The following is a 57671-nucleotide window of genomic DNA, read 5'->3' on the forward strand; positions in this document are numbered from 1 at the left end:
CCCTGCTGATTTGACATACTTGGTTTTGTATGCTTAGTAACCATGTTGATTCCTTCAACAAGAAGTGTATTGTTCTTTGCGTTTACGGCAATTACCTTGCCCTCATTGTTGATATCTTTTCCAGCGATAACCTTAACAAGGTCGCCTTTTTTGATTTTCATAGTTGCCATTGACGTTCCTCCTATAATACTTCCGGAGCCAGAGAAACAATCTTCATGAACTGTTTCTCACGAAGCTCACGAGCTACTGGTCCAAATATACGTGTTCCTTTTGGAGTTTTGTCATCTTTGATGATTACTGCTGCGTTCTCATCAAACTTTATATAAGATCCGTCTTTACGACGAGCACCTTTTACTGAACGAACTACTACGGCTTTAACTACATCGCCTTTTTTAACAACACCGCCTGGTGTTGCATCTTTAACAGTAGCAACGATTACATCACCGATGTTCGCATATCTTCTGGTAGATCCACCCATAACGCGGATAACAAGTAACTCTTTAGCGCCAGTGTTATCAGCCACCTTGAGTCTGCTTTCCTGCTGTACCATGCTTGTAGCCTCCTTTTATTATTTTGCTCTTTCCATGATTTCTACAAGTCTCCATCTCTTATCTTTAGATAAAGGTCTTGTTTCCATAACTCTGACTGTATCACCGATCTTTGCATCGTTTTTCTCGTCATGAGCTTTTAATTTATAAGTCTTCTTAACGATCTTGTTGTAAAGAGGATGTCTTACGTTATCTCTTACAGCTACAACGATTGTCTTGTCCATCTTATCGCTTACAACAACACCAACACGTGTTTTTCTAAGATTTCTTTCTTCCACGGTCTAAAATCTCCTTTCTGATAGGATAAACTATTCTGCAGCCTTTGCAGTGATAACAGTCTGAATTCTAGCGATGTTCTTACGAACCTCTTTGATTCTTGCTGTGTTATCTAACTGGTTAGTTGCATTCTGGAATCTTAAATTGAAAAGTTCTTTTTTAGCATCAACGAGCTGTGCCTGTAACTGCTCTACGCTCTGTGCCTGTAACTCTTTAACGTATGCACTAGTTTTCATTTGACTCACCGCCTTCTAAATCTGCACGAGAAACTACTTTACACTTGCAAGGTAATTTGTGTGTAGCAAGACGTAAAGCTTCTTTAGCCACGTCTTCCGGTACTCCGGAGATTTCAAATAATACTCTACCTGGTTTTACTACAGCTACCCAATACTCAAGGGCACCCTTTCCTTTACCCATTCGAACACCCATAGGCTTATGTGTTACAGGTTTCTCCGGGAAAATCTTTATCCAAACTTTACCACCACGCTTGATGTAACGAGTCATAGCTACACGGGCAGCCTCAATCTGATTTGCTTTGATCCAGCATGGCTCAAGTGCTACAATACCATACTCACCATTTGTGATCTTGTTTCCTCTTGTAGCTTTTCCTGCCATGGAACCACGGAACTGTTTACGATGTTTTACTCTCTTAGGCATTAACATAATTACTTAGCTCCTCCTTCCTTGTTTGCTTTTGTAGGAAGTACCTCGCCTTTGTAGATCCAAACCTTAACGCCAACCTTGCCGTAAGTTGTATCTGCCTCAGCGAATCCATAATCGATATCTGCTCTGATTGTCTGGAGTGGAGTAGTTCCATCATTGTATGTCTCTGTACGAGCCATATCTGCTCCGCCAAGACGACCTGAACATGTTGTCTTAATTCCTTTAACGCCGGCCTTCATAGCTCTTCCCATGCAAGACTTCATTGCTCTACGGAATGAAACACGGTTCTCAAGCTGTAAAGCGATGTTCTCAGCAACAAGCTGTGCATCCTTGTCCGGTCTCTTTACTTCTTTGATATCAACAACTAATTTCTTGTCTGTAAGCTTCTGAACCTCAGCCTTGATCTTCTCGATCTCAGCTCCGCCCTTACCGATTACAACACCCGGCTTAGCTGTATAAATGATAACCTTAACGCGATCTGAAGCTCTCTCGATCTCAATCTTTGAAACACCAGCTGCGTATAATTTTTTCTTTAAAAATGTTCTGATATTATAATCTTCTACTAAGTAATCAGCGAAATCACCCTCTGCATACCATTTGGAATCCCAGTCCTTGATAACGCCAACTCTTAAGCCATGAGGATTAACCTTCTGTCCCATGATTGCCTCCTATCTTTCATCAAGCACGATTGTAATGTGGCTCATTCTCTTCTCGATTCTGTAAGCTCTACCCTGTGCTCTAGGATGAATTCTCTTCATTGTTGGTCCCTTATTTGCAAAACACTCTGCAACGTAAAGGTTCTCTGCCTTATAGTTCTTTTCCGGATAATTATTTTCTGCGTTAGCGATTGCTGACTCTAATAATTTCTTTACTAAGCTTGAAGCATATCTAGGATTGTATGTTACGATTGCAAGTGCTTCGTTAACACTCTTTCCACGAATAGCATCTAAAACGAAACAAGCTTTCTGTACAGACACTCTAGCATAAGATAACTTTGCTGAAGGTCTTGTATCTCTAACTTCATTTCTCTCTCTCTTGATTTTGGATCTATGTCCCTTTGCCATGGATGAAACCTCCTTTCAATAAATCTTATCTTACGCCTGATTTCTTCTCGTCTTTTCCATGTCCTCTGTAAGTTCTTGTTGCAACGAACTCACCAAGTTTATGTCCAACCATATCCTCTGTAACATATACAGGAACATGCTTTCTTCCATCATGAACAGCAATTGTGTGTCCAACGAATGAAGGGAAGATTGTTGAACGACGTGACCATGTCTTGATTACAGACTTGTCACCAGAAGCGTTCATAGCATCTACTTTTTTAAGTAAGCTTTCATCAGCAAATGGTCCTTTTTTTAATGAACGTGCCATTTATTCAACCTCCTAATTATTTGATTGCACGACCGTCTCTTCTACGAACGATCATCTTGTTAGACTGTTTGTTCTTCTTTCTGGTCTTTAAGCCAAGTGCAGGTTTGCCCCATGGAGTACATGGTCCTGGACGTCCTACAGGTGCCTTACCTTCTCCACCACCGTGTGGATGGTCGTTAGGGTTCATAACAGATCCACGAACTGTTGGACGAACACCCATGTGACGCTTACGTCCGGCTTTACCAATATTTACGAGGTTGTGATCTCCGTTTCCAATTACACCGATTGTAGCACGGCACTGAATTGGAACCATTCTCATTTCTCCTGAAGGAAGACGAAGTGTTGCATATTTTCCTTCTTTAGCCATAAGCTGTGCGCTAAGTCCTGCTGAACGAACAAGCTGTCCGCCCTTTCCAGGAAGAAGCTCGATGTTGTGAATCTGTGTACCAACTGGGATATTCTCAAGTGGTAAGCAGTTTCCAACTCTGACCTCAGCCTGAGCACCGCTCATAACCTTCATTCCGTCTGTAAGTCCTGCTGGAGCAAGAATATATGATTTCTCACCATCTGCATAGCAGATAAGTGCGATGTTTGCTGTTCTGTTTGGATCGTACTCGATACCAACTACAGTTGCTGGAATACCGTCTTTCTTATTTCTCTTGAAATCGATAAGTCTGTATTTTCTTCTATTTCCACCACCATGGTGTCTAACTGTGATTTTACCCTGATTGTTACGACCAGCGTTCTTCTTTAAAGAAGTAACAAGTGACTTCTCAGGAGTTGTCTTTGTAATCTCTGAGAAATCTGAACCAGTCATATTTCTTCTGGAAGGTGTATATGGGTTATATGTCTTAATTCCCATTTTGTTTCTCCTTTCGATATGTTTTCATTATCGCGTCTTTTCTGACGCATATCATTCTGTGGTTCTGCTCGCTAAGCTTAAACTTCGCTTATCAGCTCGTTTTCGCCAATCTCACAGAACGGCCTCGCACTAAATTCAAGCTGCGCTAACGCTTACTTTCATTAAGTTGCTTTCGACCTCGGTCTACAGTCCTGCGAAGATCTCGATATCTTTGCTGTCTGCTGTAAGCTGTACGATAGCCTTCTTTGTCTTAGCAGTCTTTCCTGTTACCATTCCGCGACGCTTGTTCTTGCCTTCGCAGTTCATTGTGTTAACTTTGGCAACCTTTGTTCCTTCGAACATTCTCTCTACTGCTTCTTTGATCATAGTCTTGTTTGCATCCGGGTGAACAAGGAATGTGTATTTCTTCTCAGCCATTGCATTCATACTCTTCTCAGTTACTACTGGTTTGAGGATTACATCATAGTACTGTACGTTTGCCATTATGCATATACCTCCTCGATTGTTGCTACAGCAGCCTTTGTAACTACTACTGTGTCATATTTTAATACATCGAATACGTTAAGCTCATTTGTCTGAGTTGTCTTAACTGTCGGGATGTTTGCTGCAGAAGCGATAACCTTCTCGTCCATATCATTTAATATAACGAGTGCCTTCTCAACATTGAGGTTCTTTAATACTTCTACGAATTTCTTTGTCTTAATCTCATCAAGCTTAAGCTCATCTACTACAACGAACTTGTTCTCAACAACTCTTGATGTAAGTGCAGACTTAAGTGCTGCTCTCTTCTCTTTCTTGTTGAGCTTGAATGAGTAATCTCTAGGAGTAGGAGCGAATACAACTCCACCACCTGTCCACTGTGGAGATCTTGTAGAACCCTGACGTGCATGTCCTGTTCCCTTCTGTCTCCATGGTTTTCTTCCGCCACCGCGAACTTCAGAACGTGTCTTAGCTTTCTGAGTTCCCTGACGTTTATTTGCAAGCTGCTGAAGAACAGCCATATGAACTAAATGCTCATTAATTTCTACGCCGAAAATGGAATCATTTAACTCGATCTTGTCGACTTCTTTGCCTTCCATGTTATATACAGCTACGTTAGCCATCGTAAAGTTCCTCCTTTCTTACTTTGCACTATTTACCAGATTTTGTAGTCTCTTTTACTGTAATGAGAGCTTTCTTAGCTCCTGGAACTGCGCCCTTGATTAACAGTAAGTTCTTGTCTGCGTCAACTCTTACAACCTCGAGATTCTGAGTTGTAACCTTTACGCTACCCATATGTCCAGGCATTCCTTTTCCCTTGAATACCTTACTTGGTGAAGAACAAGCACCGTTAGAACCCTGATGACGATGGAATTTAGAACCATGAGCCATTGGTCCTCTGTGCTGACCTAATCTCTTGATAGCACCCTGGAAACCTTTACCTTTTGAAATAGCAGTTACATCAACCTTGTCACCCTCTGCGAAGATGTCAGCCTTGATCTCATCTGCTAAATTGTACTCATCTGCGTTTTCGAATTTGAACTCGCGAACGAATCTCTTTCCTAAAACACCTGCTTTTTTGAAGTGTCCCATCTGAGCCTTGTTAACACCATGTCTGTGTGCTACGCTCTTTTTACCGTTGGCATCCTTCTCAACGACTTTCTCTTTCTTGTCGCCGAAACCAACCTGAACTGCGCTGTAACCATCATTCTCAACAGTTTTGATCTGTGTTACAACACATGGACCAGCCTCTAATACAGTTACAGGTACTAATACACCATCTGCATTGAAGATCTGTGTCATACCGATTTTTGTTGCTAAAATCGCTTTCTTCATTTCTTTACCTCCTGTTTTCTACAGCGGAACGCCTCTTGCCTGTCAACCCAGCCCGCGAAGAATTAGCCGGAACAAGTAGCGGAACCGTTCATCCTAGAGCAGCCTACTAGATCGTTATGCTTTCGCACTGTATCTTCTATATAAACCATTCGGGGATATACTAATTAATTGTTGAAGCTTATTTCTGCTTCATTTTGATATCAATGTAAACACCAGCTGGCATTTCAATCCTTGATAAAGACTCTGTTGTCTTCTGTGTTGGATTGATGATATCGATAAGTCTCTTATGAGTTCTCTGCTCGAACTGTTCACGAGAATCCTTGTACTTGTGAGTAGCTCTAAGAATTGTAACTACTTCCTTCTTTGTTGGAAGAGGTACCGGTCCGCTCACCTGTGATCCATTCTTCTTTACAGTCTCGATGATTTTCTTTGCGCTTGAATCTACTAACTCGTGATCATACGCCTTGAGAGTAATTCTCATTACTTGACTTGCCATAAAAAAAGTCGCCTCCTTTTCGCACTTTTAACTTCAGTACGACAAGCGGTGACTGTACACATCTCCGTGTGTGTCCTGTAGACTTTCACACGTTGTTTCTACACATTGTAGACCATATCTGTTCTGTACAGTGACTTGCCGTCAGTTTCCTAACTTGACATTCGCTCCGCCGAATTCTCTGTCTCATGGACAGTAACTTCAAACTTCATAGCTATCATGCCACAGCAAGTGATATTATACATGACGTTTACAATAATTGCAATACTTTTTTCAAAAAAAATTTATTTTTTTATTTCGGATAATATTCCATTGAAAAATTACACTTTTGCACGTATATTATATAGAAGAAACCCGATTAAATGCAAGCAACGTGTAGTTTATTTTTTACACGCAGATAAGAAAGGAATATAAACATATGTGGTTAGCAGATAGATGGAAAGATTACGAGGTTATCGACTGCTCATGCGGTGAAAAGCTTGAGCGTTGGTCTAAATATATTTTGCTGCGTCCCGATCCCCAGGTAATTTGGGACACTCCAAAGACTAATAAGAACTGGAAAAAGCTTAACGGTCACTATCACAGAAGCAAGAAAGGCGGTGGTGAATGGGAGTTTTTTGATCTGCCACAGGAGTGGACCATAAACTACTCTCTTCCTATTAATAAAGAGCTCACATTTCACTTAAAACCATTCAGCTTCAAGCACACCGGTCTGTTTCCTGAGCAGGCTGCCAATTGGGACTGGTTTTCAAAGAAGATTTATGATGCAAAAAAAATCGGTCGTGATATAAAGGTATTAAATCTCTTTGCATACACCGGAGGTGCCACTCTCGCTGCTGCTGCCGCAGGCGCCGCTGTCACACATGTGGACGCTTCAAAGGGCATGGTCACATGGGCTAAGGAAAACGCTGTAAGCAGCGGTCTTGGTGACGCACCTATCAGATGGCTTGTGGATGATTGTGTGAAGTTTGTTGAGCGTGAAATCCGCCGTGGCAATCATTACGATGCCATCATAATGGATCCGCCGTCATACGGCAGAGGTCCTAAGGGTGAAATTTGGAAAATCGAGGAAAGCGTATATCCGCTTGTGCAGCTTTGTGCAAAGCTCCTTACCAACAAGCCGCTTTTCTTCCTGATCAATTCATACACTACAGGCCTCCAGCCCGCAGTACTTACTTATATGATAAGCACAGCGTTAAAGAAATTCGACGGAAAAGTTACCGCCAGTGAGATTGGTATCCCGGTTTCTTCTAACGGTCTTGTACTTCCATGTGGCGCCAGTGGACGCTTTGAGGGACGATAATCGATAAAAAGAGAGCAGAAACACATTTTCGTATGTTTCCGCTCTCTTTTTCTTACTTATAATATACCATTTTTAGATTCTGAAGAATTTAAGATCTGCATCAAGCTTCTGTGACATATCCTTAAGCTCATTTGCTTTGCCGGCAAGGTTTGCAATAACCTCGCCAAGCTCAAGCATAGACGCTGTTGTCTGCTCTGTAGATGCCGCATTTTCTTCTGATATTGATGCAAGGCTCACAATAATCTGTTCGACATTTCTTCTTGCATCATCACAAGTCTTTGTACAATCTTTAATAGCTGCTGTCTTTTCATTTGAAAGAGCAATTCCATTCTCAAGTACATTGAACTTGTCCTGAGTTTCAACAAGTTTATCCTGCTGCGCATTTACTATCTGTGTAACTTCGTCAACGATCGCCACGGTTCTCTCTGCTTCGTCAGTAAGCTCTGCTATGATATTCTTTATGATATCCGCAGATGAGCTTGACTGCTCTGCAAGCTGCTGGATCTCCGTTGCAACCACCGCGAATCCTCTTCCTGCCTCGCCGGCTCTTGCTGCCTCTATGCTGGCATTGAGAGAAAGCAGGTTTGTCTGGCTGGCAATCGATGTTATAAGCTCAGCAGCCTCTTTGATCTTCTGGACAGATTCATTTGTCGTATGTGTCTGATGTACAACCTGTTCAAATGCTTCTGCTGTTTTCTCATTTGCTTCGCTGAGTTCCTTCATATTTACAGAAGACTCTGTGCTGACCTGTTTCATCTCCAATGCTGTCTTTCCAAGGTCATCAACATTCTCCACGATATTGTCAAAAGCACTGCCCATGCCTTCCATCTCATTTGATGAAGAATCCACCTCTCGTGCCTGTGAAGTAGCGCCCTGTGCGATATCCTCTACAGACTTTCCGATCTCTTCTGATGTCTCACTGCTTCGTGAGGCCATATTATCAAGCTCTTCTCCGGCCTGGTTTACATCTGTTGCAATAAGCTGTACAGATTTCATGATATCAGAAATCTTATCCAGGAATTTATTTACGTATGCGCCAAATATCGAGAACTCATCTTTTCCGGTATCCTGTGCCCTTACTGTCAGATCACCATCAGTCATCTTTGACAAAGTATCTTTGAATCTTGCAATACTGTGATTCATTGAACGGTTTACCGCAACCGCTATCACAACGATCACTGCCAGACCTATGACGAGTATAACAACCATGATCAAAAGAGTGCTCGTCTTTGCCGCATCATTGCTTGACTGTACGCTGTCCTTGAGTTCTGATGTAAGCTTTGTCAGGTTGCTAAACTGTGTGGCATTGTCCTGCTTAAGCTTGAGGATCTGCTGATCCACATCCGCTATATCGGTATATGCCTTCTGTTTCTCAGCCATATCGGTAGTGACAGTATCCTTTGTATCGCCATCACGCACATACACGCCGATATTGTCTGTTATGAGCTGAAGGTCATCTGTTACAGTCTGTGCCGCATCCGTCACATCCTTGCCCTCTACAACCAGCCGGCTGTATGCTGCAAAGTCTGAATTAAGCTGTGATAATCCTGATGCAAAATCATATTTTTCTGAAAATGCACATGCTGCCTGCATATCTTCCGGTGTGGATGAAACATACATATCATATGAGAAGCTGTCATAGTTTTGCATATCGAGCTTGTCTGCCGGTATCTTTATTGCTATTTCTTCCCACTGTGCATTTGCAGCTGTAAAAAGTCCGTCAACGCAGATAGTCTTCTGTCCATCAACATCCTCTATCGAAAGTCCCTGCAGTGCATCTCCGTATGAGCCGTTAAGATCAGTGTCAGAAAATGCGCTCAGATCTATAGGTGTAGTCTGGTCACCCTTGTGGAAAGCAAGATTGTTTACGTATACCTTGCCATTGTAATCTATAGAATTGCCTCCGAGACGTACATAGAGATATATTCTCTTTCCTTCCTGAGGAATTGCATTCGAATACGAAAGTTTTACAAGATCCTGTCCTGCAAGCTGTGCCGGCTGACCTGCTCCCGCAAGCTTGACCCATGATCCGTCAACCCAGTCTTTATCATCCTTTATCACTGCGAATGCATCATTCAATGCCTCATCATCAGCAAGAAACGTCTGATACATTCCTGAATCATCGGTAAATCCACGCTTGTTACTCAGATCAAGTATCTGTGAATAATTGTCCTTTGTCTGATTGAGTACTGTTTCCATCTCGGAAATATCTTTTTTCCAGGAAAGACTCGCATGCTTTCCGGCCGATTCAGCATCACCGCTCATATCCTCCAGATTAGAGACGATATTCTCCAGATATTTGCTGTCAAGATAATAGCAATAAGATGTATCTAATGCCTGATTCTCATTCTGTGCCAGATTGATCTTGTTGATATCCTGCAATATTGTATTATTGCTCGCCGTCTTATTAAGTGCCACGATACCTGAAGTTCCAAGCACGAACGAAGTAACAACAGATACTGCACTTATCAGAACTATTTTTCCCCGGATACTTCCGAAGCTTCCAATGTTAAGTTTTTTTGATTTCATACATTTGTCCCCTGTCAAAGTATTTTTATAGTTCATTTAGTCTGTAATTCTAGTCTTAGGGCTATTTTACTATAATTTTACACATTTAACAATGCTTATTGATAAATAATTTAAAAATATGATAAAAAAGGACTGTGAAATTTCACAGCCCTGATAATAAAAATCAAAGTATTCGTTTTTTCTTGAGAAGTATCAGTATAAGCACACATATGATGATCATGATACCGCATATGATAAGAAATCCGTGTGCCGTGTTCGCCAGCGGAACCCACTTTGAACTGACATTCATGCCGTATATACCGGAAATAACTGTCGGGATAGCCATGATAAGCGTAATGACTGTCAGTATCTTCATGACATTATTAAGCCTGTTGTCGATCACTGTACTCATCAGCTCTCTGGTACCGTTTATGATATCTCGGTAAATACCAGTCATCTCGATAGCCTGCTTGTTCTCAACAATAACATCTCCAAGCAGCTCTTTGTCCTCGGGATACTGCTCAAGGCGCTTGTATCTGGTCAGTCGTTCAAGCACAACGCCATTTGCACGAAGAGATGTGGCAAAGTATACGAGTGTGGACTCAAGCTCATGAAGCGCGATCAAATCGTCCTCTTCTGTATCCTCGCCTACTCGTTCCTCGATCTCAGTACGCATCTTGTCAATTATGCGCAGATCATTCTGATACAAAACCGAAATCCTGTAAAGTATCTGATACACAAATCTGAGTTTTTTCTTTGTGCTGAATTCCTTTACCCGGTTATTGAGGAATACCTGAAGTACAGGTGTATCCTCCGTACATACTGTGACGATTTCATCATCTGTCAGGATAATGCCGAGCGGGATTGTCGTATAGGATTCCTTATCGTGTCTTGTCTCTATGGATGGGATATCCACCAATATCAGTGTGTATCCGTCCTGCAGCTCGATACGTGAGCTCTCCTCCTCATCGAGTGCGGAAAGCACATCTTCTATATCAACATTCAGCTCCTCGGCAACCATCTGGCCCTCCGCGACAGACGGGTTGACCATCTGAATCCAGGCTCCGCCCTGAATCCTGTCTACCTCATGTATTAACTTGTCATCTGTCCTGTAAAACTTGACCATGATGCCTCCTTGGATTGTCTCTGACTTCTATATTAATTCTCAGAATATTTCTCGCTCTGGCTCTTTATAAGCTCCGCGTCCTCAAAATAGTTGATCTTCATTGCACGCTTAACCTCAGCCATAGTCTGTGCAGCACGCTCTCTTGCTGTCTCACTGCCCTTCTTAAGGATCTCGTATACAGCAGGAATATCCTTCTCAAACTCCGCTCTTCTTGCGCGGATAGGTGCAAGTTCCTCCTGCATGATATTGTTGAGGAATTTCTTTATCTTCACATCACCAAGACCGCCTCTTGTATAGTGGTCTTTAAGCTCCTGAAGGTTAGCATACTCAGGCAGATATTCCTCAAAATGCTCAGGCTTTGAAAATGCATCGAGATATGTAAATACAGTATTGCCCTCAAGGTGTCCAGGATCAGAGATCTGGATATGAGTAGGATCTGTATACATGCTCATGACTTTTTTCTTTACATCTGCCTCTGTATCAGCGAGGTAAATGCAGTTTCCGAGAGATTTGCTCATCTTCTGTCCGCCATCTGTACCCGGAAGACGGCAGCATGCCTCATTCTCAGGTAAAAGCACATCCGGCTCAACGAGCACCTCATCATAGATAGAATTAAACTTTCTGACAATCTCCCTGGTCTGCTCTATCATTGGGAGCTGGTCCTCTCCAACCGGAACAGTTGTAGCCTTGAAGGCAGTGATATCTGCTGCCTGGCTGATTGGATAATTGAAAAAGCCAACCGGTATACTTGCCTCGAAATTTCTTAGCTTAATCTCATTCTTTACTGTAGGGTTTCTCTGAAGTCTCGATACTGTAACGAGATTTGAGTAGAAAAATGTAAGCTCAGTAAGCTCCGGTATCTGCGACTGTACAAACAGTGTAGACTTGGCCGGGTCGAGTCCCGCTGAGAGGTAATCAAGTGCTACCTCTATGATATTCTGTCTGATTTTCTCAGGGTTGTCAAAATTGTCTGTGAGTGCCTGTGCATCGGCAATCATGATAAATATTTTGTCATACTCTCCTGAATTCTGAAGCTCAACTCTTCTGCGAAGTGAGCCCACGTAATGTCCTATATGGAGTCTTCCTGTTGGTCTGTCTCCTGTTAAAATAATTTTTTCCATCTCTATTATTCCTCTGCTTTAGTTCTATTATTACGATTGCATTGTAGGTTTATTCGCCAAACCGTCGGTCTTAGCAATCGCCAGCTTCTTTTATTATAACACACTGACGTGTAAAAGCCTAGGAAAAAGAACTCTCATTTTAATTATTTTATGATATCTGCATACTCTGCCTTTGCCGCCCTGCACAAATCATCCGGTGACAGCGTAATCTGAAGCCCAAGCCTGCCTCCGCTGACCGTGATTTTATCCTGCTCCTTAGCTGCCTCATGGATAAATGTAGGATACTGCTTTTTCATGCCGATTGATGTACAGCCGCCCCTTATATATCCTGTAACCTTTGTCAAATCCTTGAGATGCAGCATCTCTATTGATTTCTCACCTGCTGCCTTTGCGGCTTTTTTGAAATCAATTTCGTCATCTATCGGTACCACAAACACATAGTATCCGCCGCTTTTGCCAACTGTCGTGATAGTCTTGTACATGCCTGCGTGGTCAAGCCCCAGCTTGTCTGCTATCTGCGCAGCATCCACAAAGTCATCGCACTCGTATGTGCGTGCCTCATATGGAATCTTCATTGTTTCCAGTATTCTTATTGCATTTGTCTTTGCTTCTTTTTTTCCCATTATACTATCTTTCCTCCAATAAAATTAAGATATAGTCCATATCTATATGCTATAGACCTTTTTAATGTTATCATAATCCGAGTGTATAAATTCAGTTCCTTTTTGTGATGATACCATCCTGCATATATAGTATATCATCCTATTTATCAACTCATATCCAAACTTTGAGGCTCTTGTACTTTTTGCGCTTCGATATTTATTATATAGGTTCGTTCCTTGTTATTATAATACAACGGAAACTTGATATCGTAAATAATTTTTCCATCTTTTAGTCCGAAAAACAAAATCACGCTTGCAAGCACCTACATTATATTGTATATTAAAGCTATAGAACTAGAGTACTACAAAAATAACGACACTTTCCATTAATTAAGGAGATCGATCATATGGAAAAAACTCAACCGAAAATAAATGTAGCCCATATCCCTGTCTGGGGATATTTTATACTTATTTTTGCAGTTATGATGATGCTCATAGGCGCTACCATTCCAATCAGTAATCATGAATCTAAATCCGACGATAGCTACACCGATTTTTCGACAGGATGGCTTAGCTATGATAATTCTGAAGCGTCGCTCAACCACATATCAGGTAATACCATAATTCATCGTACAATACAGGAATCTGATTGTGATAAAACACTGTTTTTCTTTGCAAAGACTTCAAATATAAAGGTATTTATTGATGGTATCTGTCAATACTCAAATCCCATTTTCAGTCAGCAGCTTTTTGGCAAAACACCGGGAGCACTTTTTGTCCAGGTTTTTATACCTGCTCAAAGCGCCGGAAAGATACTTGAAATTGAAGTGGAAAATCCATATATGAATGATGACAGTGCCAAGCTGAGCGATATGTATCTTGGCGACATCACAGATATTATACAGTCTGAACAGCAGAACAAATTTCCTGCATTTTGTCTTAGCTTTATAACAATGGTACTCGGTATTGCAATGCTCCTTCTTTTCATTCCGCTGACGCATCAGCAGATAATCGGACATGAGCTTTTATTCCTTGGTGCAGTAACCTTTATATCAGGATTATTTCTCACAACTGACAGCAGATATTTACAGCTTGTGTATGGCAATGCCCATATTTATCATATGATTGCAGAAACAGCAATGCAGTTGGTTATTCCACCTTTTTTGTTGTTTTTTTGCCACATGTATGATAAATACAGCAAAAAAATCAGTACAATACTATGTTTTATTTGTGAGCTCACATTTGCAGGCTGCTTTATTTGCGAAATATCAGGAATCAGGGATTATCACCAGACACTTATTCTAACACACATTATGTTTGCCATATCCACGATTTTTATCCTGATTTCAACGGTAAAAAGCATTATACAAAGCCCGATTAAAAATTTCTACCATAACCTGGGCTGTATCATGCTATGTGTGCTGATTCTGACCGACATCATAGTTTTATGGCGCGGCATCGGACATGAGACAAGCTATTTTGTCAGACTTGGTGTATTGATTTTTGTCACAATGGAGATTGTCCAGATTGTAAAAAAAGTCCTGGTAGCTTATCAGCGTAACATTAAGAACGAATTGCTCAGCCGTCTGGCTTATCACGATGGACTCACTGATCTGCTCAACCGTACCTCTTATATGGAAAAGGTAAAGGAGCTTGAAAATAACAAAGTCCCATATATATTATTTGCAATTTATGATGTAAACAATCTCAAAAAGGTAAATGACACAATGGGCCATCAGAAGGGTGATGAGATGATAAAACGCGTTGCAGATGTGTTCAACGCTTCCCTCGGTAAATATGGCCAGTGCTATCGAATCGGCGGTGATGAATTTGTATTTATATCGACAACACCCGGTATAGAGGATAAGTTTCTTCAGGCAAACGACCATCTTATTGCAAACTTCGGCAGTATCTCTGACGGTGATAATCTCGTGCCTATCACGGTTGCAATGGGCTATTATGTGCTTGACGAAAACAATTCAATGGACATTAATGATATAATCCGTGAAGCCGATTCTTTGATGTACGAGAAAAAACGTACCATGAAGCACCGCACATCATAGTACATCGCTATATAAAAGACGGTCTGACATCTAAATATAATATCGCAAGAACAATAAAAGCTGCTGCATACACTTATCCATGTATGTAGCAGCTTTTATTTAAAATTTAGTAACTATTCATAGTCTTTTCAAATCTCAAACAGGCAAAACTAATACCGCCTGCATAAAGCTATCTCATTTTTACTGATTGTCCACACTCTTATCTGAATTCTTGTATGCTTCCTCAAAGAACTGCTCCTGTGAATCTACAGGTGTGCTGTTTATCTTTCTGTCCACATACTCGCCATCAGCGCGAAGCTCCTTGCCCTTCTCATCATCTGTCATGATCGTATCAAAGATATGGCGGATTTTGTCCTTAGCATGTGCATCATATACAGGTGTTGCAACCTCCACACGTCTTACGGTGTTTCTGGTCATAAAATCTGCTGATGCAATATAAATCTTCTCATCATCGCCCACACCAAATCTGTATATACGTGAATGCTCAAGATATCTTCCTACAACACTTATTACAGTGATATTTTCTGTGGCGCCCTCAACCTGAGGCTTCACACAGCAGATTCCTCTGACAATAAGCTCTACCTTCACGCCTGCCTGTGATGCATCGATAAGCTTGTCTATAAGCACTTTGTCAGTGAGAGAGTTAATCTTAACTCCGATGTATGCCGGTTTCCCTGCATTCTTATTGGCAATCTGCTCATCAATCATGTCAACAATCTTATTCTGCAGGCATTTTGGAGCAACAAGCAGATGTTTTACATCTCCGTCCGAAACAGTCTCACCTCTCTGAAGCGCCATAAACACCCTTGATGCATCTGCTCCTATCTCCTGGTTTGCAGTGATGAGGGATAAATCTGTGTAAAGACGCGAGGTCTTCTCGTTGTAGTTTCCTGTACCAATCTGAGTGATGTACTCAAAGCCATCGCCCTTTTTCTTTGTGATGAGGCAGAGCTTTGAGTGGACCTTGTAATCACCAAGTCCGTAAAGTATCTGACAGCCTGCGTCCTCAAGGCGGTGTGACATCTCTATGTTGTTAGCCTCATCAAACCTCGCACGCAGCTCGACAAGCACGATAACCTCCTTGCCGTTTTCTGCGGCCTCTATAAGTGCATCGATAATCTGGCTCTTGTCTGCCACTCTGTATAGTGTCATCTTGATGGAAACCACATCAGTATCCTCTGCTGCATCGTTAAGCATCTTGATAAACGGCTTCATGCTCTCAAACGGATATGAAAGAAGCACATCCTTTTTCTCAACCTGTCCAAGTATACTCTCCTTGAGCGAAAGCTCAGGTGTGTCACGCGGTGTACGCTTCTCAAAGAAAAGCTCCTGCTTGTCTCGCAGATAGTGCTGAAGCTGGAATACGAATGACATATCAAGCGGTGTTTTTACACTGATAAAATGCTTTTTGCCAATCTCAAGGAAGCTCGAGAGCTCGTCAATCGCCTTGCGGTTGATTTTTCTTGAAAGCTCGACTCTTACAGGGTCAAGGCGCACTCTCTTCTTGATGAGCTCCTCCATCATGTTACGATAATCCATATCCTCATCATACATGCTCTGCGCATCGATATCCGCATTACGTGTCACACGCATGATTGATTTCTCACGGATTACATACTTTGGATAGAGCTTTGATACAAAGTGTAAAATAAGTTCTTCTGACAGCATAAATGTGCCCGGTCTTGTAGGTATCTCAATCAGACGCTTGAATACGCTGTTTGAGCATGGCACGATACCTGTCTTTTTCTTTCCCTTCTGCGTGGTTAAAAGCACTACAGCATAGAGCTGTTTGTTGGCAAGGAGCGGGAACGGCTGCTGCTTTCCTATAATCATCGGAGAGAGGAAAGGTGCAATGTGTGCATCAAAATATGCCTCCAGTAAATCACCCTCATCCTTTGACAGCTTGTTGAAATTGATTATGCGCACGCCCTTTGGCTCAAGCTCGCCCATAAGCTGCTCGTAAATCCTTGCTTTTTTCTTCTCAAGCTCGCATACTCTGTCAAGGATTGCCGATACCTGCTCCTCACTCGACATCTTTGTCTTGTTCTCAAAAATCTTTTCCTTTGAATTCATCTGCATCATGAGTGATCCGACTCTGACCATGAAAAACTCATCCAGATTTGTCTGGTAGATTGATGCAAAGGTCAGTCTCTCTGCAAGCGGTACTCTTGGATTGCCCGCCTCATTTAATACTCGCTCATTGAACTGTAACCATGACAGCTCCCTGTTTGTGTAAAATTCTTCCAGTTTTTTCATCTGCATATATGCTCCTATTCTATATGATATTTTTCCATTCGCGTCTGCGTCTTTTAAGTTCGTTTTATTTTGTGCACGCTGCATTTCAAGCAGCCTTGCCCGCTCTATCAGCTTGTCCTCCCGGCGTCTCCTTCTGTCTGCCAGATGAAGCTTATTTTCCACTCCGACAAGCAGCTCCGCAAGTGCTTTCAAAACTCTTTCCCTATGCAATATTTACCTCACCGTTGATATCATCTGATAATATTCCAATTCTCGCTATACCGCACAGCACATAATGCTTCTGCAATGTCCGTGCACTCTTAAGTTCATTTTCGATATTTTTGGCTTTTTTGTCAATACATTCATGCAAATTTACAAACATTTCTTCAACAATATCAGTACATCTGAGTGTTTCCTTTGCAGCAAGCTGCATTACCATCCCGGTGACGTGTTTTTCTACGAATTAAGGCTGTCCACATGGGTAGTTTGTACCTCTTGTGAACAGCCTGTTATCATCGTTGCCATCATTCCTATGACGACCGTTTTCTTTAGTAATTTCTTTTTCAACCTAATCTCTCCATTAGCATGATAAATGATTAAAATTAATCAATAACTATTCAACAAGTTAATAATATCAAGCTAATGTAAAGTCCAAAACACAGTTATGTAAAATTAAGATAAAAACTTTACAATTCTTTATTCAGCTTTACATAAATTAATTTTGTGTGCATTTTATATATCTTTTAGGCATTTTTAACTATTTCTACGGCAATATCCGGATAATTTGTGATAATTGCATCTGCTTCTGCCTTGACAAGTACCTTCATCTCATGCTTTTCGTTTACAGTCCATACATGAGCTCTAAGGCCTCTTCCATGAGCCTTGTCGATGTAGTTTTCATCCTGCATATGGTAGGTTGCCGGATGAAGCGCATCTACATGAAGCTCACCGGCATACTCTGCCGGATTTACTATAATGTCAGAAAAAAGCAGACCGCATCTCATATCAGGGCAAAGCTTTTTCATGCGCACAATCGACTCGTGATTGAATGATGAGCACCAGATTCTGTCAAGCATATCATACTCTTCCACGAGCGCCAGCACCTTTTTCTCCAGATTTTTGTACTGTACGATACCATTTTTGAGTTCAATATTTATGGTCATCTCTGTGTTTTTGAGCAAATCAAACACCTCATCGAGTGTTGGAATACATGTCTTCTTGTCATAGGATGGCATGTGCTTTGACACATTGAGCTGCTTCAGTTCCTTGAGTGTATAGTCCTTTACAAAGCCCTTCTCTCCACTCACTCTATCCACTGTCTCATCGTGTATGACCACGAGCTCTCCATCCTTTGTAAGCTGTACATCAAGCTCCACCCCGTCAGCCTTCATCTCTTCTGCCTTCTTGAATGCCTCAAGTGTGTTCTCCGGTACATATCCGGATGCTCCTCTGTGTGCCCAGACCTTTGTTCCCTCTGTGTTTATCATGCTTTGAGCCTTCTTTCGTTGCTTTTTATTTTAGTTATTTTCATGCCTCGGTGCATCATATCTGTCTGCAAGCCTTAAAAATACAAATCCCACTGCAAAGAATATCGCCATAGTTGCAACCGCCACATTTATCGTGCCACCTGCAAGCTTTACTGCCGCTATGACAATCGAGCCTAAAAACGAAGCTCCCTTTGCAAAAATGTCATAGATTCCAAAATATTCTCCCGAGTTTTCAGGAGGAATAATCTTTGAAAAATATGAGCGTGACAGAGCCTGCAATGAGCCCTGGAAGCATCCCACACCAAATGCCATGATTCCAAAGCCAATCAGATCATGCAGTGTAAGTGCATACAGACAAATTGCAAAATATCCCGCAATGCAGACATACAAAAGCGTTGTAGTTTTGTATTTCTGTGACAATTTTCCAAAGACAAGTGAACCAATACATGCCACTACCTGTGTGAAAAGTAAAAACACTACCTGTCCCACTGAATCAAGCTTTAAATCAGTTCCTATGTTTATACAATTATCTATTATAGTACCTACACCATCTATGTAAAGGAAAAAAGCGACTAAAAACAGACCTACTTTTTTATCTTTTGTAGCTATTTTTTTGATTGTTCCAAAAATCTGTGCAAATGCGTCAGCTATGAGTCTTAGGACTCCCGGATTTTTGTTTGTTTTGCTTTTCTCTTTGATATTGTCTCTTATAAATACATCATTTTCAAAATTCTTATGAATATCTTTGTCTGCCGCATCCGATACATAATTCATCTGTTTATAGCTCTTAAACAGTGGAATTGTAACAACAAACCACCAGATTCCGGTAATCGCAAAGCCAATTATCATTGACAGGCGGTTTGATATATATCCAAGCATATCCGGTCCACAGATATACGCTGCCAATGAAACGAGAAACGGCACACACGAGCCCAGATATCCCCAGGCATAGCCGTAAGAAGACACCTCGTCCATTCTATCCTTTGTCGTCACATCGACAAGCATTGAGTCATAAAATACCAGCGATGCATTGTAAAATATCTTTGTAAGCACATAGATAACAAGAAACAGCACCCATGTGGGTGTAAAACCGTTAAGTATACATGCCGACACTCCTACAACCACTGTCGTGGAAAAAATAGCCTTTTTGATGCGCATATGGTCTGCTATCGCGCCACAGACAGGCCCGATAAGTGCTGATACAACCGTCATCACAGCTATTGCCACCGCATAATATGCAGTCGCCCTGTCAGATGAAATCTGCCCCGCGCCATCTCCAACGGCAAGGCTTTTATACCATATCGGTATGAGCGCACACGCAAGCAGTGTGTATGCGGAATTTCCCACATCATATAATACCCATGAGAGCTCCTTTGATGAGAGCTTTTTGGTTTTCTTTTGTGTATTGTTTTCTTTTGCTTTCATAAATTATACCTTCCCTGTTTTGTATGTCCCAGATTACGATTTTATTTTTTTTATGTAAAATCCACTACCACCCATTAGCAAAGTTTATGTAAATAATCCATCCAATATTAAACCAGCGACTTCCTCGCAATCTCCACATAATGCATGGCATTGCGATGATTCTCTGCTATCTCTTCATCTGTCAGTGGCCTGACTACCTTTGCCGGAGAACCAAATGCGAGGCTTCCGTCAGGAATATCGGTGCCCTGGGTGACAAGAGCGCCCGCACCTATTATGCAGTTTTTACCAATCCTTGCTCCATTTAATACGATAGCTCCCATGCCGATGAGTGTATTATCACCTATAGTACACCCGTGAACAATTGCGCTGTGCCCTATTGTCACATTGTCACCTATTCTGACGCTGTGGCTTAAGTCCACATGTACCACCGCATTGTCCTGTATATTCGAATTTCTGCCTATTTCTATCGGTTCTGAATCGCCTCTTACAGTTGCATTATACCATACGCTTGCTCCGTCAGCCATTGTCACCTGTCCCTTAACAACGGCACCTTCTGCTATATAATATGCCATATCTATCCCTCCATCAATTTCAGATAATCGCCCTTGTCTATATGCATCATAGAAATCTGATTATTATGCCGCCTGAAGCCATAGACACAGTCCACATTTCGGATAAGCGACTGCAGACGTTCATCCGGTACACAGACAATCAGCTGCAAATCCATCTTTCTGGCATACTTGAGACATACCGCACTTCGCTCCTGATCCATCTTGGAAAATGCCTCATCTAAAAGCACCAGCTTAATCTTTGAATCACGATTGCTCTGCTGCATATAAAGCATCGCAAAGCCCGCGAGAAGCGCAACGTACTTAGGGTTCTGTCCCTCTCCGCCCGAATCACGTCCTGCCATGTCATCTACATAGTTCTCCCTGATAACATGGCCGTTTTCGTCCGTAACCTGCTCATACATGCTGAATGACAGATAATTGCGGTAATCCGCATACTGCTCCATTTCCTTGCGCTTCTGCATGCGCAGATGCTCATCCTCATCCTTTGGCGGCATGAATTTTTCTGTCAAAAGTTTAATTTTCTGCTCATATTTCTTATAAAAATCATCCTCACCAAAGCTTATCTGTCCGTCTATTCCGCCATTATCCAGATTTTTGCTGTCCAGCTCCTCCGCCATAAGCATATCATAGAACTGGCCGTTTTCATTCTTTGCCGGCTCAATCTTAATCTGATACGTGCTGTCAGAGAAATTAGTCTCCCTGAGAAGCCTGTTTATCTCATAGGCATGACGCTTTGCAGCCTTGATATCACCGTGGATTGTAGCTATCACATTTTCTCTTAGGCTTCGATAAATAAAATCACACTGCTTATCAAATTCCTTCTCATATTCCGGCTCATAATCAGTCTCATATTTGTCCAAAAGTGCCTCATATGCCTCATTTGATTTTTCAACTCCACTAAACTGTCCCGACGGAAATTCCTTCAAATACTTATATCGCGCTGCCTGCAGTGACTCAACACATGCCTGCTGCATACCGCCGTTTCCGTCAGCCCCCTGTAAGCTGACAAGCTTCTGCCTCTGTTTATTTTTTACAGACTGACCCGATGCATTCTTCATCTGCTCATGCACCTGTGACTCAAGCTCTGCATTTGACACATAGCCGTTAAGCAGCTCCTCAAGCTGAATACCTCGTTGTTCATTCACGCCACTTATTTTTTCATGCTGTCGAATCATTTCATCCATCTGCCTGCGATTTTCTTTCTGGGCTCGCTCAAGCTCTTCCTTGCGCTTCTCAAGAAGCTCCTTCTTTGCCTTCAGCTCTTTGTACTGGCCTTCCTCAAGAGTCCTGATAACCTCGTCAAGCTCCCGCTTTTGCGCATTCACAAGCTCAAGCTCATCACTTGCCTTAGAAAGCCCCACATAATACTCCGGCTCTCCCTTTAAGCATTCAAAATCACGCTGTGCCTTGAGCTCCTGTATTGCAGTCATAAGCTCTACCTGTTCAGCTCCAAGCTTCTCCACATCAGCCTCGTACTCTGCAAGCCGTGCCTTTGATACCTTGCCTCCAATGCAGGCATTTGCCGTATAATCGCGTTTTTTGAGATGCCTGAATATGAAATTGCTGTATGAATAACAATCCGGTGTCACACCATCCTTCACCTGACCAAGCTCATCCACTGAGTGGCACTTTATTATGTGTCCGAGATATCTTTTCAGACATGCATCCACATATTTTTCATTTGTGCTTACCGCCTCATAAAGTGAATTATCCATTGCCTTTGGCGCACTATCCAAAATAGCACCTGAATTGATTAAGTCAACCTCTTCAAACTGCTTCATGTCTCTAAAGACAGACGCTGCGGTATTCGCATAACGAGGCTCCGTGATAAGGGAAAACTTGAGCCTTCCCATCCTGCCCTCAATTGCATTTTTCCACTCCTCATCCGTCACGTCAAACATATCCGCAAATATATGTACCCTTACGGTCTCACCAAACCTGTCACTAAGTGCCCTCTGTAAAGCAGCTCGTGCTGAACGCAGACTTTCTTTGTAGGACTTGCGGTTGTTCTTCATATCATCAACCAGACGTTCCCTCTCCCTGAGTGCTCTTACAATCTCATTTTTCTTTGAAGTGATATCCTCAATCTCATCCTCAACTGTCTGCTTGACAGACTCAAGCTTCAGATGAAGCTGTTCACAGTTTTCCTCCGTGATGTTCCCATCAGTAATTTCATCAATCAGATTCAGCGCTTTATTGCTGACGTAGTCGGTGATTACCTCATCATCCTCCCAGCACTTGAGACCACTCGTGATTTTAATCCACTGACGGCTGTTATCTGTGAGCATAAGACTTCGTTTTTTCAACTCCTTGAGCTGTTCCTTTTTACTTCCGAGATCACCGGACTTTAAGTCAGCACTAACCTGAATATACTCATTCTGCAGCTTTTTTTGTTCAATAGAAAGTTCCTGCGCCTTTTCCTGAAGCTTTAGCTGCTCGGTCTCTATGCGCAGCTTGTCATCCTCTGCAGCCGCAATCTTCGCTCTCATGTCCTCAATATCTATGCATCTTATCATTGCCTGTGCCATTACAATATCCGTCTGAACACGCACAAGCTCTCTTCCTGAAGCCTTTATTTCCCTCAAAAGCTCGATACGCCTGCGCATATCCTCGATTTTGTCCTTAATCTGTCTGTAGACATCAAGCTGTTCACTGATGGTCTCTATGGTACCCGAATCACTCTTAGGAAACATATAATCACGTATAAACTGGGCTGTTCCGTTTGTCATTTTGAGCGCAATAGCACTTTTTTCCATTGTGATAAAGCGATTCGGATCAATGTAGCCAAGAATCACATCATACAATGCACCAAGATATGCCTCCTTTGAAGCATAAATCCTGTTCACATCGCCCTTTCCCCTGCCGGTATCGTTCTGTGACCGTTCTTTTACAAGCTTTCTTATATCCTGATTTGAATAACAAAATCCATTCTCTGTCACGTAGCCGGATTCAGGCATACTCCCTGAATGGCTGAAATAAACAAACTTCTTTATTTCCGAATCGTTTTTTCTGACCTCAAAGGCAATTCCTATACAGGTAGCAGTGTTGCTTCCTGTGTCCATGATTTCAAGTGCAATAACAGAACAGAAATCACAGCCCTCCCTGTTTGCTGAGCCATCCTTCTGCTCTCCACGCAGATAGCTCAGAACGCTTCTCCTGTTTTTTGCATCGTCAGCAGCCTTGTTCAAAAAAGATGGACTGAAGCTGCCGTAAAGGATAACCTGTATTGCATCCATGACTGTCGATTTTCCCGAGCCGCTCTTTCCGCTGAACAGATTAACATACTCATTAAATTGTAAAATCCGGTGGTTAATTCCACCCCAATTATTAAGACACATTCCGGTAAAAATTTTCTTAGACTGACTCAATTGCTGCCTCCTCATCGCCATACTTTCGCACAAGCTCATTTATATCCATCGCTGAACAGAAAATATTGACTGTTCCATAAATATAAATCGGTGTATCATCCTCCAGATTCGCAATGGCTCCGGGAATCTCTATCATCTGATGTGTCTTCATGAGTAAAAGAGCATCTGTCCATTCCTGATTTGTGAGCTTTCTTGTAACAAGATTTGTATTCCTGCCATACTCTCTGATTTCTGCCATATTTGTAGTAGTGGCTCTAAGGCCCTCTCCCATTATCCGGTCTCGATATATCAGCTTTAAAATAATGACAAGCCTTGCCGTCATAAGTGTCATTTTCTCAAGAATCACACCGTCTCCGGCAATCCTGAAAATATGCTCCTGCGGATCGTGAATCAGCTCACAGCCTAGCACAGACAAATAATCCTCAATAAACTCCCTGTTTCTGAGACATACCTGATATCTTGGATTGTCCCTTTGAATCATCGTGACCGGGTCACACTTCATCTGTAAAATACAAGTCTGTCTGAACAGATCCTGTATTGTTTTTTTTATATTTTCAGCCTCGTTCTGCGAGACATTTTCCATATATTCGAACATAGTGCTCTCTTTCTGTTATTTCTTTGATACTATTCAAAACTTCCCATATACATATACATATACATTTACAAAAACTCACTATACCTATACCTATTACTTATTACTGTTTATAACAAGCTTAGAATAGCTGACCCCATCCTCTTTCGTTATCTCACCATCGAGACTTACCGTATCATCGCCCAGACGCTCGTTGGTTTCTTCCTGCCATAAAAACAAAAGCTTTTCCAAATCCTCAATACTTTGAACCGTGTGCTCATCCGCCACAAATCTGCCATCCTTTGTGTTCTTACTCCTGAAACTGCCCAGCTCCTTTTTGGTATACAGCGGTTTCGGAACAAAATCTGCCATATCACCCTTCGCATTCCCCGATGCCTCAATGACAAACGGTACAAACTCCCCTGCTGAGTGCTCTCTTCTTCCCGGAAAGCTGTCATCCGTAACATTGCAAAACTGCTTTGTAAAATACATTCTGTCACTCAGCTCATCAAGCACCCGGTTTGCTTTATCATTGTTAAGAATATTTATAAGCCTGAGAATATTATCCTCCTCGTCTGCTCCCTCCTGCAAAATATAATGTATTCTTGCAAGCGCTCTCTTTGCAAAGACCGTCTTCTGTTCAATCAGCTTATTATATTTGCGTTCAATCAGATCAAACTCTCTCTCCACCCTGTATACAAGCCTGCCTGCTTTCTCACAGTACATAAGACTGTACTCCAGACGTTTTCTGTCAAATGTGCCCAAAGCGGTCCGTTGCAGCGCAGCCTCAAGGTACTCCTTCTTATCATCGTTTTGATTAAGAATCTTGCAAATAAGCTCCTTTACAGCCTCCTTATATCTGTAAAAGCTGTCTGAGGTAGTTAAAATTGCATACTTTTTGCTGTCACTGTTGTTTATTTCCTCAATCAGCACCTGCTGTATACCTAAAAAATCCGTCATGCGTGAAAGCTCATCAAAATAAGACCTCATACCGTTTTGCATATTGGATAATAGCTGTCCGAGATTTTTTGACGTATACAGTGCACTCTTCAAAATATCATTATTCTTTTCAGGATCCGAGTAATATGTGAAAAGCGCACTGTAAATAGACAGAATGCTCTCCCGCTCCCTGCTGTCATCATCTGTAAAAAGCCTTTTAAAAAGCTCTGCATACATCTGACTGTACTCTGGGAATGAAATCACATATGTATTCAGCCTCTCATCAAAATCACTTAAAAGCCATCCCCATCTTATCAGGCGGTTCAAAATTGCAGATGAGCTCATATTATATATAAAGCTCTGCTGTATATTCTCGTTCGAGCTCTGACCTGCATTATCATATGAATTTCTGCCTATGTTGTCATGTGCATTTACGCCCGCATTTCCATCTGCATTATCATGTGCATTTGCGCCTGCATTTCCATCTGCATTATCATGTTCATTTACGCCTACGTTATCATCTGCATTTACATCTACGTTATCATCTTCATCACCGGCAAAACCTGCATTCTCAGTCTCATCCTCCTGCCACACAATGCCTGCGGCCTCGATGGTATCCTCGATAATCGCAAAGCACTCCTCCCGTGTCAGTCCAAACGAAGCATAGACCTCATTATTCTCCTCATAAATCGCAACAATAATACGAACATATGCATCCATATTCTTTGTGCGGAATAAACTATAAAATTCTTTTGGTATTCTATCTTTAAGTATCATAATCTATATAATAACATATCCCCATGTTTTTCGCCATACACATGACAATAAACGTGGGGATATAGTATGTAACATTTTATTTTTGTGTTTTTTCTTGTAAACCTTATTCTGCTAAAATTATTCTGCTAACTTTATTCTATAAAGCTTATTCTATAAAACTTATTATACAAATCTAATTGCATTAGTCTGCTACCTGCAAATGACGAATGAGATTATTAAGATTTTCAGCCTCACTGCTCATCTCCTGGCTGGCTGCTGCGCACTCCTGTGAAGAAGCTGAGTTAGTCTGTACCACATCATTAATCTGCTCAATACCCTTATTAATCTGGTTGATGACACTGGTCTGGTTATCAAGTGTCTCAGCAATTCCGTTAACCTCCTCAGTGATAGTCTTGGAATTACCGGCAACCTCCTCAAGCTGTGAAGCTGTCTTGCCTGCAATAACCATACCCTTTTCAACCGCTCTGACAGATGACTCTATAAGCGCTGCTGACTCCTTTGCCGCGTTAGCACTCTGCTCTGCAAGTACTGTAACCTGATCTGCAACAACTGCAAAGCCCTTTCCCGCCTCACCTGCTCTTGCTGCCTCAATTGAAGCATTGAGTGCGAGAAGGTTTGTCTGGGAAGCAATCTCATTGATTGTGGCGATAATCTTACCGATTTCCTGTGAAGCCTCGTTAATTTCATTCATGGATGTAACCATTTCATGCATCTGTCCGTTGCTGTCCATAATCTCAGTTCCAAGTCCGTCCACCCTCTGGCTTATTTCCTTGGCATGCTCTGCATTCTCAGCAACCTGTTCAGCCACAGATGTAATTGTTGCCGTAAGCTCCTCAACAACTGCTGCCTGATCTGTAGCCCCCTGTGCCAGATCACTTGAGCTTGCTGCAACCTGCTCAGCACCATTGGAAACCTCATTTGCGGCATTCTGAATACCATTTACAGTATCTGCCATGCTATCAGCAAAAGCAATTATAGATTCCTTGATTCCGGCAAAATCACCTTTCCAGTCAATCTGTGGCTGGAATCTGAAATTGCCATCAGCAAACTGCTTCATAGTCTCATCAATATCGTCAATATATGTACCAAGAGTCTTCAAAGACTTTCTGATATCATGTGCCAGTCTGCCAATCTCGTCATCTGAATGATACTCCAGATTGCTGTGGAGCTTTCCCTGAACCAGCTCACCTGCGACAGTTTCAATCTGCTGAAGCGGCTCCAGTACTGAATCTATAACCTCATTGCCTGTATTTTTGGCTATAATTGTAGATACAATTCCAAATAAAATAATATTAACCAGACCAACTACCAAAAAAAACGTAGCAACTATGCCACTCCCATTTCCAAATATTCTGGATGCTCCACCAAAATACAATAATAACATTGCAACAATAGAGATGCCTCCCGAAATATGAAGCATCCTCAAAATCCTACCATAGCCATACTTAAGTCTTTCCTGAAGCGGCATTTCTTTTATCTTGCTTTCTGTCTGCTCACCCATATGTATTCTCCCTTTCTCGTCCTGATATCTCTTCAATTTGTCTTTGATATCTTTACACGTCCTTTAACAGTGTAATTATTATACCATTACCATAGTACTATTTCAACGATAATTTGACAATTTTCGACATTTTTGACAAATCAACAAATTTTTAGTTCATTTTATAGTCAAATACACTAATTTGCCGCTTATTACACCTCGAAATCCATACATGCCCTATTTGCCGTAAATGGTCTCACCTTGGTATCCGCCACTGCAACATGCTTAGGATTCTTTGCATACGCTGCAAGTGCATCAGCATCCTCAAATGTAGTATCAAGCATCACATCTACAGTGGAAGTCGGAAGATAATCTGTGCGCACAGAAATGTCAATCATTCCCGGAATCTGTCCCTTAAGCCCCTCCAGGCCTTCCTTTATACCAGCGCGTATTTCAGTCTTCTGTGCCTCTGTGTACTCATCCTTGAGTGTCCATAAAATAATGTGTTTAACCATTGTGTGCCTCCTGCGTTTTATCCAAGTTTAAATTTGATAGTAACTATAGGTCTCACCCGCTTTTTTGTTCTCTGCGGTTCTGAATAGTTACGTTTTTAATAAAATATTAGTTCTAATTGTAATTTACATATTTAGGTTAAGTATAGCATTAATATCTTGAAATGTCACTTCATATTTAACTGTAAATTTGATTCTTTTAGGCCATAAATTCCCAAAAACAGATCTCTTTCAGAGCCAAAATAACCTACACTTTAATTCTATAAATTCAGAAAAAAGGCTCCCGAGAAAACTCTCGGAAGCCTTAATTTTACTATACTTGTTATCAGAAGGTAGTTCTGCTCGTAACGCTCACAGAACGACTTTCTCACTAAATTCGCGCTTACGCACTCATTCAGTGTTCAATAATTACTCGATAACTGTAGCAACACGACTGTTAATATCACAACTTGTATTGTTTTGGATATTTCTAGTGATGTTTTATTTTATAAAATGGTACTTTTTGTGAGTATTATATCTATTTCAAAAGTTTTTCAAGTCCAAAATAAGCCCATGGGCTTTTTACCTCCAATTCAAACGAAAGGACTGATAACAATGAAATTGATACACGCAGAATACAACCCGATACATAACAGCATCGACATTAACCACTATAACGGCTACATCCTCCGGATTGATTGCAATCAGGCGGAATCCGGGATACGAACCACTCCTAATTCTCAACGGTGCCTGAATGCTCTGGCAATTGATCATCCATTGGAATATGCCCGGCTTGCGTTAGATGGCGAGATGCAGGCATGGGTGGATGCGGAGGATAGTTTGGAAGTGTTTTACCACTCCTGCTATTAACATGAAGAGGATAGCTCATATGGCTGTCCTCTTCCTATTCTTCACCAAATGAATCACTATTCTATTGTATATCACCTGTCGATTTGTTCTTATCTTCCAAATCTATATCTACTTGAATTCCTAATAACTTACTCTCCGGAGCATCATCATTTAATTCAAGGATTATGTTGTCGAGAACATTCCGTTGGTATTCGCCAGCAGTCATTAATGACCGAAACGATAAAAGTGCATCTTCCCTAAATAGTATTGTTTAAATAATGGATCTTTCTTAATTGCCTTTTCAGTTGTTTTCGCCAAACTCTGCTGATCTCTTAACTCCTTTTTTCTAACAATCAGCTCTGTATCAATACCTAATCCAAACCTCATCATTTGCTCTTTTAACATATCAAGAACAAACTCTGCCTGTTTTCTGGTTACACAATGAATTATCCCATCATCCGCATATCTTTCCCATGGACATTTAGGGAATTTCCATGCCATCCAACTGTCAAACGCATAGTGCATAAAAAGATTTGCCAGTACAGGACTGATAACTCCTCCCTGTGGCGTACCTGAATTCCGCGTTCTCATTGTTTTGTCTGGCATTAGTATTGGCGTTTTTAAACATCTATCTATATACATAAGAACCCACTTTTCATGACAGTGTTTTTCTACCAATTCTAATAGCTTTTCATGACTGATATTATCAAAGAGACCAACAATATCAAACTCTATGACCCATTTCATCTTAAAGCATCTACTTCTTGCCATTTCTATTGCATCTAATGCCGACTTATTTGGTCTATAGCCGTAGGAATCATCAAGGAATATAGGCTCCACCAACGGCTCCAACCTGTTCCTCAGTACCATTTGTGCTACTCTGTCTTCAATCGTTGGTATCCCCAACAGCCTCTTTTTCCCATTTTTCTTCGGAATCTCAACACCTCGGACGGGTTTTGAATAATAACTTCCAGAGGACATCCTATTCCACAATACATAGAGTCTGTTTTTCCAATCTTTGTCAAACTCCTCCAGTTCTATTCCATCTATTCCTCCAGCACCTTTGTTAGCCTTTACTGCCTTATAAGCATTTAGGACTTCCTTTTGTGAAATGTGAAATGCTTTTCCTTCCTTCACGTAATCCTCCCATTTCTGGTTGTTACCTTCAAAAAGTTCCGACGACAGAATCCCTTTGCTCCATTTTCATTACAAAAACTTCAACACTACTACGGATTCTTCCACACCTGTAATGTTCATCCCTACTTTCACACTCGCACATTTGTTAGCTCGTGTTTTTCGGTTTCCATAACATCACAGGATTCTCCTGTTCCTTTCATGAGCCTATGTCATGCTCCTGTAACCTCAACACCGACAGCCATCCATACAGTAAACAGGTATCTTATGGACTTTTATCCCGGCGACCACACAATTTCCCGGTTTCGACTGTACTTGTCAGCATTAACGATGCTTCGTCAGTTCTTCACTTTCGTTCAGCTTCATGACACACAACTGACAACTTTTGTGTTTCCTTTTCCTCATACGCTCAGTACCATAGCTTTTGACTATAGCACCTATGAGTGTTTTGCAATCTGTGCCTGTACACCGATTGCGGAAGGCCCTCTTCCATCTCATAAAAAGCACTGCTTTTCATATACTATATTTCTTTAAGTATCCTCTAGCATTCAGGACACACTATGTGATAAACTATTCATGTCCATTTGGACAACCTCCTTTGCTTTACTTGGTTGGCGAACCAAAGTAATTATAGCATTGGAGGTTTTTACTGTAAGCTAAAGCAGATGTTGTCCCCCTGCATAGCAGGGGGCTTTATTAAAGACTGCCATACAAAAAAATGCTAAGCAATAGATGAAACCTATGGCTTAGCATTTTATGATACTATACAATTCCCAAACAGCTTCCCGTAAGCTGCTGGCTTCTTCTTAGATGACCGCCTTTCAATCTGATTTATATCAGCCCTCTCCGATAGGCCTCCGCCACTGCGCCGGATTTGCCCTTAACGCCTAGCTTCTGGTAGGTCTGGGAGCTGTGGTATTTGACGGTTCCCTCCTGAATATGTAACCGTTTGGCAATCTGTGCCACGGAAAGTCCCTCTGCCTGGAGCTTTAAGATTGCCAGTGCATTCTCACTGAGCACCACTTCCTCCGTTCCGGTCTTCAGATAGGCAGGATAAAGTCTCTCCATATGCCTTGCTTCCTCCAGAAGCTGCTTATAAAAATCCTTATTCTGCGGCTTCCACGAGGTCATTTTGATAAGCTTATATGCCGCCCCGGCCTCCCTTGTGACGAGCCGTACAAAATGATACGCCTGCGCTTCATCAAGACACTTTTTCAATGTTTCATCCCATCCGTCATAGCCCATTCTCTGCTGCGTAATAGCAAGCAGCAGCCAGCATTCCATACGGACAAAGGTACGCTTCATAACATCGGCATAATACAGTAGCTTTTGCAGGAGTTCCGCCGCAAGCTCATATTTGCCTGTGCACAGATAGATACGTACCTTTGTCAGATAATGAAACCGGTAAAAGGATACAAACTCTACGTTTTCATCGGGAGCTGTTTCCATCCAGCGAAGTGCGACCGCAATATTCCCGCTGTAAAGCTCGAGTCTTACCAGAAACGTTTCAATATTCAGCAGCACCTTTTCCTTGCATTCCGCCTTTGCCTTTTTATAAAAACTCTCCAATCGATCTTTCGCACACGCAATCTGCCCATCAAAGACAGACTGCCATGCCATCAGACCATCCGCTACAAAGACCTGTTCCAGCTTTCCCCCGCTGTCAGCCTGCATTCTGCCATTTGCAAGCAAAGCAACCACCTCATAGCGGTCTTTTCCCTTTTCAAAAAAGCTCTCAGCCAACGCGAGATTCACCAGTCCCTTACCATATTTTCCGAGTACGAATGGTACAACCTTGCCAAGGCTGGTAGCAAGCTGTACATCATTTTTGGACCACTCACAAAAATCCTTGCCACCATTCATCATGGAAGGCAGATTAGAAGTCACCGAAAACTCCGGCAGAACAACCTTTCTGCATTGTAAGAGTGTTCCGGCATGTTTGATTATCTCAATCAGACCAACCGTTCCACGGTGAGGCAGTCCGATATCCAAATATAGTATCAAAGATTTTGTATACCTCAGCAGACTGCCTGTCTGCTTCTGTGCAAACGCTTTCAGTTCCCCATACCAATACTCGCTCTCCTCCGGATCGAGAAGCAGAGAATTGAGCATACTCATCCCGCACATCAGATCAGGATTTTTTCTGATATCCTCCCTTGGCAACGCCAGATAAAACTTGCGCAGTTCAAAGTAATGACCTGACCCCGGATCAATTCTTGCGTTTTCCACCAGCAGTGAGAGCATTCTGTCATTTGCATGACCCTTCTGATACATCTCAAGTGCCAGAAGCGGTTCATTGTTCATCTCATAGTACAGACCGGCATTACAATACAGAGTTCTGATTCTCTCCTCGTCATATTTTTTATGCATCCATCTGCGCAGAGATAAAAGCAGTGTCCTTCGCATTTCATAAGTGACAGATGCAGCATCGTTTCCGCTGATGCCCCCTTCTACATGCTCAATCAGGAAATTACCGATCTCCATGTATTGGCGCAGCACATATTCTGCATTATTCTTTCCGGTAATCATCCTGGCCATAGGAATCGTAAAGCGGTCCACAATCGAAAGCTTGAGCAAAAAATCCTGCATCTGTGGCTCCCACTGTTCATAGACATGCAGCTCCAGATAATCCCAAAACTGCTGCTGCACCACCTTCAGCAAAGACGTCTTATACTCCTCTCCCTTTAACAGATGCGCCAGTGTCAGACTGACAAAATAAGCATTGTTCTGCGCACCCGCACTAAGCTGTGCCACCTCCTCCTGGGAAAGATGAACCTCCCATTTCTGAATCAGTTTTTTAATCTCTGCATCAGATAATTCCAAATCCTTTTCATCAATAACCGTAAAGGATTTCTTAATAAATGTGCCATGCAGCCACGTCGGAATTCTTCCCCGAGAAATTAAAATAAGCCATATGTCATCCCTCATGACAAGCTTTTCTATGGCTTTCCAGATATCCTGACAGGTATCAGGATACAGCAAGGTCTGCAAATCATCAATCACAATGGTACCTTGCAGCAGGTCCGGTGTAATCAAATCTGCTGCCTGCAGCCGTTCCGCAGAAAAATACATAATATGACGATTCCCAAAATAGGAATTGATGAAGCTTGTCTTTCCATAACTTGTCGCACCATACAGCCAGACAGTCTTTCCTCTCTCTTCTGCGAGTTTCATCTTATTGTATGCCAGATGTGGTCTCACATAATGTTTTTTATCAAAGCTTTCCAATCGTTCTTGTCTGGAAACTTGCATCCTATCACCTTTTTCTCTTCAACCTGAATTTTTATTATCACAGCTTTTGTCTCTGCTTGCTTTTTTCCGACAAGACGATATATCCTGTCACACTCCATATATCACGCGCGACCTACTCTATTGTAATCACATCCTGCAAAATATAGTGAAAGGTTGGAGCTGAACTTGTTTCATTCTCGATATAGCCTTCTCTCAGATCAATTCTGTCATCCGGTTGCCCGGGATCTATACCGATATAATCTCCCTGAAAGACAGTGACCTTGTCCTGCCGAAATGCATGTATCAGCTCCTCGATTCGCTGCGCCGATCCCTCTGCGGCTACAAACTCGTTGAGCTCAAGCATCTTTACCCAGCCTTGCTCAAAGCCCGCTCCTGCATCATTTCCGTTGATTGTTGCCCCTACGCATTTCTCAATGGTTTTGCCGGAAAGAACTGCCTCTGTCGCCTGCATGATATAAGGTTCCCAGTCAATCTTTGAACCGACCAGATATGTAGTGGGTGCGATATCCCGCATACTCTCATTGTAGCTGACATAATAGACAACCTTTGCGCGCTCAGTCTCCTCACAGGCCATCGCAGGCCCCATCGTGTCGGAATGCTGTGAAATAATGACACAGCCCTCGTCGATCAGCTGCTTCGCACACTGCTTTTCGAGATGAAAATCCTCCCAGGAATTGGTATACTTGACAGCCATGGTTGCCTCTGGTACTACAGAACGGACACCAAGAAAAAAGGCAGTGTATCCCGAAATCACTTCCGCGTACGGATAGGCGCCGACATACCCGATCTTCGCCTGCTCCGGCAGAATTTTCCCCGTATCGATAAGCTCCTTAAGCTTCATACCAGCCACAACACCACTGATATATCTGCCCTGGTAAATCTTCCCCATATAGGTATGATAATTGGCAAGGCGCGGCTCTTCATTGGCATTGCTGCAGGTTGCCTGACAAAACTGAATATCCGGATATTTCGCGGCATATTCCTTCGCTATTTTTCCATATCCATAGCTCGTTGTAAAAATGAGATTGCAGCCTGCGTCAATCATCTCCTGCAATGATCCTTCCACCTCATCCTCCGGCACATTGAATTTGGAAATGGTCTCCACACGGTCCTCGTACGCTTTCTCTACCGCGTTCTGCGCATTGACAAAATTGTTGGTATAACCGGTACTGGTATCACCAACATAGATAAATCCGACTTTGACAGTCTTACCTTCCTCCCTGCCATGTAGGAAATAATGAAGCACAAATGCCAATAAAATGACAACGACTGCACTTATAATGGTAATTACATAAATTCGTTTATTCTCAGTCTGCATCTTTCGTCTCCTTATTGTCACTTTTCTGATACATCTGTTTGACATCAATCGTACCATCCTCAATCAGACCGAGCAATATTTCCACAAGCTTTGGATCAAACTGCGTCCCTTTTCCCTTTTCCAGTTCAGAAAGCACGTATGTAAAATCAAGCTTTTTGCGGTAAACACGATTGGCCGTCATCGCATCAAATGCATCGGCGATTCCAATGATGCGCGCATTTAAAGGAATATCTTCGCCTTTGAGTCCATGCGTATAACCGCGCCCGTCATACCGTTCATGGTGATATAGGACACCCTCCTCCACACGGTCAATCAGCGTAAAGTTTTTCAGGATCTCGGCACCTCTGTCCACATGGGATTTCATGATGTCATATTCCTCGTCAGTCAGTTTGTCCGGTTTATTCAGGATCCGATCCGGAATGCCGATCTTTCCGATATCATGCAGGACTGCCGTTCGGCGCAGCTGCTCACATGCCTCTTCATCATAGCCGAGCCTGCGTGCAATCATCACAGAATATTCCGATACCCGGACAGAATGCTGGCTGGTATTTTCGTCCTTTGCATCAACCGCCTGTGCAATCGTCATAATTGTCTCATTGCCCATCTGTAGCTGCCGCTTTGTCCACTCCAGTTCCATCCGCTGCATACGAAGTGTTTTCTGAATCTGAGTCCGGAAGAACAGCCATGTCAGATATGCTATGAACAATACAGCTACACTTCCCATGTAGAGCCGGAACCACCAATTATCGTAGATTTCTTTCTCCTTGATAATCTGATAAGAATTTTCCGCAATTACACCACCTGTTTTACTGTCAAGCACTGCAATATGGAACCGGTATTCCCCGGATGGCAGATTCGTGTAAATGATATGATTCATTTCGCTCTGCAGCATATTGCGCCCCTTTTGGTCAAATCCTTCCAAATATATCCGGATTTCAGGATCATGAATCGAGAAATTAACAATTTCCGGCGTTATATCAATCTTTTCCGCACCGCGCGGAATACGAATGGGCTCTCCCTTCTCCACGGAATAGTTCTCCCCATCTACCTCAATCTGGGTAAGCAGCATACGATAGGATCTCTCCGTAATATCGTACTGATTCAGATTAAAACAAATTACACCTCTGTCACCACACAGATACAGTTCATCAGTCTCATCCATATACGGAAAGGAATTTGGTGTCAGACCGATACGAAGCCCTTTTTTGGCGTCTAACAGTTCATAGGTAATCTGACCGCCCGCAAGGAGATCTTCTTTGTCTACAACATAGATTCCCGCTGAGCAGAGCACGAATAATTCACCGTTGTTTCCCTCAACGACATCAAAATTGTTATAATACGGAAAATTATCCAGCACACGGATATTACGATCCTCCTGCACGTAGCACAATCCGTTTGATGTTATGATAAACAAGCCTTTGTCATCAGAATTGGGGACAATCTTCAAAATGATATCCGAACTGAGTCCATCCTCCCGCCTAATTGTACCTGTCACCTTGCCATCTTTGATCACTGCAATGCCGTTCCCATCCGTTCCCGCCAGAATACTGCCGTCAGAACACTCATACAATGTCAGCACCCTAGGATTTGTAAGCCCTTCCGCGGAACCGATTGTGTCAGACACTACTTTGTCCTGAATAAATGAAATTCCGTAATCCCCCGACACCACAATGGTTCCGTCCGCAGTCTCTATGGCAGAACGCAATTTATCTCCCAGCATACCTGTTTTGCTGTCATAATTTTTCACCTCGCCATCCCCAGAGACTTCATAAAGCCCCTTCCCTGAGGTGCAAATCCACAAATGGTTCGCAGAATCCACCATCAGACAACGGATTCTGACTCCCGAAAGCATCTGTGTGAGCGCATTGTGCTTCGGAATGGAAGACTTGACACTCACTGCATCCAGCCCGTTATCTGTTCCAAAATATAGATTTCCCTGCCATTTGGTGACAGTGTTTACCACATTCTCACTAAACCCGGCTTCTTCATAGAGTTCCGAAAAAACAGACGGACACATGCGAAGCAGACCCAGTCTGGAGGAGGTGAACCACAAATTGCCCTGATAATCGATCAGCACATGGTCAATTGAGTTGCTAAAACTACCTGTATCAATAGAACAGAATTTTTTCTTTTCCTGCAGATACCCCACACCGTTATCCGCACAGACAAATATGACATGATCTTCCGATATATGAATGGAATTGATGTCAACCAGATTGCCACAAATCAACGTTGACAGCTTTTCTATTCTGTTTTCGGCAACCTCGTAGACCTCTATCCTGTTTGAGGAAGTGCCAAGATACAGTCTTCCCTCTTCATCAAAAGCACAGCAGTTGTAGGATTCTCCTTCATTTTCCGCCGTCATGCTTGAAATAATCTGTGTACCATGCAATAGGTAAAAGCCACCTTCGTTCGTGACCACTGCTACATTACCGTTTTGATCGGCGCTGATACTGTCGGCGTACACTATTTCCGGTATCGTCTCATACACCTTCAATCCGCCGAGAAGCGTCATGACAACCAGGCTGTCTGTTGTGCCCGCATAATAATATCCCTCCGAGCTCTCCGTGATACAACGGACAGAATCTGAAGGAAGCCCATCCTCCCGACCGACTACATTTACAATTTTCTGATTGGTGCAAATGGCAATTCCGTTGTCATTCGTTCCGATCCATAATCTCCCTGCTTCATCCGTATAGAGACAATTGACTGTCTTTACTGCTTCAAAGTCATTCATCCACTTAAAATCATTTCCACTGTAACGATACAGACCGCCATAGGTACCGATCCACAGAACTCCATCCTTTGTCTGTGCGATGTCATTGGATGCTCCGCCGGGCAGTCCGTTCTCTCCATTGTAAACAGTATGGATATAACGACTGAAATCTGCCTGCATTTTGCTCTCGCCGGATGCACCATTCTGTGCATAAACCGTAGCATTCGCAGAAAAAACCAAAAACACAGGCAACAAAAGCAGAATGTTTACAACGTGCTTATTCTTTTCACCGGTGCCCTTCCTCTGATGTATATCCGCTTCTTTCTCACGCTTTTTTCTTCTCACTCCATTCAGATGAACCACAAAATATAACAAAAGAAGAGAGAGCACCTTATCCAGAAAATCCAGATAAAACTCTCCCACGATATTGCTAATCACAGCATGACATCCCATCTCCTGCAGCAATTTCGATACGCCGTCTCCCCATATATTTCCGGTAAAGCCGTCTGCGAGAAAATAATTCAAGGGAGTGGAAATGAAAACAGAAAGAACAGTGACAGCAAATGCAGTGGAAAGCACCCCAAAAACACTCCTCAAAAAGCCCTTTTTGGCGCAAATTCCTACCGTGACACCGACAGAGATATTGGTAAGGCTGTAAAGCAATGCCACCGGAGCATGCAGGCTGTAAATCATATTGACAGTCATCCCTACAATCGCACCACATAACGGCCCAAACACATATGCCGAGAAAACGGTTCCAATCGAATCCATCCAAATAGGTAGTGCCAATCTTTCAGCAGCCATCTTTCCCACATAATTGATGAGTATGCACACCACAATCAATAAACCTGTTTCAAAATCTTTCTTATGCTTCATACCGCGTTCCTTCTATGTTCTTGTCTTCTGTTTACGTAAAAAGCTATGTCGCCCAGATAGTATTTCCGATTGCATGAGATATCTGCGTAATGCACAATTCCCGGATGCAGATAGTATAACCCCGCAAAATCAAGGAAACATTTTGCAAAATCCTCATCTTATCTGAATTATTATACCATATACAAATTCAAAAAAGAACTAGACGAAAGTATAGTCTTACGCATTTTCCTCTTTTCAGGAGGGAATCTTATGATATCCGTCTTTAGGATTTAGCACTAGATTTTTTCCACAACTCTCGTCCCCGATTATTATCCCCCGGCGACTGCTAGATACGCATCAGAGACATCTCTGCCCTGATGCGATCCAGTTAGGGGACAAATTCCCCTAAAACCCCTTGTTATTCTAAAATGGGGGCGCTTTTTGCCCCCACTATTTTCAGCCTAAATATATTCTTGTCTATGGAATATGGCTAACGCTAACCCTTCGAATCGTAACCATAATATCTCTTCTCGAAATACTTTCTCGGACACATTCCGGCTATTTTGATGAATCCCTCCGCAGCCAGTTCATCATTAAGCTGTCTGATGATCTGATATGCTTTGCCCTTGCTGACACCTAAAGTCTCTACCAGTTCATCTGCCGTTACATATTGTTTATTCATGCTCTCACCTCGCTTTCTACTATCACACTTTGTGTTTGTTTTTCATTTCATCATTATTTATACTACCACTTTTCGTAATTGTCAATAGATTTTCCTATTGCAAAATATCACATTATGTGATAGTATTCTCTCAGGAGGTAAAAGCCATGAATATTATGACACTTGAAGAACGAAAGGAACTTGGTAACAGATTAAAACAAGCAAGAAAAGAGAAAGGGCTATCACAAGAGGAGCTCGCCAATCTCATCGGTTTGAAAGTTGGAACCATTTCTAAATACGAACAGGGTGATCGAACTCCTGGCATCGGAAAGATTCAACTAATCGCAAATGCTTTAGGCTGTGACACATCCAGATTTGTAGCATCCGGCGATGAATATGTTCGGATGACACAAACGACAGATTTCGGTAATAGCTTGGATGCATACTTAATCTGGTTGAAATTCTCCCATTTTGAATGCAAACCCTGTAAGATCGAAAATGATGACGGGAGTACATCATCTTCCTATCTTATCAGTTTTGACAAGGAAACATATCCTATCAATGAAGAAGCATTGGGAAGAGTTATGAAATATCAACAGGAACAGTTCCAACAACTCATCAGACTTTTTGGCGAGGATCTTCGATAGTAAAGGTACACTATATGCCGGTCTATAAAGACGATGAACGGGGAACCTGGTATGTCAGATGCTATTATGAAGACTTTACCGGAAAGAAAAAGCAGATAAAGAAACGCGGATTTAAGCTTCAGCGTGAAGCCAAGGAATGGGAAGCAGATTTCCTCAGGAAGCAAAAAGGCAACACAGACATGACCTTCCGCTCTATGTATGAAATTTATATTGAGGATATGAAGCACAGATGCCGCCAAAGCACCATTGATGGCAAAAAGCAAGTCTTTGAAAAGCTCATCCTTCCTTATTTTGAGAATATGCCGATCAACAAAATCACGCCAAAGGACATTAGAGCCTGGCAGAACAAAATGATTGAAAAGAATTATTCCAACTCCTACTTAGACAGGATGCAGAATATGATCACCGCTCTTTTCAATTATGCAGTAGATTACTATAACTTATCCGAAAATCCCTGTCACAAAGCGGGCAGAATGGGAAAACGTGAGGTTGTGGTAAACTTCTGGACAAAGGAAGAATTTGACCGGGTGCTGGCTGCAATGGAAGATGATCCTACCGCACATGCTTCCTTTTCACTACTGTACTACTCCGGTATCCGTTTTGGAGAATTTCTCGTTTTGACACCGAAAGACTTTGATTTCGAGAAAAACACCCTCGACATCACCAAAAGTCTACAGCGGATAAAAAAGCGGGATGTGGTAACACCGCCCAAGACACCTAAGAGTATCCGGAACATCATCATACCGGACTTTGTAATGGACGAAGTCAAAGATTATATGTCAAAGCTTTATGATCTGAAAAATACGGATCGGGTTTTCCCGTTTACCAAATCTTATATCAACAATGTAATGACACGGGCTTGCAAGAAAAGTGGCGTAAAAAAGATTCGTATCCACGATATCCGACACTCCCACGCCAGCTATCTCATCAACTTAGGATGCGCTCCACTGCTCATATCCGAGCGCTTAGGTCACGAAAAGGTACAGACCACCTTAAGCACCTACTCACATCTCTATCCGAACAAGCATCAGGAAGTTGTGGATATGATGCAGAACCAGCATCAAAAGAATATGGCAATAGGCGATGTGGCTGCCTCGGCTGAATCATCGGAAGAAGCCAAACCACAGAACACAAGGTTCAAAGCCGTAAGTCCAAAGGATAAAATAAGCCCACAGCAAGTCCACAAAAATGACTTAAACCCATGCGTCGGCTTCAACCGACGCATATAAAACGGCTCAACCCCTTGTAAACAAAGGGCTGAGCCAATGAAGTCATTGAATACTCAATCAGTATTTAATTACTCGATAACTGTAGCAACACGTCCAGATCCTACTGTACGTCCACCCTCACGGATAGCGAATGTAAGACCCTGCTCCATAGCTACTGGATGGATGAGCTCGATTGTCATCTCAACGTTATCACCAGGCATGCACATCTCTGTTCCTGCTGGAAGCTCACAAACACCTGTTACGTCTGTTGTTCTGAAGTAGAACTGTGGACGATAGTTGTTGAAGAATGGAGTATGACGTCCACCCTCGTCCTTTGTAAGAACGTAAACCTGAGCTGTGAACTTACGGTGACATGTTACTGTACCAGGCTTAGCAAGAACCTGTCCACGAACGATCTGGTCACGGTTAACACCACGGAGAAGTGCTCCGATGTTATCACCAGCCTGAGCCTCGTCTAACTGCTTACGGAACATCTCGATTCCAGTAACAACAGTCTTCTGAACGTCCTCTTTAACACCAAGGATCTCTAACTCGTCGTTGAGGTGAAGTGTACCACGCTCTACTCTACCAGTTGCAACAGTACCACGACCTGTGATTGTGAATACGTCCTCTACTGGCATAAGGAATGGCTTATCTGTATCACGCTGTGGATCTGGGATGTAAGAATCAACAGTATCCATAAGCTCCATGATCTTGTCTCCCCACTCACCGTTTGGATCCTCAAGAGCCTTAAGAGCTGATCCCTGGATGATTGGACAATCATTGAATCCGTACTCTTCAAGCTGCTCTGTAACTTCCATCTCTACGAGCTCGATAAGCTCTGGGTCGTCTACCATATCGCACTTGTTAAGGAATACGATGATGTAAGGAACACCTACCTGACGAGAAAGAAGGATGTGCTCCTTTGTCTGAGCCATAACACCATCAGTAGCAGCAACAACAAGGATAGCACCATCCATCTGAGCTGCACCAGTGATCATGTTCTTTACGTAGTCAGCATGTCCAGGACAGTCAACGTGTGCGTAATGTCTCTTTTCTGTCTCATACTCAACGTGAGCTGTAGAAATTGTGATACCACGCTCTCTCTCCTCTGGAGCCTTATCAATGTTAGCGAAATCTGTAGCTGTGTTACCAGCAACACGAGCTGCTAATACTGCTGTAATAGCTGCTGTTAAAGTTGTTTTACCATGATCTACGTGACCGATGGTACCAATATTACAATGTGGTTTTGTTCTTTCAAATTTAGCCTTTGCCATTTTGAAACGTCCTCCTTAAACTTTTATGCCCCATGGGCTATTTTTATAATCTACCGACTGCTTTGATTATACGAAATAATCAAAGTTTTTTCAAGTAAATTTTATGGCAAATCCCCCTTTTTCAAGGGGAAATGCCTTTATTTTTGATTTTTATACTATATATAGTATATATTTCATCATTTGTACTATAAATTGTTTGCTAATTTGCAATTATTTTGCGTGGTTAGCAAGAACCTTGTCCTGTACATTCTTTGGAACCGGCTCATATCTTTCGAAGAACATTGAGTAGTTTCCACGTCCCTGTGTCTTAGAACGAAGGTCTGTAGAGTAACCGAACATCTCTGCAAGTGGTACATATGCATGTACAATCTTTCCACCGCCGAGATCGTCCATACCCTCGATACGTCCACGACGAGAGTTAACATCACCGATAACGTCTCCCATGTACTCCTCAGGCATTGTAACCTCTACCTTCATGATAGGCTCAAGTAATACAGGTGCAGCCTTTGCCATAGCCTCTTTGAAACACATAGATCCGGCAATGTGGAATGCCATCTCTGATGAATCGACCTCATGGTAAGATCCATCGTATACTGTTGCATGAATACCAACTACTGGGAATCCACCAAGAGAACCGGCCTTTGTAGCCTCCTCGATACCTTCGCCGATTGATGGGATGTACTCCTTTGGAATAGCACCACCGACAACCTCTGAATCGAACTTGAAAAGTTCTTCTCCATTGGCATCCATTGGCTCGAAGCGAACCTTACAGTGTCCGTACTGTCCACGTCCACCTGACTGCTTAGCATATTTGTATTCCTGATCAACAGCCTTTGTAAATGTCTCCTTGTAAGCAACCTGAGGTGCACCAACGTTTGCCTCAACCTTGAACTCACGGAGAAGACGGTCAACGATGATTTCAAGGTGAAGCTCACCCATACCAGCGATGATTGTCTGACCTGTTTCCTGATCAGTATGAGCACGGAATGTAGGATCCTCCTCTGCAAGCTTTGCAAGAGCCTCACCTAACTTACCCTGTCCAGCTTTTGTCTTTGGCTCGATAGCGAGCTCGATAACCGGCTCTGGGAACTCCATAGACTCAAGGATAACCGGATGCTGCTCATCACAGATTGTATCACCTGTTGTTGTGAATTTAAATCCAACAGCAGCAGCGATATCACCTGAGTAAACCTCATCCAATTCCTGTCTCTTATTTGCATGCATCTGAAGAATACGTCCGATACGCTCTTTCTTATCCTTTGTTGCATTTAATACATAAGAACCTGCTTTACATTTTCCTGAGTAAACACGGAAGAATGCAAGCTTTCCTACGAATGGATCTGCCATAATCTTGAATGCAAGTGCTGAGAATGGCTCATCATCTGATGAATGTCTCTCAATCTCATTTCCCTCAAGATCTGTTCCCTTGATTGAAGGGATATCTGTAGGAGCTGGCATGTACTCAACAACAGCGTCAAGTAACTTCTGTACACCCTTGTTACGGTATGCAGAACCGCAACATACAGGTACTGCTGTACACTCACATGTTGCTTTACGAAGAACCTTCTTCATATCCTCTACAGATGGCTCCTCACCCTCAAGATACTGCATCATGAGATCGTCATCTAACTCACAGATTTTCTCAATAAGCTCTGTACGGTACTCTGCAGCCTGATCAGCCATATCTCCAAGATCATCAGTAACTGTGATATCGTCACCCTTCTCATCATTGTAGATATAAGCCTTCATCTCGAAAAGGTCGATAATTCCTTTGAAATCGTCCTCTTTACCGATTGGTAACTGAAGTACGATAGCATTTTTTCCTAATCTTGTACGGATCTGGTCAACAGCTCCGTAGAAGTTTGCACCTAAGATATCCATCTTATTGATGAATGCCATACGAGGTACATTGTATGTGTCAGCCTGACGCCAAACGTTCTCTGACTGAGGCTCAACACCACCCTTTGCACAGAACACACCAACTGCTCCATCAAGTACACGGAGCGAACGCTCAACTTCTACTGTGAAGTCAACGTGACCCGGTGTATCGATGATATTGATACGATGCTCAAGTGCTCCTGGCTTTGGTTTAGTGAACTCTTCAAGTGTCCAATGACATGTTGTAGCGGCAGAAGTAATTGTAATACCTCTTTCCTGCTCCTGCTCCATCCAGTCCATGGTAGCAGTACCTTCATGAGTATCACCGATTTTATAGTTAATACCAGTATAATAAAGAATACGCTCTGTCAGTGTTGTTTTACCAGCATCGATATGAGCCATGATTCCAATATTTCTGGTTCTCTCAAGTGGATATTCTCTTCCAGCCAAGGTTTTTTCCTCCTATATTTAATGTCCTATGCACAACCGGACTCTGTTACATATCCGGTTCGCTGCATGAACCAAAAGCAAAGCTGTAAGCTTCTTACAGAAACTAGAATCTGTAATGTGCGAATGCCTTGTTTGCCTCTGCCATCTTGTGCATATCTTCTTTTCTCTTAACAGATGCGCCTGTGTTGTTAGCTGCATCCATTATCTCGTTAGCTAATCTCTCAGCCTGAGTTTTCTCTCCTCTGGCACGTGAGAATGCTGTTAACCAACGAAGACCTAAAGCCTGACGACGATCAGGGCGAACCTCGATTGGTACCTGATATGTGGCACCACCGATACGTCTTGCTTTTACTTCGAGAGCTGGCATTACATTGTTCATAGCCTCTTCGAATACTTCAAGAGCTGGTCTTCCTGTCTTCTCTTCTACTGTAGCAAATGCTCCGTATACAATCTTCTGAGCTACGCCTTTCTTACCGTCTAACATAATGCTGTTAACAAGCTTTGTAACTACTTTGCTGTTGTACATTGGATCTGCTAATACGTCTCTTTTCTGAGTATGTCCTTTACGTGGCACGTTACTTCCCTCCTTAATCATGATATTTGTGGATTAATTCATCGGTACTCACATGTGTCTCTCTAATGTGTTCGTGCGGAATTGTATTCATAAAGTGAAATCCTGCATCTGCAGGTCTAATCCCAACACTAACCTACTTTAGTTCTGTTTGTGATACACAATGTTGCTAAATTATTTAGCAGCTTTTGGTCTCTTTGCGCCGTACTTAGAGCGGGCCTGTTTTCTGTTTGCAACACCTGCAGTATCTAATGTACCACGGATGATATGGTAACGTGTACCTGGTAAATCCTTAACACGGCCACCACGAATCAGAACAACGCTATGCTCCTGTAAGTTGTGTCCCTCACCAGGAATGTATGAAGTTACTTCGATTCCGTTTGAAAGACGAACTCTGGCGATCTTTCTAAGAGCTGAGTTAGGCTTCTTAGGAGTAGCTGTCTTAACAGCTGTACATACACCACGCTTCTGTGGAGAAGAAGTGTTGATTGGCTTCTTCTGGAGAGAGTTAAAGCTTCTCTGAAGAGCTGGTGCTGTAGACTTCTTTACAGTTGTCTGACGTCCTTTTCTTACTAACTGGTTAAATGTTGGCATTATTTTCACCTCCTGTTTTATTTTAAGCAGTGCAATCTTATGCACGCTAAAATATTATACAAATCCTTGTCTGTTTTGTCAAGGCCAATTTTGTTTTCAATATAATACAAGAAAGAAGTCCGGTTTCCCGGACTTCTTTGTTTTTGGTTTGTAACAGCTTCTGTAGCTCAAGTACAAACATCAGTAATTATTCTACATCAACTGATTCAGCATCTGTATCAATGATTCCTATTGCCTCTTCCTCTGCGAAATCCGCGAAATCATCATCATCAAAATCAAGTGTATCGTCATCGTTTACATCGCTGTCAAGCTTGATGTTACGATAAATCTTCATACCTGTTCCTGCCGGGATGAGCTTACCGATAATTACGTTCTCCTTCATACCGATAAGTGGATCAACCTTGCCCTTGATTGCTGCCTCAGTAAGAACCTTTGTGGTCTCCTGGAATGAAGCTGCTGACAGGAATGAGTTGGTTGCAAGAGATGCCTTTGTGATTCCAAGTAATACCTGTGAGCCAACTGCAAGCTCCTTGCCCTCTTCCTCAAGCTTCTCGTTGAGCTCTAAGAAGTCAAGGGCATCAACCATGCTGCCCGGAAGTAAATCTGAATCTCCCGGCTCCTCTACGCGGATTTTCTGTAAGCACTGACGAACTATAACCTCGACATGCTTATCGTTAATCTCAACACCCTGTAAACGGTAAACACGCTGTACCTCGCGGAGCATGTAATCCTGAACCGCACGAACGCCCTTAATCTTGAGGATATCGTGTGGATTTACAGAACCCTCTGTAAGCTCGTCGCCGGCCTCAAGCTCCTGTCCGTCTACAACCTTGATACGTGAGCCGTAAGGAATGAGGTAAGCCTTTGTCTCGCCTGTCTCGTTGTTTGTAACGATAACCTCACGTTTCTTCTTTGTATCCTTGATTGTGGCAATTCCGCCAAACTCTGTGATAATAGCGAGTCCCTTAGGCTTACGTGCCTCGAAAATCTCCTCTACTCGAGGAAGACCCTGTGTGATATCTCCACCGGCAACACCACCTGTATGGAAGGTTCTCATGGTAAGCTGTGTACCAGGCTCACCGATTGACTGTGCTGCGATGATACCGATTGCTTCACCAACCTGTACTGCCTGACCTGTTGCAAGGTTTGAACCGTAACACTTAGCACATACTCCCATGTGTGAACGGCAGGTAAGCACTGTACGGATCTTAACCTGTGTGATTGGATTACCGTTCTCATCAACACCCTCTGCCATAACCTTTGCTGCACGCTTTGGTGTAATCATATGGTTGGCCTTAACGATTACATTGCCATCCTTATCGCAGATTGTGTTGCAAGAGAAACGACCTGTAATTCTCTCCTGAAGGCTCTCGATTTCCTCTCGACCCTCCATGAACGCCTTTACAACCATTCCCGGAATCTCACGTCCTGTGCCTGCACAGCAGTCTGACTCACGAACGATCATATGCTGTGAAACATCTACAAGACGTCTTGTAAGGTATCCTGAATCGGCTGTACGAAGCGCTGTATCTGAAAGTCCCTTACGAGCTCCATGTGCTGACATGAAGTACTCGAGTACGTCAAGACCCTCACGGAAGCATGACTTGATAGGAAGCTCGATTGTACGACCTGTTGTATCAGCCATGAGTCCTCGCATACCTGCAAGCTGTTTGATCTGCTTATCAGATCCACGGGCTCCGGAATCTGCCATCATGAAGATGTTGTTGTACTTATCAAGACCTGTAAGAAGTGCCTTTGTAAGGGCATCATCTGTATCCTTCCATGTCTCGATAACCTCTTTGTAACGCTCCTCATCAGTGATAAGTCCACGCTTGTACTGTCTTGTAATCTTATCTACAGTGTCCTGTGCATCAGCGATCATCTGTGGCTTCTGTGGTGGCACTGTCATATCTGAAATTGAAACTGTCATGGCAGCCTGGGTTGAATACTTGTATCCCATAGCCTTGACATTATCAAGAACCTCTGCTGTTGTTGTAGCTCCGTGTGTGTTGATAACTTTCTCAAGGATCTGCTTGATCTGTTTCTTACCAACGTGGAACTCAACCTCAAACTTGAGTGCATTCTCAGCCTTTGATCTGTCTATAAAACCAAGATCCTGTGGAATGTTCTCATTGAATATCAAAAGTCCTACTGTTGTCTCCGTAAAACCTGAAACCTCTGTGCCGTCAGCAAGCTTTACTGTACGGTGTACAAAGATATTCTGGTGAAGAGTAATCTCCTTGTTCTCGTAAGCGAGCATTGCAAGATTAACACTTCCATAGTAACGTCCGAGAAGATCTATCGGTCTGCAAAGCACACGACGGTTTCCGTCTGTGACATCCTCAAACCAGATGAGATCATATAAGCCAAGCTCAGCCTTTCCTGTATTTTCATCAGGAGTTGTGAGCTTTCTAAGCTCCTCAATATCATTGTATACAGTGTCTGATGACACCTGTGCAACCATCTTTGGATTATCCTTGTAATCAGCGAGCTTTCTCATTGTGAGGTAGTAAACTCCAAGGATCATATCCTGTGAAGGAACGGCTACAAGTCCACCATCAGAAGGCTTAAGCAGGTTGTTAGGTGACAGAAGCATGAATCTGCACTCAGCCTGTGCCTCAGCAGTCAGTGGAAGATGTACAGCCATCTGGTCTCCATCGAAGTCGGCGTTGAACGCTGTACATACGAGTGGATGAAGCTTGATTGCCTTACCCTCTACAAGGATTGGCTCGAAGGCCTGGATTCCAAGTCTGTGGAGTGTAGGAGCTCGGTTAAGCATAACCGGATGCTCTTTGATGACGTCCTCAAGGACATCCCATACCTCCGGCTGAAGTCTCTCAACCATCTTCTTGGCACTCTTTATGTTGTGTGCGGTTCCGTTAGCGGCAAGCTCCTTCATAACGAATGGCTTGAAAAGCTCGATAGCCATCTCCTTTGGAAGACCACACTGATAAATCTTAAGCTTTGGCTCTACACAGATAACTGAACGTCCTGAGTAGTCAACTCGCTTTCCGAGAAGGTTCTGACGGAAACGTCCTCCCTTTCCCTTGAGCATGTCTGAAAGAGACTTAAGAGCTCTGTTTCCAGGACCGGTAACAGGACGGCCACGACGGCCGTTGTCGATAAGTGCATCGACAGCCTCCTGAAGCATACGTTTCTCGTTACGAACGATGATATCCGGCGCTCCAAGATCAAGAAGTCTTCTAAGACGGTTGTTACGGTTGATGATTCGTCTGTAAAGGTCGTTAAGATCACTTGTTGCAAAACGTCCTCCATCGAGCTGAACCATTGGACGAAGATCCGGTGGAATAACAGGAATAACTGTCATAATCATCCACTCAGGCTTGTTTCCTGACTCACGGAAAGCCTCTACAACCTCAAGCCTCTTGATGATACGTGCACGCTTCTGGCCTGTAGCATTCTCAAGCTCTGCTTTAAGCTCTGCCGAATCCTTCTCGAGATCAATTGCTGCTAAAAGCTCATGGATAGACTCAGCACCCATTCCTACACGGAATGCTGAGCGGCCATAAGTATCGCATGCCTCCTGGTACTCTGACTCGTTGAGAATCTGCTTATATGCAAGCTTTGTCTCGCCCGGGTCAAGCACAATATATGAAGCAAAGTACAGTACTCTCTCAAGTACACGTGGAGATAAGTCAAGGATGAGTCCCATACGTGATGGGATACCCTTGAAATACCAGATATGAGATACAGGAGCAGCAAGCTCGATGTGTCCCATACGCTCTCTACGAACGCTTGACTTTGTGATTTCTACGCCACATCGGTCGCAGACAACACCCTTATAACGTATCTTCTTGTATTTACCACAATGACACTCCCAGTCCTTCGTTGGTCCGAAAATCTTCTCGCAGAAAAGACCGTCTTTTTCAGGCTTTAATGTTCTATAGTTAATAGTCTCAGGCTTTTTAACCTCGCCATGTGACCACTCTCTGATCTTTTCAGGAGATGCTAATCCAATCTGAATCGCATCAAACTGCATTGCCTGATTATTTTCTATATTATTTGTTTCTGGCATTTTGGCACTCCCTTCTAATTATTCTTCGTCATCAAGAACTTCATCAGCAAAAATATCGTCATCCGCTGTCTCAGGAGACTCTTCCTCTTCTATGTCAACAAGCTCTTCGTTGTCATCAAATTCTTTCTTTGAGAAACCATGCTCTGCGAATGACTCACTGTCCTCAAATGCATAGTCCTTATCGTTTCCGATAATTGAGTTGATATCTGTATTACCGTACTCACTTGTCTCGATAAGCTCAACCTCTTCTCTGTTCTCATCAAGTACCTTGACATCCAGACCAAGTGCCTGAAGCTCTTTGAGAAGTACCTTGAATGACTCTGGAATACCAGGCTCAGGGATATTCTCACCCTTGATGATAGCCTCGTAAGTCTTGACACGGCCAACAACATCATCGGACTTCATTGTAAGGATCTCCTGGAGTGTATATGCAGCACCATATGCCTCAAGAGCCCAAACCTCCATCTCTCCGAAACGCTGTCCACCGAACTGTGCCTTACCGCCGAGTGGCTGCTGTGTAACTAATGAGTAAGGACCTGTTGAACGTGCATGTATCTTATCATCAACAAGATGATGCAGCTTAAGGTAATGCATGTGTCCGATAGTTGTCTTTCCATCGAAGCACTCACCTGTTCTACCATCACGAAGCTGTACCTTTCCATCCTTTGAAATCGGAACACCCTTCCATAAGCTTCTGTGAGCTCTGTTTGTTGAAAGGTATTCCATAACGTCCTCACGGAGTGTATCAACATATTTATCATAGAAGATTTCAGCATCTGCGCTCCAGTATGGATGCTCAGACTGTAAATCCTTTTCAAGCTCTTCCTTATCGAACGGAAGATTTACGTAATCATTTGCAAGCTCAAGTGTATCCTCGATATCTACCTCGTTTGCTCCGTCAAATACAGGAGTTGAGATATTGAAGCCAAGTGCCTTTGCAGCGAGACTCAGGTGAATCTCAAGGACCTGACCGATGTTCATTCGTGAAGGAACACCGAGTGGGTTAAGTACGATATCCAGTGGACGTCCGTTTGGAAGGAATGGCATATCCTCAACAGGAAGCACACGGGAAACGACACCCTTGTTACCGTGACGTCCGGCCATCTTATCACCGACAGAAATCTTTCTCTTCTGTGCAATGTAGATACGTACTGACTGGTTTACTCCCGGAGAAAGCTCATCGCCGTTCTCTCTTGTAAATACCTTGGCATCAACAATGATACCGTAAGCACCATGAGGTACCTTAAGTGATGTATCACGAACCTCTCTTGCCTTCTCACCAAAGATGGCACGAAGAAGTCTCTCCTCTGCTGTAAGCTCTGTCTCACCCTTTGGTGTAACCTTTCCTACAAGGATATCACCGGCACGAACCTCTGCACCTACACGGATGATACCTCTCTCATCAAGGTCCTTGAGTGCGTCGTCGCCGACACCAGGGACATCACGTGTAATCTCCTCAGGTCCGAGCTTTGTATCACGTGACTCTACTTCATATTCCTCAATATGAACTGATGTATACACATCATACTCTACGAGACGCTCTGAAAGAAGAACGGCATCCTCGTAGTTGTATCCTTCCCATGTCATGAATCCGATAAGCGGGTTCTTTCCAAGAGCAAGCTCTCCCTGACTTGTTGAAGGACCGTCTGCGATAACATCGCCTGCCTTAACCTTGTCACCCTTAAATACGATAGGTCTCTGGTTGTAGCAGTTTGACTGGTTAGAACGAGAGAACTTTGTAAGGATATACTCTCTCTTGTTTCCGTCAGTCTCTTTTATGATAATGCGGTTTGACTCTGAAGATAATACCTCTCCGTCTGCCTTTGCAACTACGCAGACACCTGAGTCAACTGCGGCCTTTGTCTCAATACCTGTACCAACTACAGGAGCCTCTGTGGTCAGAAGCGGAACGGCCTGACGCTGCATGTTTGATCCCATGAGGGCACGTGTAGGGTCATCGTTCTGCAAGAATGGAATCAGCGCTGTAGCTACTGAGAATACCATCTTTGGAGACACATCCATATAATCAAATGCTGACTTATCGTACTCCTGAGTTTCCTCTCTGTAACGACCTGAAACTGAGTTACGTACGAAATGTCCTTCGGCATCAAGCTTCTCATTAGCCTGTGCTACGTGGTAGTTGTCCTCCTCATCGGCTGTCATGTATACAACCTCTTCTGTGACTACCGGGTTCTTAGGATCAGTCTTGTCAATCTTACGGTATGGAGCCTCTACGAAGCCATACTCATTGATTCTCGCATAGCATGCAAGTGAGTTGATAAGACCGATGTTTGGTCCCTCAGGAGTCTCTACAGGACACATACGGCCGTAGTGAGTGTAATGTACATCTCGAACCTCGAATCCGGCACGGTCTCTTGAAAGACCACCAGGTCCAAGTGCTGATAAACGTCTCTTGTGAGTAAGCTCTCCAAGAGGGTTGTTCTGATCCATGAACTGTGAAAGCTGTGAAGAACCGAAGAATTCTTTAACAGCGGCAGTTACAGGCTTTATATTGATAAGTGACTGAGGTGAAATTCCCTCTAAGTCCTGTGTAGTCATTCTTTCACGAACAACACGCTCCAGTCTTGAGAGACCGATACGGTACTGGTTCTGTAACAGCTCTCCAACCGCACGGATACGTCTGTTTCCAAGATGATCGATATCGTCATCTGTTCCTGCGCCCCACTCTAAGTGCATATTGTAGTTGATAGTTGCGAAGATATCCTCTTTAGTAATATGCTTTGGAATAAGGTCAGATATATCTCTCTTTATAGCCTCGATTCTGTCCTCAAGGGAATCATACTCCTCGAGAATCTGAGCGAGTACCGGATAGTAAACAAGCTCAGTAACACCGATAGACTTAGGATCCTCAAGCTCAGGAATCCAGCTTCTGATGTCAACCATCATAGAAGAAAGAATCTTGACATTTCTTGTCTCTGTCTGAATCCATAAAGCAGGAACGGCAGCGTTCTGGATCTGTGTAGCAAGCGCACGGTCAACAACAGTACCTGCCTCAGCGATAACCTCACCTGTAGAAGGATCAACTACGTCCTCAGCTAAAACCTGTCCACTGATACGGTTCTTTAAAGCAAGCTTCTTATTAAACTTATAACGTCCTACCTTGGCAAGGTCATATCTTCTAGGATCGAAGAACATTGCTGTGATAAGGCTCTCTGCACTCTCAACTGAAAGCGGCTCGCCCGGACGAATCTTCTTATATAACTCTAATAAACCAGCCTCATAGCTTCCCTGTGGCTCACGCTCTGTGATTGCAGGGTCCTTGCTGAATGATGCCTGGATCTTTGGCTCATCTCCGAACATATCGAGAATAGCCTGGTTTGTACCTACTCCAAGTGCACGTAAAAGTACTGTGATAGGTACCTTACGTGTTCTGTCTACTCTTACATAAAAAACGTCGTTAGAGTCTGTCTCATACTCAAGCCATGCACCACGGTTTGGAATAACAGTACAAGAATACAGGGTCTTTCCGAGCTTATCATGAGCAATTCCGTAATAAATACCAGGAGAACGAACTAACTGACTGACAATAACTCGCTCTGCACCGTTGATTACGAATGTACCGGTCTCTGTCATTAAAGGCAGATCACCCATGAAAATTTCATGCTCATTAATCTCATCTGTCTCTTTGTTGTGAAGTCTGACTTTAACCTTTAAAGGAGCTGCGTATGTTGCATCTCTTTCCTTGCACTCAGGAATTGTATACTTTACATCATCTTCGCATAATGTAAAATCTACAAAATCAAGACTAAGCTTTCCGCTGTAATCTGTGATTGGAGAGATATCCGCAAAAGCTTCCTTGAGACCTTCGTCTAAGAACCACTGATAAGAATCCTTCTGGACCTCAATCAGATTTGGCATCTGCAGAACCTCTTTTTGTCTTGAGTAACTCATACGCATGCTTTTTCCGGATGTGACCGGACGTATTCTGTTTTTCTCCATTGACGTTTCACCTCTCGTTTTTATTTTAATCTAGCAAGTATCTAGATAATGATTCAAAAACCACCCCAGTTACTATATCTTGTGGTTTTTCTCTTGTGCACATATTTGTGAATGCATTTTAGTGTAATTTACCTATTGACAAATTTGCATCACTTAAAAAATTGCATAAAAATGCCACTGCACCACAATAGTGCAACGTATACTATACAACAAATCCGACACGAATGCAAGTGTTTTTTTTAAATATCCAAAGTATTTATGCAATAATTTTGTGGGATGTCGGATAGGCTACGAGCAGAGGTCCCAAAAATGCTTAGGCATTTTCGGGACGCGCTCCGACTGTCGCGCAATAAAAACATAAAAAAGAGCCAAGGCGCAAATAAAATTTGCCCTTGGCTCTTTTTTATGTTTTTACTCCGCTCGTAGCCTATCCGACTATTTAAGAGTAACCTTAGCACCCTCTGCCTCAAGTTTAGCCTTAGCATCCTCTGCTGAAGCCTTGTCAAGCTGCTCTTTGATAACCTTTGGTGCACCATCAACAGCGTCCTTAGCCTCTTTAAGTCCAAGACCTGTGATCTCACGAACAACCTTGATAACCTTAACCTTGTTTGGTCCAACCTCTGTAAGCTCTACGTCGAACTCAGTCTTCTCCTCAGCTGCTGCTCCGTCAGCTCCTGCTGCTGCAACTACAACACCTGCTGCTGCAGAAACACCGAACTCTTCTTCACAAGCTTTTACTAAATCATTTAACTCTAATACGCTTAACTCTTTGATAGCATCAATAAACTCTGCTGTTGTTAACTTTGCCATTATAATTTCCTCCATTTAAAAATTTAATTATGATAATAAGGTTCAAATATAATATTTGAATTATTCTGCTGCTGGAGCTTCCTCTGCAGCATCCTCTGCTGGTGCTGCCTCTACGGCTGCATCTGCAGCGCCACCCTGCTCTGCGATCTGATTGAGTACACGAGCAAGATTTGTGATAGGTGACTGAATGCTTCCAAGTAATTTTCCAAGAAGCTCTTCTCTGCTAGGTACAGCGGCGATTGCCTTCATACCCTCAGCATCATAAAATGTTCCCTCAACTATACCTGCTTTAATCTCTAAAGCCGGAGCTGTTTTAGCGAACTTAGCTAAGACTCTAGCTGGTGCTGTTGCATCCTCTGCTGATACAGCGAATGCGCTTGGTCCTTCAAGGACATCCTTTAATCCCTCGAACTCTGTTCCCTGAATTGCACGGTTTACTAAAGTATTCTTGTATACCTTGTAAGTTACACCGGCTTCTCTTAACTGTTTACGTAACTGAGTATCCTCTGCTACTGTGAGTCCTAAGTAATCAACAACTACTACCGACTGTGCACCATTGATAACACTGGAAATCTCATCTACGATTGGCTGTTTAAGTTCTACCTTTGCCACGATTCATTTACCTCCTTTTAGATTTTCGCATAAAAGACATGAGGTATTTGATTTATTAATCAAAGAAACCCTCCTGCCTGTCGACAGAAGGGTACAAGTCAAAATTCAAGATAAATCTCGAAAATTCCCTCGGTAGGTTCTACGTTTACGCCTTGCGGCACCTACTGTCTTCGGCAATATGCATTGCAATTATATCAAACTATATTACGGATGTCAATTACTTTCCGCAAAACTTTTGCTTGGCGTTTGATAGGTCTTGTAAATAACTGTTTTACTGTAACTGTTTAACTATCTTACTGTGTAATCTTAACCACGTTTAACTTAACGCCAGGTCCCATTGTAGATGTAAGAGTTGCACTCTTAATGTACTGACCCTTTAAGCTAGCAGGTTTTGCTTTATTAATTGCACCCATAAGAGACTGGAAGTTGTCGTTTAACTGCTCGTCTGTGAAAGATGCTTTTCCAACTGGCACATGGATAATGTTTGTCTTGTCCAATCTGTACTCAATCTTACCGGCTTTGATATCGTTAACAGCTTTTGTTACATCCATAGTAACTGTTCCTGCCTTTGGGTTTGGCATTAAGCCCTTTGGTCCAAGGACACGTCCTAAACGACCAACAACACCCATCATATCAGGTGTAGCAACTACAACGTCGAAGTCTAACCATCCCTCGTTCTGGATCTTTGGAATTAACTCCTCGCCTCCAACGAAGTCAGCTCCTGCTGCCTGTGCCTCGTCAACCTTAGTTCCCTTAGCGAAAACTAAAACCTTAACTGTTTTTCCTGTTCCGTGTGGTAATACAACCGCACCACGGATCTGCTGCTCTGCGTGACGTCCGTCGCAGCCTGTTCTAAGATGAAGCTCGATTGTCTCGTCAAATTTAGCTGTAGCATTTTTCTTTACGATAGAGATAGCGTCAGCAACATCGTACTGCTCTTTCTTATCAAATGCCTTAACAGCGTCTTGATACTTCTTTCCTCTTTTCATGAAAAAATAACCTCCTGGTGGTAATATCGGGAGAGGACCCTCCCACATTTACGTTTCTTTGTTATTCTAATTTAATTTAGGTTACATAAATTTGTAACTTCTTTAGGGGTATGTTCTCTTCGCTAAGTTCAAGCTTCACCCAAAAGGCGGGCTTGCTTTCGCTAATCTCAGAGAACGACCTCACACTAACCTCAGCCTGCGCGTTATACGCTTGGCTTCGCCAAGTGTTATTCGGTCACTTCAACACCCATTGATCTTGCTGTACCAGCGATCATGCTCATTGCAGACTCAAGTGAAGCTGCGTTTAAGTCAGGCATCTTAAGCTCAGCGATTTCCTGAATCTGTGCCTTTGTGATCTTAGCAACCTTCTTCTTGTTTGGCTCGCCTGAACCAGACTGAATCTTGCAAGCTTTCTTGATTAATACTGGAGCAGGTGGAGTCTTAGTAATGAAACTGAAACTTCTGTCTGCATATACAGTAATAACTACAGGGATAATTAAGTCGCCCTGATCGGCTGTCTTTGCATTAAACTGCTTTGTGAACTCTACGATGTTTACACCGTGCTGTCCAAGTGCAGGTCCAACTGGAGGAGCTGGAGTTGCCTTTCCAGCAGGGATCTGCAATTTAATGTATCCTTCTACTTTCTTTGCCATTTGGAATTGCCTCCTTAATTTGTTTTCTTAACATCTGCGAAACTTACTTCTACCGGTGTCTCGCGACCGAACAGCTCTACATTAATTGTAACTGTCTGCTTATGATAATTCATAGCTGTGATAACACCGACTGTATCCTTCCAGACACCGCCGATAACGACTATCATGTCACCCTCAGCAAAATCAACTACCACGTTTTCCGTCTTAATACCCAAAGGTCTCATCTCGGCATCTGTGAGAGGAACCGGTTTGCTTCCCGGACCTACAAATCCAGTTACGCCTCTGGTATTTCGTACAACGTACCATGTATCATCATTCATAATCATATGAATAAGAACATAGCCTGGAAACATCTTCTTGGAAACCTGTTTACGAACACCGTTCTTCACCTCTGTAACGTCCTCCAACGGAACACGCACTTCAAGGATCTGGTCCTCAAGATGTCTGTTTTCGATTGTTTTGTCAATATTAGCTTTGACTTTGTTTTCATAACCTGAATAGGTATGAACTACATACCAGTTCGCTTCTGTCATAATCACTTTGCCTCCGTTTTAAAAATGTAAACCAATAAGGAAATCTACGCCCTGCTGGATACCCCAGTCAAGAAGCGCAATAATAAGACCGGTAACTACTGAAACCGCCAGTACTGCAATGGTCTGTCTGATGACCGATTGCTTCTCAGGCCAGATAATCTTCTGAAATTCAGCTTTCAGACCTGAAAACCAGCTTGTTTTTGGAGCCTTTTCGACTTTTTCATTCTGTCCCATAATGTACTCCTTCACTCAGTTCCTAGACTATTTTGTTTCCTTGTGCATTGTATGAGTTCTGCAGAATCTACAATACTTCTTGGTTTCCATTCTGTCCGGATGAGTTTTTTTGTCCTTTGTCATGTTGTAATTACGACGCTGACATTCTGTGCACGCTAATGTAATCTTTGTACGCACGACTTCCACCTCCGTTTAAATTCTTTGTTGTTTGTACCCTTAAAAAAAGGCATAAAAAAAAGACCTATTTCCAAGCCTGTATACTATATCACAGTTGAGCCGTAACCGTCAATAGCTATTTTAAAATTTATTGTAAATTCTTTTGGACAGTGCCGCTGTCT

At 42.7% G+C, this 57671-nt stretch carries 50 protein-coding genes and 1 other annotated feature (1 of these 51 running past the window's edge); of the genes, 5 read left to right on the forward strand and 45 right to left on the reverse strand.

Going from position 1 to position 57671, the window contains the following annotated elements; translation table 11 throughout:
• The 13 genes from rplX to rpsJ all read right to left on the reverse strand — a co-directional run.
• Window positions 1-170: the 5' portion of a 50S ribosomal protein L24 gene (gene rplX, locus ACTQ1L_RS02595; RefSeq protein ID WP_012741337.1), read on the reverse strand. Its footprint begins 142 nt before the window's first position; the window shows 170 of its 312 coding nt (coding positions 1-170); it begins with the start codon at window positions 168-170; the stop codon falls past the left edge of the window.
• Between the two features lie 11 nt (window positions 171-181).
• Window positions 182-550 carry a 50S ribosomal protein L14 gene (gene rplN / locus ACTQ1L_RS02600; protein WP_007885948.1) on the reverse strand — a complete coding sequence of 123 codons (369 nt, stop codon included), beginning with the start codon at window positions 548-550 and terminating at the stop codon, window positions 182-184.
• 18 nt (window positions 551-568) lie between these two features.
• Window positions 569-826 carry a 30S ribosomal protein S17 gene (rpsQ, locus tag ACTQ1L_RS02605; RefSeq protein WP_012741336.1) on the reverse strand — a complete coding sequence of 86 codons (258 nt, stop codon included), beginning with the start codon at window positions 824-826 and terminating at the stop codon, window positions 569-571.
• Between the two features lie 30 nt (window positions 827-856).
• Window positions 857-1060, reverse strand: a complete 204-nt coding sequence (gene rpmC, locus ACTQ1L_RS02610; protein ID WP_012741335.1) for a 50S ribosomal protein L29 — start codon at window positions 1058-1060, stop codon at window positions 857-859.
• Window positions 1050-1487 carry a 50S ribosomal protein L16 gene (rplP, locus tag ACTQ1L_RS02615; RefSeq protein WP_012741334.1) on the reverse strand — a complete coding sequence of 146 codons (438 nt, stop codon included), beginning with the start codon at window positions 1485-1487 and terminating at the stop codon, window positions 1050-1052. The genes rpmC and rplP overlap by 11 nt, the downstream gene beginning before the upstream one ends.
• 2 nt (window positions 1488-1489) lie before the next feature.
• Complete coding sequence (gene rpsC / locus ACTQ1L_RS02620; RefSeq protein ID WP_012741333.1) at window positions 1490-2146, reverse strand: 30S ribosomal protein S3; 657 nt, start codon at window positions 2144-2146, stop codon at window positions 1490-1492.
• Window positions 2147-2155: 9 nt separating this feature from the next.
• Window positions 2156-2551 carry a 50S ribosomal protein L22 gene (gene rplV, locus ACTQ1L_RS02625; protein ID WP_012741332.1) on the reverse strand — a complete coding sequence of 132 codons (396 nt, stop codon included), beginning with the start codon at window positions 2549-2551 and terminating at the stop codon, window positions 2156-2158.
• Window positions 2552-2576: 25 nt separating this feature from the next.
• Window positions 2577-2858: a 30S ribosomal protein S19 gene (gene rpsS, locus ACTQ1L_RS02630; RefSeq protein ID WP_012741331.1), complete on the reverse strand. Its 282-nt coding sequence runs from the start codon at window positions 2856-2858 to the stop codon at window positions 2577-2579.
• 16 nt (window positions 2859-2874) lie between these two features.
• Window positions 2875-3720, reverse strand: a complete 846-nt coding sequence (gene rplB / locus ACTQ1L_RS02635; protein WP_441365341.1) for a 50S ribosomal protein L2 — start codon at window positions 3718-3720, stop codon at window positions 2875-2877.
• Window positions 3721-3903: 183 nt separating this feature from the next.
• Window positions 3904-4203, reverse strand: a complete 300-nt coding sequence (gene rplW / locus ACTQ1L_RS02640; RefSeq protein WP_012741329.1) for a 50S ribosomal protein L23 — start codon at window positions 4201-4203, stop codon at window positions 3904-3906.
• A complete protein-coding gene (rplD, locus tag ACTQ1L_RS02645) occupies window positions 4203-4823 on the reverse strand; it encodes a 50S ribosomal protein L4 (RefSeq protein ID WP_055163633.1) in 621 nt (206 codons plus the stop codon). Before rplD ends, rplW begins: the two co-directional genes overlap by 1 nt.
• A 28-nt stretch (window positions 4824-4851) precedes the next feature.
• Window positions 4852-5535, reverse strand: coding sequence for a 50S ribosomal protein L3 (gene rplC, locus ACTQ1L_RS02650; RefSeq protein WP_441365342.1), 684 nt, complete (start codon window positions 5533-5535; stop codon window positions 4852-4854).
• Between the two features lie 178 nt (window positions 5536-5713).
• Window positions 5714-6031 (reverse strand): 30S ribosomal protein S10, encoded by a 318-nt coding sequence (rpsJ, locus tag ACTQ1L_RS02655; protein WP_012741326.1) that lies wholly within the window; start codon window positions 6029-6031, stop codon window positions 5714-5716.
• Between the two features lie 415 nt (window positions 6032-6446).
• Between rpsJ and ACTQ1L_RS02660 the strand changes: the two genes are divergently transcribed.
• The gene (locus ACTQ1L_RS02660) at window positions 6447-7331 is read left to right on the forward strand and encodes a class I SAM-dependent methyltransferase (protein ID WP_441365343.1); all 885 of its coding nucleotides are present in this window, start codon (window positions 6447-6449) and stop codon (window positions 7329-7331) included.
• A 72-nt stretch (window positions 7332-7403) separates the two neighbouring features.
• Here ACTQ1L_RS02660 and ACTQ1L_RS02665 read toward each other — a convergent pair whose 3' ends face one another.
• The 4 genes from ACTQ1L_RS02665 to ybaK all read right to left on the reverse strand — a co-directional run bounded on the left by ACTQ1L_RS02665 (window position 7404) and on the right by ybaK (window position 12709).
• Window positions 7404-9860 carry a methyl-accepting chemotaxis protein gene (locus ACTQ1L_RS02665; protein ID WP_441365344.1) on the reverse strand — a complete coding sequence of 819 codons (2457 nt, stop codon included), beginning with the start codon at window positions 9858-9860 and terminating at the stop codon, window positions 7404-7406.
• Between the two features lie 163 nt (window positions 9861-10023).
• Entirely contained in the window at window positions 10024-10965 is a 942-nt protein-coding gene (locus tag ACTQ1L_RS02670) for a magnesium transporter CorA family protein (RefSeq protein ID WP_441365345.1), read from the reverse strand.
• Window positions 10966-10997: 32 nt separating this feature from the next.
• On the reverse strand, window positions 10998-12086 hold the full coding sequence (gene trpS / locus ACTQ1L_RS02675) for a tryptophan--tRNA ligase (protein WP_441365346.1): 1089 nt from the start codon (window positions 12084-12086) through the stop codon (window positions 10998-11000).
• A 143-nt stretch (window positions 12087-12229) separates the two neighbouring features.
• Complete coding sequence (ybaK, locus tag ACTQ1L_RS02680) at window positions 12230-12709, reverse strand: Cys-tRNA(Pro) deacylase (protein WP_015569179.1); 480 nt, start codon at window positions 12707-12709, stop codon at window positions 12230-12232.
• A 386-nt stretch (window positions 12710-13095) separates the two neighbouring features.
• On the opposite strand from ybaK, the gene ACTQ1L_RS02685 reads away from it, so the two are divergent.
• Entirely contained in the window at window positions 13096-14751 is a 1656-nt protein-coding gene (locus ACTQ1L_RS02685; RefSeq protein WP_441365347.1) for a GGDEF domain-containing protein, read from the forward strand.
• 180 nt (window positions 14752-14931) lie between these two features.
• Here the strand turns inward: ACTQ1L_RS02685 and ppk1 are convergent, their stop codons facing one another.
• The 10 genes from ppk1 to ACTQ1L_RS02735 all read right to left on the reverse strand — a co-directional run bounded on the left by ppk1 (window position 14932) and on the right by ACTQ1L_RS02735 (window position 28120).
• Window positions 14932-17007 (reverse strand): polyphosphate kinase 1, encoded by a 2076-nt coding sequence (gene ppk1, locus ACTQ1L_RS02690; RefSeq protein WP_441365374.1) that lies wholly within the window; start codon window positions 17005-17007, stop codon window positions 14932-14934.
• Between the two features lie 202 nt (window positions 17008-17209).
• A complete protein-coding gene (locus tag ACTQ1L_RS02695; protein WP_441365348.1) occupies window positions 17210-17419 on the reverse strand; it encodes a hypothetical protein in 210 nt (69 codons plus the stop codon).
• A gap of 310 nt (window positions 17420-17729) precedes the next feature.
• Complete coding sequence (locus tag ACTQ1L_RS02700; protein WP_441365349.1) at window positions 17730-18473, reverse strand: glycerophosphodiester phosphodiesterase; 744 nt, start codon at window positions 18471-18473, stop codon at window positions 17730-17732.
• Between the two features lie 30 nt (window positions 18474-18503).
• Entirely contained in the window at window positions 18504-19898 is a 1395-nt protein-coding gene (locus ACTQ1L_RS02705) for an MFS transporter (protein WP_441365350.1), read from the reverse strand.
• A 107-nt stretch (window positions 19899-20005) separates the two neighbouring features.
• Window positions 20006-20470 (reverse strand): gamma carbonic anhydrase family protein, encoded by a 465-nt coding sequence (locus ACTQ1L_RS02710; RefSeq protein WP_321110631.1) that lies wholly within the window; start codon window positions 20468-20470, stop codon window positions 20006-20008.
• Between the two features lie 2 nt (window positions 20471-20472).
• Complete coding sequence (locus ACTQ1L_RS02715) at window positions 20473-23838, reverse strand: SbcC/MukB-like Walker B domain-containing protein (RefSeq protein ID WP_441365351.1); 3366 nt, start codon at window positions 23836-23838, stop codon at window positions 20473-20475.
• Window positions 23825-24433, reverse strand: a complete 609-nt coding sequence (locus ACTQ1L_RS02720; protein WP_441365352.1) for a DUF4194 domain-containing protein — start codon at window positions 24431-24433, stop codon at window positions 23825-23827. The genes ACTQ1L_RS02715 and ACTQ1L_RS02720 overlap by 14 nt, the downstream gene beginning before the upstream one ends.
• 93 nt (window positions 24434-24526) lie before the next feature.
• Window positions 24527-26125, reverse strand: a complete 1599-nt coding sequence (locus ACTQ1L_RS02725) for a Wadjet anti-phage system protein JetA family protein (protein WP_441365353.1) — start codon at window positions 26123-26125, stop codon at window positions 24527-24529.
• A 181-nt stretch (window positions 26126-26306) separates the two neighbouring features.
• A complete protein-coding gene (locus ACTQ1L_RS02730; RefSeq protein WP_441365354.1) occupies window positions 26307-27626 on the reverse strand; it encodes a methyl-accepting chemotaxis protein in 1320 nt (439 codons plus the stop codon).
• A 191-nt stretch (window positions 27627-27817) separates the two neighbouring features.
• Entirely contained in the window at window positions 27818-28120 is a 303-nt protein-coding gene (locus ACTQ1L_RS02735; protein ID WP_154268154.1) for a Dabb family protein, read from the reverse strand.
• A gap of 591 nt (window positions 28121-28711) precedes the next feature.
• On the opposite strand from ACTQ1L_RS02735, the gene ACTQ1L_RS02740 reads away from it, so the two are divergent.
• On the forward strand, window positions 28712-28966 hold the full coding sequence (locus tag ACTQ1L_RS02740) for a DUF6061 family protein (protein ID WP_441365355.1): 255 nt from the start codon (window positions 28712-28714) through the stop codon (window positions 28964-28966).
• A 204-nt stretch (window positions 28967-29170) separates the two neighbouring features.
• Here the strand turns inward: ACTQ1L_RS02740 and ltrA are convergent, their stop codons facing one another.
• The 5 genes from ltrA to ACTQ1L_RS02765 form a co-directional block, all read right to left on the reverse strand.
• Window positions 29171-30082 carry a group II intron reverse transcriptase/maturase gene (ltrA, locus tag ACTQ1L_RS02745; RefSeq protein ID WP_441365356.1) on the reverse strand — a complete coding sequence of 304 codons (912 nt, stop codon included), beginning with the start codon at window positions 30080-30082 and terminating at the stop codon, window positions 29171-29173.
• Between the two features lie 828 nt (window positions 30083-30910).
• Complete coding sequence (locus ACTQ1L_RS02750; RefSeq protein ID WP_441365357.1) at window positions 30911-33331, reverse strand: LuxR C-terminal-related transcriptional regulator; 2421 nt, start codon at window positions 33329-33331, stop codon at window positions 30911-30913.
• Between the two features lie 112 nt (window positions 33332-33443).
• On the reverse strand, window positions 33444-34649 hold the full coding sequence (locus ACTQ1L_RS02755) for a BMP family ABC transporter substrate-binding protein (RefSeq protein ID WP_441365358.1): 1206 nt from the start codon (window positions 34647-34649) through the stop codon (window positions 33444-33446).
• Entirely contained in the window at window positions 34639-38241 is a 3603-nt protein-coding gene (locus tag ACTQ1L_RS02760) for an HD domain-containing phosphohydrolase (protein ID WP_441365359.1), read from the reverse strand. The genes ACTQ1L_RS02755 and ACTQ1L_RS02760 overlap by 11 nt, the downstream gene beginning before the upstream one ends.
• 475 nt (window positions 38242-38716) lie before the next feature.
• Window positions 38717-38902 (reverse strand): ICEBs1 excisionase, encoded by a 186-nt coding sequence (locus ACTQ1L_RS02765; protein WP_441365360.1) that lies wholly within the window; start codon window positions 38900-38902, stop codon window positions 38717-38719.
• Between the two features lie 146 nt (window positions 38903-39048).
• Here ACTQ1L_RS02765 and ACTQ1L_RS02770 point away from each other — a divergent pair, with 146 nt between their 5' ends.
• A complete protein-coding gene (locus tag ACTQ1L_RS02770) occupies window positions 39049-39528 on the forward strand; it encodes a helix-turn-helix domain-containing protein (RefSeq protein ID WP_441365361.1) in 480 nt (159 codons plus the stop codon).
• A 14-nt stretch (window positions 39529-39542) separates the two neighbouring features.
• Window positions 39543-40757, forward strand: a complete 1215-nt coding sequence (locus tag ACTQ1L_RS02775) for a tyrosine-type recombinase/integrase (protein ID WP_441365362.1) — start codon at window positions 39543-39545, stop codon at window positions 40755-40757.
• Between the two features lie 68 nt (window positions 40758-40825).
• Here the strand turns inward: ACTQ1L_RS02775 and tuf are convergent, their stop codons facing one another.
• The 13 genes from tuf to rpmG all read right to left on the reverse strand — a co-directional run bounded on the left by tuf (window position 40826) and on the right by rpmG (window position 57510).
• Window positions 40826-42013, reverse strand: a complete 1188-nt coding sequence (tuf, locus tag ACTQ1L_RS02780) for an elongation factor Tu (protein WP_321110517.1) — start codon at window positions 42011-42013, stop codon at window positions 40826-40828.
• A 210-nt stretch (window positions 42014-42223) separates the two neighbouring features.
• Window positions 42224-44341, reverse strand: coding sequence for an elongation factor G (fusA, locus tag ACTQ1L_RS02785; protein ID WP_321110516.1), 2118 nt, complete (start codon window positions 44339-44341; stop codon window positions 42224-42226).
• A 103-nt stretch (window positions 44342-44444) separates the two neighbouring features.
• On the reverse strand, window positions 44445-44915 hold the full coding sequence (gene rpsG, locus ACTQ1L_RS02790) for a 30S ribosomal protein S7 (protein ID WP_022292741.1): 471 nt from the start codon (window positions 44913-44915) through the stop codon (window positions 44445-44447).
• 171 nt (window positions 44916-45086) lie between these two features.
• Window positions 45087-45506: a 30S ribosomal protein S12 gene (gene rpsL, locus ACTQ1L_RS02795; protein ID WP_321110515.1), complete on the reverse strand. Its 420-nt coding sequence runs from the start codon at window positions 45504-45506 to the stop codon at window positions 45087-45089.
• A 187-nt stretch (window positions 45507-45693) separates the two neighbouring features.
• The gene (rpoC, locus tag ACTQ1L_RS02800; RefSeq protein WP_441365363.1) at window positions 45694-49542 is read right to left on the reverse strand and encodes a DNA-directed RNA polymerase subunit beta'; all 3849 of its coding nucleotides are present in this window, start codon (window positions 49540-49542) and stop codon (window positions 45694-45696) included.
• 18 nt (window positions 49543-49560) lie between these two features.
• The gene (gene rpoB, locus ACTQ1L_RS02805) at window positions 49561-53502 is read right to left on the reverse strand and encodes a DNA-directed RNA polymerase subunit beta (RefSeq protein ID WP_441365364.1); all 3942 of its coding nucleotides are present in this window, start codon (window positions 53500-53502) and stop codon (window positions 49561-49563) included.
• 435 nt (window positions 53503-53937) lie between these two features.
• Complete coding sequence (gene rplL, locus ACTQ1L_RS02810; protein WP_015515516.1) at window positions 53938-54312, reverse strand: 50S ribosomal protein L7/L12; 375 nt, start codon at window positions 54310-54312, stop codon at window positions 53938-53940.
• Window positions 54313-54372: 60 nt separating this feature from the next.
• Window positions 54373-54924 carry a 50S ribosomal protein L10 gene (gene rplJ / locus ACTQ1L_RS02815; protein WP_321110513.1) on the reverse strand — a complete coding sequence of 184 codons (552 nt, stop codon included), beginning with the start codon at window positions 54922-54924 and terminating at the stop codon, window positions 54373-54375.
• 52 nt (window positions 54925-54976) lie between these two features.
• Window positions 54977-55116, reverse strand: a sequence feature (ribosomal protein L10 leader region).
• Window positions 55117-55217: 101 nt separating this feature from the next.
• Window positions 55218-55913 (reverse strand): 50S ribosomal protein L1, encoded by a 696-nt coding sequence (gene rplA / locus ACTQ1L_RS02820; RefSeq protein WP_015515515.1) that lies wholly within the window; start codon window positions 55911-55913, stop codon window positions 55218-55220.
• 227 nt (window positions 55914-56140) lie between these two features.
• Entirely contained in the window at window positions 56141-56566 is a 426-nt protein-coding gene (gene rplK, locus ACTQ1L_RS02825; RefSeq protein ID WP_441365365.1) for a 50S ribosomal protein L11, read from the reverse strand.
• A 14-nt stretch (window positions 56567-56580) separates the two neighbouring features.
• On the reverse strand, window positions 56581-57099 hold the full coding sequence (gene nusG / locus ACTQ1L_RS02830) for a transcription termination/antitermination protein NusG (RefSeq protein WP_321110511.1): 519 nt from the start codon (window positions 57097-57099) through the stop codon (window positions 56581-56583).
• Window positions 57100-57117: 18 nt separating this feature from the next.
• Window positions 57118-57333 carry a preprotein translocase subunit SecE gene (secE, locus tag ACTQ1L_RS02835; RefSeq protein ID WP_012741284.1) on the reverse strand — a complete coding sequence of 72 codons (216 nt, stop codon included), beginning with the start codon at window positions 57331-57333 and terminating at the stop codon, window positions 57118-57120.
• Between the two features lie 27 nt (window positions 57334-57360).
• On the reverse strand, window positions 57361-57510 hold the full coding sequence (rpmG, locus tag ACTQ1L_RS02840; protein ID WP_012741283.1) for a 50S ribosomal protein L33: 150 nt from the start codon (window positions 57508-57510) through the stop codon (window positions 57361-57363).
• Between the last annotated feature and the right edge of the window lie 161 nt (window positions 57511-57671).

The organism is Agathobacter sp. LCP21S3_B2, from assembly GCF_052118705.1.
GTDB lineage: Bacteria > Bacillota > Clostridia > Lachnospirales > Lachnospiraceae > Roseburia.

What these genes read in the sequence shown, in the direction of transcription:
- rplN (WP_007885948.1), bottom strand. Translation starts at nt 550, where the DNA reads ATGGTACAGCAGGAAAGCAGACTCAAGGTGGCTGATAACACTGGCGCT.
- rpmC (WP_012741335.1), bottom strand. Translation starts at nt 1,060, where the DNA reads ATGAAAACTAGTGCATACGTTAAAGAGTTACAGGCACAGAGCGTAGAG.
- rplP (WP_012741334.1), bottom strand. Translation starts at nt 1,487, where the DNA reads ATGTTAATGCCTAAGAGAGTAAAACATCGTAAACAGTTCCGTGGTTCC.
- rpsC (WP_012741333.1), bottom strand. Translation starts at nt 2,146, where the DNA reads ATGGGACAGAAGGTTAATCCTCATGGCTTAAGAGTTGGCGTTATCAAG.
- rplV (WP_012741332.1), bottom strand. Translation starts at nt 2,551, where the DNA reads ATGGCAAAGGGACATAGATCCAAAATCAAGAGAGAGAGAAATGAAGTT.
- rpsS (WP_012741331.1), bottom strand. Translation starts at nt 2,858, where the DNA reads ATGGCACGTTCATTAAAAAAAGGACCATTTGCTGATGAAAGCTTACTT.
- rplB (WP_441365341.1), bottom strand. Translation starts at nt 3,720, where the DNA reads ATGGGAATTAAGACATATAACCCATATACACCTTCCAGAAGAAATATG.
- rplW (WP_012741329.1), bottom strand. Translation starts at nt 4,203, where the DNA reads ATGGCAAACGTACAGTACTATGATGTAATCCTCAAACCAGTAGTAACT.
- rplD (WP_055163633.1), bottom strand. Translation starts at nt 4,823, where the DNA reads ATGGCTAACGTAGCTGTATATAACATGGAAGGCAAAGAAGTCGACAAG.
- rplC (WP_441365342.1), bottom strand. Translation starts at nt 5,535, where the DNA reads ATGAAGAAAGCGATTTTAGCAACAAAAATCGGTATGACACAGATCTTC.
- rpsJ (WP_012741326.1), bottom strand. Translation starts at nt 6,031, where the DNA reads ATGGCAAGTCAAGTAATGAGAATTACTCTCAAGGCGTATGATCACGAG.
- ACTQ1L_RS02660 (WP_441365343.1), top strand. Translation starts at nt 6,447, where the DNA reads ATGTGGTTAGCAGATAGATGGAAAGATTACGAGGTTATCGACTGCTCA.
- ACTQ1L_RS02665 (WP_441365344.1), bottom strand. Translation starts at nt 9,860, where the DNA reads ATGAAATCAAAAAAACTTAACATTGGAAGCTTCGGAAGTATCCGGGGA.
- ACTQ1L_RS02670 (WP_441365345.1), bottom strand. Translation starts at nt 10,965, where the DNA reads ATGGTCAAGTTTTACAGGACAGATGACAAGTTAATACATGAGGTAGAC.
- trpS (WP_441365346.1), bottom strand. Translation starts at nt 12,086, where the DNA reads ATGGAAAAAATTATTTTAACAGGAGACAGACCAACAGGAAGACTCCAT.
- ybaK (WP_015569179.1), bottom strand. Translation starts at nt 12,709, where the DNA reads ATGGGAAAAAAAGAAGCAAAGACAAATGCAATAAGAATACTGGAAACA.
- ACTQ1L_RS02685 (WP_441365347.1), top strand. Translation starts at nt 13,096, where the DNA reads ATGGAAAAAACTCAACCGAAAATAAATGTAGCCCATATCCCTGTCTGG.
- ppk1 (WP_441365374.1), bottom strand. Translation starts at nt 17,007, where the DNA reads ATGAAAAAACTGGAAGAATTTTACACAAACAGGGAGCTGTCATGGTTA.
- ACTQ1L_RS02695 (WP_441365348.1), bottom strand. Translation starts at nt 17,419, where the DNA reads ATGCAGCTTGCTGCAAAGGAAACACTCAGATGTACTGATATTGTTGAA.
- ACTQ1L_RS02700 (WP_441365349.1), bottom strand. Translation starts at nt 18,473, where the DNA reads ATGATAAACACAGAGGGAACAAAGGTCTGGGCACACAGAGGAGCATCC.
- ACTQ1L_RS02705 (WP_441365350.1), bottom strand. Translation starts at nt 19,898, where the DNA reads ATGAAAGCAAAAGAAAACAATACACAAAAGAAAACCAAAAAGCTCTCA.
- ACTQ1L_RS02710 (WP_321110631.1), bottom strand. Translation starts at nt 20,470, where the DNA reads ATGGCATATTATATAGCAGAAGGTGCCGTTGTTAAGGGACAGGTGACA.
- ACTQ1L_RS02720 (WP_441365352.1), bottom strand. Translation starts at nt 24,433, where the DNA reads ATGTTCGAATATATGGAAAATGTCTCGCAGAACGAGGCTGAAAATATA.
- ACTQ1L_RS02725 (WP_441365353.1), bottom strand. Translation starts at nt 26,125, where the DNA reads ATGATACTTAAAGATAGAATACCAAAAGAATTTTATAGTTTATTCCGC.
- ACTQ1L_RS02730 (WP_441365354.1), bottom strand. Translation starts at nt 27,626, where the DNA reads ATGGGTGAGCAGACAGAAAGCAAGATAAAAGAAATGCCGCTTCAGGAA.
- ACTQ1L_RS02735 (WP_154268154.1), bottom strand. Translation starts at nt 28,120, where the DNA reads ATGGTTAAACACATTATTTTATGGACACTCAAGGATGAGTACACAGAG.
- ACTQ1L_RS02740 (WP_441365355.1), top strand. Translation starts at nt 28,712, where the DNA reads ATGAAATTGATACACGCAGAATACAACCCGATACATAACAGCATCGAC.
- ACTQ1L_RS02750 (WP_441365357.1), bottom strand. Translation starts at nt 33,331, where the DNA reads ATGCAAGTTTCCAGACAAGAACGATTGGAAAGCTTTGATAAAAAACAT.
- ACTQ1L_RS02755 (WP_441365358.1), bottom strand. Translation starts at nt 34,649, where the DNA reads ATGCAGACTGAGAATAAACGAATTTATGTAATTACCATTATAAGTGCA.
- ACTQ1L_RS02760 (WP_441365359.1), bottom strand. Translation starts at nt 38,241, where the DNA reads ATGAAGCATAAGAAAGATTTTGAAACAGGTTTATTGATTGTGGTGTGC.
- ACTQ1L_RS02765 (WP_441365360.1), bottom strand. Translation starts at nt 38,902, where the DNA reads ATGAATAAACAATATGTAACGGCAGATGAACTGGTAGAGACTTTAGGT.
- ACTQ1L_RS02770 (WP_441365361.1), top strand. Translation starts at nt 39,049, where the DNA reads ATGAATATTATGACACTTGAAGAACGAAAGGAACTTGGTAACAGATTA.
- ACTQ1L_RS02775 (WP_441365362.1), top strand. Translation starts at nt 39,543, where the DNA reads ATGCCGGTCTATAAAGACGATGAACGGGGAACCTGGTATGTCAGATGC.
- tuf (WP_321110517.1), bottom strand. Translation starts at nt 42,013, where the DNA reads ATGGCAAAGGCTAAATTTGAAAGAACAAAACCACATTGTAATATTGGT.
- rpsL (WP_321110515.1), bottom strand. Translation starts at nt 45,506, where the DNA reads ATGCCAACATTTAACCAGTTAGTAAGAAAAGGACGTCAGACAACTGTA.
- rpoC (WP_441365363.1), bottom strand. Translation starts at nt 49,542, where the DNA reads ATGCCAGAAACAAATAATATAGAAAATAATCAGGCAATGCAGTTTGAT.
- rpoB (WP_441365364.1), bottom strand. Translation starts at nt 53,502, where the DNA reads ATGGAGAAAAACAGAATACGTCCGGTCACATCCGGAAAAAGCATGCGT.
- rplL (WP_015515516.1), bottom strand. Translation starts at nt 54,312, where the DNA reads ATGGCAAAGTTAACAACAGCAGAGTTTATTGATGCTATCAAAGAGTTA.
- rplA (WP_015515515.1), bottom strand. Translation starts at nt 55,913, where the DNA reads ATGAAAAGAGGAAAGAAGTATCAAGACGCTGTTAAGGCATTTGATAAG.
- rplK (WP_441365365.1), bottom strand. Translation starts at nt 56,566, where the DNA reads ATGGCAAAGAAAGTAGAAGGATACATTAAATTGCAGATCCCTGCTGGA.
- nusG (WP_321110511.1), bottom strand. Translation starts at nt 57,099, where the DNA reads ATGACAGAAGCGAACTGGTATGTAGTTCATACCTATTCAGGTTATGAA.
- secE (WP_012741284.1), bottom strand. Translation starts at nt 57,333, where the DNA reads ATGGGACAGAATGAAAAAGTCGAAAAGGCTCCAAAAACAAGCTGGTTT.